This is a genomic window from Glycomyces luteolus (genome assembly GCF_027622875.1).
In the GTDB taxonomy this organism is placed as follows: domain Bacteria; phylum Actinomycetota; class Actinomycetes; order Mycobacteriales; family Micromonosporaceae; genus Glycomyces; species Glycomyces luteolus.
In genome coordinates this window covers 1-56,944 of sequence record NZ_JAPZVP010000025.1, presented here as the reverse complement: position 1 = coordinate 56,944, position 56,944 = coordinate 1, and the positions used below count along the sequence as shown (strand labels likewise).

Genomic DNA, 56,944 nt, shown 5'->3' with positions numbered 1-56,944 from the left:
ATGCGCCGGAAGCGAGGCGATCTCGTCCGAGGACCGCAGGAACGGCACCACCTCGACGCCCGCCTCGCGCAGCGCACCGATCTCGTAGTCCACGATCGTGTTCTCGCCCGACGGCTGCGCCGAGGAGTACCGGTTGTGGGCGATGACGATCTTCACAGGGCGGTCCTTCTGCGGTGCTGTGTCATGCGGTGGCGGGGTGGCGTGGACGGCTTTCAGCTCGGCCGAACATACCGCAGGAGCGGAATAGGTGTAGGTTGTCGGGTACCGTGTCGGCGGGCCGCCCAGCTCGAGAAGGCGCAGTCAGAGACGCAGCGCTGATCTCCGCCCCCGACACTCACCTCCACCGTAAGCTGACGACCGCAGGGATGTGCAGTGGCTACGAGCCTGGAACGCCCAGCAAAGGATCTCCACGGAAGTGGGGGTGCTCCGTACGGACGGACGGGGACGCCGGTGGCCCGAACTCGCGAATCCGGTGACCCGCAGCTCGTGACGAACGGGGTCACCCGCTCCACCTGGCGCCGCCTCGTCCGCGCCTCCAACTGGCACCGGTACTACCAGGCCGCCCTCGTCGGCGCGGACCTGCTCGCCGCCCTCCTCGCCAGCGTCATCACCGTCAACCTCACCGCCTCCCCCAGCGCCGGTTTCGACACCGACAACCAGCTGCACTTCTTCTACCTCACGGTATGGCTGCTCCTGCCCCTCGCGTGGCTGCTCGCCCTGTGGGGCACCGGTTCCTACGACCGCCGCTACTTCGGCATGGGCAACGAGGAGTTCAAGCGCACCATCCGCGCCTCCATGTTCATGCTGGCCCTCGTCTCCTTCGCCGCGCTCACCTTCAAAGCGGACGTCTCGCGTGTCGCCGTCGCGGTGATCCTGCTGGCCGCGGCCGTCCTCGTCTGCGCGTTCCGCTACGGGGCCCGCTACGGCCTCCACCGGATGCGCGCCTCCGGGCGCGGCGTGCAGCGCGTCCTGCTCATCGGCTCCTACCCCGAGGCGCTCGAGGTCTACCGGACGGTCCGCCGCGCCTCCGCGGCCGGCCTCGTCCCCGTGGGCATATACGTGACCGAGGGCGCCTCCTCGGTCCGCAACCTCGACACCCCGGTCCCGGTCTTCGCCGGGACCGACGTCGTCACCTGCGCCGAGCAGCTCGAGGCCGACACGCTCGCCGTGTGCGGCTCGGCCTCGGCCGACGCCTCCGACCTGCGCCGCCTCGCCTGGCAGCTCGAGGGCACCGGCCGCGACCTCGTGGTCGCCCCGCAGCTCACGGACATCGCGGGCCCGCGCGTGCACATCCGCCCCGTCGAGGGCCTGCCGCTCCTGCACGTGGAGGAGCCGAAGATCTCCGGCATCGGCTGGCTGATCAAGAACGTCCTCGACATCTCCTCCTCCGTGCTCGGCCTGATACTGCTCTCGCCGCTGTTCCTCGGCGTCGCCATCGCCATCAAGATGGACAGCCCCGGGCCGGTCTTCTTCCGCCAGAACCGGGTCGGCCGCGACGGCGAGACCTTCTCCTGCTGGAAGTTCCGCACCATGTACATCGACGCGGAGGAGCGCCAGGCCGCGCTCATGATGCACAACGAGACCGACGGCCTGCTGTTCAAGATGAAGGACGACCCGCGCATCACCAACGTCGGGAAGTGGCTGCGCCGCACCTCCATCGACGAGTTCCCGCAGCTCATCAACGTGGTCCGCGGCGAGATGAGCCTCGTCGGCCCCCGCCCGCTCCCCGCCGAGAACGGCGACTTCCTCGGCGACGTGCGCCGCCGCCTGCTCGTCCGCCCCGGCATCACCGGCCTCTGGCAGGTCTCGGGCCGCTCGGACCTGTCCTGGGACGACGCCGTCCGCCTCGACCTCTACTACGTCGACAACTGGTCGCTCACGACCGACCTTCAGATCCTGTTCCGCACCGTCGCTGTAGTGTTGCGCCGAAAGGGCGCGTACTGACGGGGCACAGCGGGGTGCTTGGAGCGAATTCTCAGCTTGCGCCCAGGTGAACGCGAGGCCAACCCTGATAATCTTGGATCTTGATGACTACTTACGGAACAGGCAGCCGCATCCTCGTCACCGGCGGCGCGGGCCTGGTGGGAAGCCACCTGGTCGACGCGCTCCTGGCGAAGGACTGCGACGTGACCGCGGTCGACAACTTCGTGACCGGCTCGAGGGACAACCTCGCCGAGCACCCCAACCTGACCGTGGTCGAAGCCGACGTCACCGAAGGCCTGCCCGTCGGGGACGAGCCGTTCGACGCGGTCCTGCACTTCGCGTGCCCGGCCAGCCCGGTCGACTTCGCGACCATCCCGCTCGAGATCCTGCGCGTCGACTCGATCGGCACGTTCCACGCCCTCGAGCGCGCGCTCGCCGACGGCGCCCGCTTCCTCATGGCCTCGACCTCCGAGGTCTACGGCGACCCGCAGGTGCACCCGCAGCCGGAGTCCTACTGGGGCAACGTGAACCCGATCGGGATCCGCTCCTGCTACGACGAGGCGAAGCGCTTCAGCGAGGCCGCCGTCGCCGCCTACCACCGCCACAAGGGCCTCGACGCGGCGATCGTGCGGATCTTCAACACGTACGGCCCGCGGATGCGCCCCGACGACGGCCGCGTCATCCCCAACTTCATCTCGCAGGCCCTCGCGGGCGAGCCGCTCACCATCCACGGCGACGGCACCCAGACCCGCTCGCTCTGCTATGTCGACGACCTGGTGCGCGGCCTGGTCATGCTCCTTGAATCGGGGGAGTACGGCCCGGTCAACCTCGGCACCGAGTACGAGCTCACCGTCCGCGAGATGGCCGAGATCATCCTCCGGCTCACCGGTTCGCCCTCGACGATCGAGTACACCGACCGTCCCTCGGACGACCCGGAGCGCCGCCGCCCCGACCTCACCGCCGCCCGCGAGCTGCTCGGCTACGAGCCGCAGGTGCACTATGAGTCGGGTCTCAAGACGACGATCGACTACTTCGCGACGGAGTCGCGCCCGAGGTAGAGCGCGACTCGCCAGCGAGCGCAGTGCCGCCAATCCGCAGGGTGCTCGGACTCACCGTCACCTGAGAGGATTCCGAGGTACGACTGGGGCTTCCACGCCCGAGGTCCTTGGCGGTCACCACGTAAGCTGGGGCCATGACGCAATATGGCTCCAATTACCGCGGCAGCGCCTCGGTGCCGCCCGCAGGCGGCAGCGGCGGCGGAGCCCGGGTCGCCCAGGCGGCGGCCGGCGGCCCCACCCGCCGGGGCCTCATCGGCTCCGGGATCGGCCTGGTGGCCTCCATCGCGGCGGCCGGCGGCGGCTTCGCCGTCTGGTCCACCGCCAACAGCACCAACGCCGACCTCGACCGCGCGTTCGACCTCGACGCGATCCCCGAAGAGGACCGCCCCGAGCGCACCAACCAGGCGCTGAACCTCCTCGTGATCGGCTCGGACCACCGCGAGGGCGAGGACGAGGCCGACGCCCGCTCGGACACCACGATCCTCATGCACGTCAACGAGGACGGCAACGCGGCGTACGGCATCTCGATCCCGCGCGACCTCTACGTGTACATCCCCGAGGACCCCGACGCGACGGTCTCGGACACCACCGACAAGTTCAACGCGGCCTACGCGTGGGGCGGCGTGAACCTCACGGTGCGCACCATCGAGAACCTCACCGGCGTGCGCATCGACCACATCGTCGAGATCAACTTCAACGGCCTTATCAAGGTCGTCGACGCCCTGGGCAACGTCACGATGGACATCCAGGCGGCCGACGCCGACGGCTACATCACCGACCCGCCCGGCATCGAGTCGATCCACGGGGAGCACATGTTCTACCCGGCCGGGCCGACCGAGCTGACCGGCGAGCAGGCCCTCGACTACGTGCGCCAGCGGTACCAGTACAACGAGGGCGACTTCGCCCGCATGCGCCACCAGCAGGAGCTCATCAAGGCCATCATGGACTCCGCGCTCAGCGCCGGGGTGCTCACCGACGAGGACAAGCTCACCGCGTTCATCGACTCCACTTCGGATGCGGTGAAGGTGGACACCGAGTTCAACGCGGTCTCCACCGCCATCAACCTGATGGACATGCGCAGCGACGACCTGGTCTTCATGACCACCCCGAACCTCGGCACCGGCGAGCAGGGCGGCCAGTCCGTCGTCATCTACGCCGACGACCCCCAGGACCCCGAGCCGAGCAACCCCGAGGCCGTGAGCCTCTGGGAGGCCGTGCGGGACGACAAGGTCGAGGAGTGGATCGCGGCCAACCCCGAGGACGAAGAGGAATAGCGACAGCGACCGAAGGGCCCGTGCGAAAGCGCACGGGCCCTTCGCCGTTCCCCGGCCCCGCGAGCGACCGCAGTGGACCGTTGTCACCAGAAGTGCTTGCTGTGGTTGATGATTCGTCTGAAGCAAATGTGAGCACTGTGGCCCGATGGGGTGATCCCCACGTTCGTCCATGTGATCCAGGTCGTACGATATTTTCACCGTTCCTTCGACGAAGAGGCTGCACCGATGGCAGAGAACGCAGAAGAGTACGTCCCCGACTTCGACATCTCCAAGCCCTCCATTGCCCGTGTCTACGACGCGACCCTCGGCGGCAAGGACAACTTCGCGGTCGACCGCGAAGGCGCCGCCATGATCGCGAAGCACGTGCCGAAGATCAAGGAGGCCAGCCAGGACAACCGCCTCGGCCTCACCAAGGGCGTGGACTACGTCGTCCGGCAGGGCATCGACCAGTTCCTCGACATCGGCGCCGGCCTGCCGACGATGGAGAACACCCACCAGGTGGCGCAGCGGATCAACCCGAACGCCAAGGTCTGCTACGTGGACAACGACCCGATCGTGCTCGCGCACGGGCGGGCGCTGCTGGCCACCAACGACTCCACGACGATCGTGACCGCGGACCTGCGCGACCCGCAGACCATCCTGGACCACCCCGAGGTCAACAAGTTCATCGACTTCACCCGCCCCGTCGGGCTGATGGTCGTGGGCCTGATGATGCACTTCCACCCCGACGAGGAGCCGGGCAACTGGATCAAGACGCTGCTCGACGCCTGCCCGAGCGGGTCCTACCTGCACATCACCGACTTCGCCGACACCGGCTACCCGGAGCAGAAGGCGATGGAGAAGTCCTGCATCCAGGCCCTCGGCAACGGCTGGATCCGCACGCCCGAGCAGATCGAGGCGCACTTCCAGGGGCTGCCGCTCGTGCCTCCGGGCATCGAGTACCCGACCCGCTGGTTCCCCGGGGAGCCCGACCGGGAGGTCCCGGCCGTGGAGGACCTCGAGGAGCACCAGCGGATCATCATGGCCGGCCTCGCCTACAAGCCCTGACCTCCGCGACACCGAAGGCGCGCGCCGGGCCGGCGTGCGCCTTTGTCGTCTCCGCGAACCGGGTCTCACCCGATAGGGGCTCACCCGATCGGGTGAGATTTGGTTTTCGGTGCAGAACCGTCCAGACGCTCCGGCGGTTACTAGCTGTAACGATCTTTGATGATCCGGTGCAGGAAGTCCTGGGTCCGGTGCGGCTGGGTCGCCTGCACGCACAGGTGCTCCATGGCCGCCTGGTAGGCGTCGATCTCGTTGTCACGCTCGAGGTACAGGCCGCCGGTGAGGTGTTCGAGGTAGATCACGTCGCTGAGCTCCTCGTACGCGAACCGCAGCCACGTGAAGGGCGCGCCCGCACCGGAGTGGGCGCCGGCGGTGAACGGCACGATCTGCACGCGCACGTTCGGCCTGTCGCAGATGTCCATGATGGACTTGATCTGCTCGTGCATGACGTTCGCGCCGCCGAACGGGCGGTGCAGCGCGGCCTCGTCGATCACGGCCCACAGCTCGGGCCGCTTCTCCTCGCGGTAGAGGATCTCCTGGCGCTTCATGCGCACTTCGATCCGCTTGTCGATCTCGGTGAGCGGGGTGTGGCCGTAGCCCAGCATGAGCACCGCGCGGGCGTACGCCTCGGTCTGCAGCAGACCGGGAATGACCTGCACCTCGTAGGTGCGGATCATGGAGGCGGCGCCTTCCATCTCCAGGTAGTTGCTGAACCAGTCGGGCAGGAAGTCGTTGTACCGCTTCCATTTGCTCGGCCGGTTGGCCTCTCGGGCCATCTCGACGACGCGCTCGATCTCGTCCTCGTCCGTGACGCCGTACATGACCATGAGGTCGCGCACGTCGCGCAGCCGGAACGAGACGCGGCCCAGCTCCACGCGACTGATCTTGGTGGCGTCGGCGCGGATCTCGTAGGCCGCCTCCTCGCGGGAGATGTCGGCGTCCTGGCGCAGTTGCCGGAGCTTGCCGCCGATCATGACGCGCAGGGTCGTCGTCCCGCTCGGCAGGTCTTCCGAGCTCACCTTCGCCATCGCTCACCTCCCTTCAGGATCAAGTCGCCGCAGACCAAAAACTCACCCTGACAGGGTAGCCGTTCGACCGGTCCCGCCAGGGTGAGTGTGCTGCCCAAGGGCTCTCGCCCGAAGGGGGCTAGCCGATCATGTCGTCGAACTCGCCGTCCTTGGCGCCCTCGACGAGCGCCCGGATCTCGGCGACCGTGTAGATGAGGGCCGGGCCCTCGGGGAAACGCGAGTTCCGGACTGCGATCGATTCCCCACCGGGAAGCGTCGCCAACTCGACGCAGTTGCCGCCGTTCGGGCCGCTGCGGACGCTCTTGCGCCAGTTCAGCGTCGAGGGGAGTTCCCCTGCCGGGATGCCGTTGCGTGCGTTGTCCATTCGAGATCCTTCCACCAGTGGCCGGAGTTTCCGGCCGGATCTTTCGTAAATGTGACCGGCATCCGGTTCGGCCGGAAATTCCGGGCACGGACCTACCAGAGCGGCCGTGCGGAGGAGATATCCGACATCCCCATCGCTGGTCGGACTAAGTGTCCCACATTACACAGAGTGAGTGCACATGAGGATGCTCGCGCAGATGCACGTGCATCTGCCCCGTGTCGATGCATGTTACGATTCATGTGACAATGCACATAGACACGGACGCAGAAAGTGTGCGACCGTTGTCACGGACTCGAAAAGCCGTCAAACCGGCGCTCGTGTGCGCGACGACGCAGTGTCGACCAAAGAGGCTAAATCTCCGCGGTCGGCGATCGCCTTCGCCTCGCGGCGGCCCGCATCGCATAACCGGACAAGCCAGTGGTTTTGCAGAGCCTGGCCGGGCCTCGTCCGGTGAGGTCTGATCGTCGCCGAAGAGGGGTGGGGTCCATGGAACGTCTCGAGGCCCAGACGTTGCTGGGTGCGGCTGCGGCGGGCAAGCTGCGGAGCTCGATGTGCCAGCAGGTGATGGCGATCGAATACGACCGCAGCGGACACGTGCTCTACCGCTGCGCCCGCTCATGCGGGAAGCACACCGCGGACGCCGCCCAGGTCCAGGCAGGACTCCTGTGGCACTACCGCGGCCGGAGCCTCGGCGAGCACTACGGGCTCCCCGATGAAGAGATCGTCGACGACATGTTCGCGTCGCTCCAGCTCGCCTGGATCCGCGACGGCGACATCTACACGGCGCGCTTCCGCTGAGAACGCGCCGTCGCGGCGTCGGCAGGGTCGCCGCGCGACCGAGACTTTGTTCTGTTTGGTGGGATAGAGCCTCGGGGAGGCCGGTGGGGGCCTCCCCGAGCTCTGCAATCGATCTTGATAGTCGCGAACAGTGCTGACACACTGAGAAACAGCGGGCGGGACCTCGGCCCCGCCCGCTTCCCCGTCACTGGGACTGGTTGCGCTGCACCAGATCCAGCAGCTTCGACACCAGTTCCGCGAGCGCCGCGAAGGGACTCGCCAAGCGCTCCATGGCCTTCAACTTGCTGTGGATCCGCGGCACCGGGTTCGCCTGGGCGACGGGCCGCGCCTCCCTCTTCGACTCGGATCAGCTGACGGTGATGTTGGAGCTGCCGGTGGACTGGTAGCCCTCGGTCGCCATGATCATGTAGTAGCTGAAGGCGCCCAGGTTCATGCCGGCCCGGGCCCACGCGTCGAAGTGGGCGCCGGTGTCGATCGTGCCGGTGCTGCGGAGGTTCTGGCGGACGCTCCAGTACTGCGCGAAGGTCTTCGTGCCCTCCACCGACGGGGCGTTGTAGCGCATGGAGTGGCCGAGCGTGTAGTTGCTGCCGTTGATGTAGGCCGTGCCGCGGTTGGCGGCGCCGCTGCTGGGGTTGTACGGGCCGTGGGATTCGACGATGTAGTACTCCACCAGCGGGTTCGAGGTCCAGCCGTAGAGCGCCAGGTAGCCGTTGCTGCCGTGGTTGACCCACCCGTTGTAGTTGACGGTGCGGCGCCCGCCGTTGGCCCAGCCCTTGCCGCCGACCCAGTTGTTGGCGCCGTTCCAGGTGCTGCTGTAGTTCCCTCCCGAGCCGAGGGTCATCGAGGCCCGGCCCTGGGAGTCGGTCCAGAACGAGTAGTAGTACCCGTTGTGCGTGCCGGTCGCGTTCTGCGTCAGCGTCTGCGCGTTCGCGGCGCTCGGCACCACGAGCGCCGAAGCCGTGCCGAGCGCGAGCGCCCCGCCGCCGAGCAGGAGCCCCCTGCGGCTGAACGGCGTCCCCTGGGCCTGGTCCTTCGGTTCTGCGGACATGCGTCCTCCAAATCGCATCGAAGTTTGTCGATTTGAGAAGTATGCGAAGGATATCAACGCACGTCAATAAGTTTCGAAGAACTTTCGGAATTTTCTCCGGAACTTCCGGAATCCGGGCACGGCGAACCCGGTACAGGAGTTGCTGGAGCTGCGAAACGATATCGCCGAGCAGAATGGTGCCCCCGGCAGGATTCGAACCTGCGACGCACGGTTTAGGAAACCGACGCTCTATCCCCTGAGCTACGGGGGCGGCAGTGCACGAGTTTAACGCATCGCATGGTCCCGGGCTGGCGGGCGTTCTGCGATGCCTGACGGTCCGGTCCAGTACCTCGTCACGTGCAGTGTTTCCGTAGATTGGAGTGGTGACCCCTTTGCCCCCTGGGCGTCCCGACAAGCTCACTGTGTTCGCCCGCTTCCTGCAGTTCAAGCTGCGGCTGCCCGTCATCGTCGCGGTGTGCGCCTCGGTGCCCGCGGTGTTCCTCACGCTCTGGTCCGACGGCGAGATGGCCATGGCGGGCAAGGTGATCGGCTGGGCTGCCGGGATCGTGCTCTGGGCCGAGTCGGTCATTCTGCTGCTGGCCGCCGAACGGAAGCGCGAGTGGTTGTGGCGGCACAAGTGGATGCTCGTGGTCTGCCTGCTGACACTCGTGAGTCTGGTGGTGGCCGCCGGGGGCGCGCAGGTGCTGCGGCTGGTCACTTTGGTGGGGTCGATCCGGGTGCTGCGGGCGAAGCGGATCTTCAACGCCGCGCAGGTGCTCGGGCGCCGGTTCGGGATCATGGGCGGCTGGCGGTCCTGGGCGGTCATGGCGGCCGGGGGGATCGCCGCGTTGTTCACGGCGCTGGTCCTGGTGGATCCGACGTCGCAGTACCTGGAGCTGCTGGACTGGCTCGGGGGCAATCTGCGGCTGATTCCGATCCTGGTCGCCGGGGTCATTCTGGCCGTCGCCACATGGCTTGTGGTGCGCGCCAGGGAAGAAGGCGGAGAGGCCGACGCGGTGGAGCGCGAAGCCGAATAGCCTGCGCATCGTCCTTCCTCGACGCGGCCCCCCGTTCGAGTAGGCTCGGGCGCGTGGATACCGACCTGATCACCTTGACCGGCCTGCGGGTGCACGGTCGCCACGGCGTGTTCGACCACGAGCGGGAAGCCGGGCAGGACTTCATCATCGACGTCGCCCTGCGCACCTCGACCACCGAAGCCGCCGCCAGCGACGACCTCAAGCACACCGTCGACTACGGCGCGCTCGCCGACACCCTGGCCGACATCGTGGCGGGCGAACCCGTCAACCTCATCGAGACCCTCGCCGGGCGCCTCGCCGACGCCTGCCTCGCCCTCGACCGCGTGCACTCGGCCGTGGTCACCGTCCACAAGCCGCAGGCGCCCATCGCGCAGCACTTCACCGATGTATCCGTCACCATCGAAAGGTCAGTGCGATGACCCGCGTCGTCTTCAGCATGGGCTCCAACCTCGGCGACCGCGAAGCCGCGCTCACCGCCGCCATCGCCGCCGTGAACCCCGACGCCGTCTCCGAGGTCTACGAGACCCTGCCGTGGGGCGGCGACGACGAGCAGCCCACGTACTACAACATCGCCGTCATCGCCTCCGACCCGAACCGCACCGCCGAGGACTGGCTCGCCCTCGGCCAGCGCCTCGAGGCCGAGTCCGGTCGTGTCCGCGACCCGGAGCGGCCTTACGGTCCGCGCACGCTCGATGTCGATCTGATCGCGGTCACCGAGGACGACGGCGCTCCCGTTCTCTCTGATGAACCCCATTTGATGCTGCCGCACCCGCTCGCGCATTTGCGGGCGTTTGTGCTGGTCCCATGGTTCGCGATCGACCGTGACGCGGAGGTCCCGGGCAAGGGTCGGGTGAGGGAGCTGCTACGCGACGAGTCGGTGGCGGCGGACGCGCGCGCGCTTCGCAGGCTCCACCCGATATGGTCAGGAGCAGTATGAGTAGTGACGACGAGCACGGTCCCCGACCGAGCCTCAGGCCAACCTCGCCGTCCACCCTCGCGGTGGTCGGTCTGGTCGGGGCCGCGCTGACGCTGCTGCTCGTTGCCCGGTATTACCAGCAGGCCCCCGACCTCGGCTGGTACAACTCGGCGGTCCTGCTCGCGCTGGCGGCGCTGCTGGCGTGGATGGCGTGGACTACGCGCAAGACCCTGCGTCCGAGCCGCAGGCAGGCGCAGGGGACGAATGCGGGCGGCTTGCCGTCCCGGGCGTCCGGCGGCCTGGAGGGTCCGGAGCACGCGCTCCAGATCGCCCGCTTCGCGGTACTGGCCAAGGCCGCCGCGATCGCCGGTGCCGCTTTCTTCGGCGCCTACCTGGGTTTCACCGTGTGGCTCGCGGTGCAGTCCGGGCGTTTGACCGCCGCGGCCGATGACCTGCCCAAAGCGGTCGTCGGCACGATCGCGTGCGCCGCGCTCACGGCGGCCGCGCTCTGGCTCGAGCACTCCTGCCGCATTCCCCCGCAGGACGACGAGCATCGCGAGCGGGATGCCGACGAGCCGACCCGTCCCTGACCGACCCCGATTGCTGGACCCATCCCCCCATATCCCCAATATTTCGCGCGTTTAGAGGTGCGCCCCATGAAGTTTGACTCCCCAAGTCGAGACGATTCGACGACTCTCATCAGAACTGACGCAGGGAAGTCGGCGCCGTCGGGCGACGACGAGACCCCGTCCGACCGCATGGCCGTCCATGTGGTCTGGGAGATCGGCCTGCTGCTCCTCGCGGGCGGCGTCCTGTTCGCCCTCACCCAGTCCGATGGCGGGCCCTTCGCGGAGGGCTCGTGGACCGGCCTGTTCGCGGCGCTCGCGCCGGTGGTCATGCTGACCAGCGCGATGGCCGTCTCGCTGCGGGTGGGCGCCGTCAACCTGGCGGCGGGCCCGATCGCCTTGATCGCCGCGTGGATGTTCGTGGACGCCTCCGGTTCCGGCGCGGCCATGGCGCTGGGCGTCGGCCTCGGCGTCGCGGCGTTCGTCGGGATCGTGCTGGCGACCCTGACGGCCTGGCTGCGCGCTCCCGGTTGGGCCGCGAGCGGCGCGGTCGGCGGCGCGATCGGCCTGTGGGCCGGGCAGGCCGGTGATCCTTCGGCGTTCATGCTCGCGGAGCTCCCGCGGACCGGCGTGCTCGCTGCACTCGGTGCCGCGGCGGGTGTGTCCCTGTTCTTCGGCCTCGTCGGTTCGTTCGGCGGTGTCCGCGGGCGGCTGGCGCCGATCCGCGAGACCCCGGTGGGGGAGCGGCACGGCCGGGGCGGGCTCGTCTTCTTCGGCGTGCTGCTCTCTTCGACGCTCGCCGGTGCGGCCGGTGTGGTGGCGGCGTGGACCGCTGTTCCCGAGGGCGGCGCCGCCGCGCTCCCGGATCCGATCCTGCTCACGGTGGTCGCGCTCGGTGCGGCGCTCCTGGGCGGGACGAGCCTCATGGGCCGCCGTGGCGGCGTGTGCGGGACGGTGTTCGCGTCGGCGCTGGTGCTCGGCCTGATGTGGCTTGCGGAAGGCCGCGGCTGGTCGTTCGATCCGAGCTGGATCGCGTTGGGCGCCATTGTCGCCGGGTTCCTGGTGACGCGTCTGGTCGAGGTCATGAACACCGCTGACGAGACGGAGGTGGCCTCCAGTCGCCGCGCCGGCTCCCTCGACGATCTCCGCGAGGACGACCCGCCGCCCGTCGAACGGGACCGCACGGACTCGTTCGACCAGTACGACGAGGACTTCGCGGGTCTCGGGTCCGGTGGCGACCCGTGGTCCACCACGGGCGGCATCCGCACTACGGGCGGCATCCCGAAGCAGGGCGCGGCCGCCGATCCCTTCGGCGCGTCCGGCGTCTTCGACGACCTGCGCGACGCCCCGCGCGACGGCCACGGTTCGCCGCGCCACGGCCGCTGACACCCCGAAAAGGACGGACGCATGACCTACGTACCCCCTGACCGCGATGAACCTGCCCTCGACCAGACCCGCCAGCTCGAGTTCACGCCGCCTCCGACCGCTCCTCCCGTCGGCATGCCGACCACGGGCGACGGCGGCCCGATCGATCCGTTCGCGGGCCAGGGGCCCGCGGCGGTGGAGTACACCGAGCCGGCGGTGCCGCGCGACCGGCTCGCGTTCCAGTTCATCTGGGAGGCGATCCTGCTGCTGCTGACCCTGAACGCGCTGTTCCTGGTCTACCGCCGCGAGGACGAGCTGTTCGGCGAGGAGTTCGGCTCCCTGGCGGACGCGTTCGACCAGCACGCCCTGTATCTGGCCCCCGTGCTGTTGGCGGCCTTGGCGATCGGCCTGTCGCTGCGCCTCGGCGCGGTGAACCTGGCGGTCCCGGCGGTCGCGATCACCGTGGGCTGGGTCGCCCGGCCGGTCGACGCGAACCTGTGGATCTGCGCCGGGTTCGTCGCGGCGGCGGCCGTTGTGGCCGCGCTCGTGTTCGTGCTGCTGGTGGCGGCGTTCCGGGTGCCGCCGTGGTTCGCCGGTCTCGCGCTGGCGGCCGCGTTCGTCGCTTCGGCGCAGGCCGTCGAGCGGCTCGCGGAGTCGCGCGGGATCGACTCGGTCGCGATGTGGGATCCGCCGAACGGCCTGTACGTGTTCGCCGGGGCGGTCGTCCTCGCGGTCGCGGGCGGGCTCATCGGCCTCGCTCCCGGTGTGCGCGACGGCCTCAGCGGGGTGAAGCGGATGGCCGACGGCGGTGAGCGGAGCGCGGGAGCCGTGTTCCTGCTCCTGGGCGGCACGGTCATGTCGATGCTGCTCGCCGCGGGCGCGGGCTTCCTGATGTTCGCCTACACGCTCGCGCCGAGCACGGAGCCGACCTCGCTCGGCTTCGGCCCGTATGGACTGGGCTCGGCCTCGATCGACTTGCAGCTCCTCGCGTTCGCCGCGGTCCTGCTGGGCGGAACGAGCCTGTGGGGCCGCCGCGGCGGCGTGCTCGGCACGGTGCTCGCGGTGCTCGCCGTCTGGGCCGGGGCGGTGCTGTGGAACCACGCGATGGTCGAGGCCGGAGACGCCTCCTGGCAGGACGACTTCGCTCCGCTGATCGATGTCGGCGTCCTGCTCGTGGCACTCTTCGTCTCCTTCGCCCTCGACCGCCTGGGCCGTCCGAAGGAGGCGGTCGAGGCCGACAACGGCATATACACGCAGAAGATGCGCCCGTTCGAGCCGGCCGACGGCCCTGAAGGCACCGGCCTGTTCGAACCGACCCTCCCGGATGCGGTGTCCCCGCAGCGCTAGCGGGAACGAAACGGCCGGCCGCCCGAGAGGGAGGCCGGCCGTTGCATCTCACCGACAGCGAAGGCCAGTATGAGCAGCCAGCAAGCACATCCGCGATCGCACGGTTCCTGCCCTCACGACGGGGCGCCTCGCCCGTATTCGCCGAGATACCCGGAGGCGCTGTGCGGCGGCTGCGCCGACCGGGCGACCGACCTGGCGGAACGCCCGGTCAGGATGGGCAACGTCAGCCTCAGCGGCGGTTTCGCGGCGGTCCACGCCGACGACGGCACGGTCTGCGAGCAGGTGACCGAGGACGGCCGCGTGCTGGTCGACGGAATCGTCTACCGGGCCGGCGAGGCGCGGTTCGGCGGCGTCGTGGTGCAGCCCGCTCCGTGAGCCTCGGCCGGCTTCCGGGCGATCGCGGCATTCCGGATGCATCCGCCGCTGCCGGGGTTTCTAGGGTTGCGGCATGGACATGGATGAGTACCAGCAGGCGGCGCTGCGGACGGCCGCGCCTCGAGACAAGCTCAATGAGCTGTTCCACCTCCTGCTGGGGCTGGTGGGCGAGACCGGCGAGATCGCCGAGAAGGCGAAGAAGATCATCCGCGACAAGGGCAGCGACTTCTCGCAGTGGGACACCGAGGACGTCAAGAAGGAGCTCGGCGACACGCTCTGGTACCTCGCGGTCATCGCCGACCACTTCGATCTGTCCCTCGAGGACGTCGCCAAGCACAACATCGCGAAGCTCGCCGACCGACAGCGGCGGGGCGTGCTCGGCGGGAGCGGCGACGACCGCTAGCACCGCGAGCTTCGGCGGGTCGCCAGCGCGGACATGAGGCCGGGGTTCGCCCTTGCCCGTACTTCTGCTCTCGCCGGTGGGTCCGTCGAGCCTGTCGGCTAGACGACGATGACGCGGATGCCCGCTTCCTCGAAGCCGCGCAGCTGCTCCGGCGGGGCGTTGCCGTCGGTGACGAGGGTGTGGACGCGGTCGGTCGGGCAGATGCGGGCGAAGGCGTGGCCGCCGATCTTGGAGCCGTCGGCGATGACCACGACCTTGCGGGCGCGGGCGGCCATGAGGGCGTTGATGGCCGCTTCGCCTTCGTGATGGCTGGTCGCGCCGAGTTTCATGTCGATGGCGTCGACGCCGAGGAACGCGATGTCGAGGGTGATCTCGCGGAGGATCGGTGCGGCGAGCGGGCCGATGAGCTCGTAGGACTGGGGGCGGACCACGCCGCCGACGACCACCACTTTCAGGTGCGGGCGGACGATCAGCTCGTTGGCGATGTTGAGGGCGTTCGTGACGATGGTCAGACCGGTGGAGCCGGGTGTCGCGACCAGGTCGGTGCGGGTCGCCAGCGCGCGGGCCACCTCGGTGATGGTCGTGCCGCCGTTGAGGGCGATGACCTGGCCGGGGCTGACCAGGCCTGCCGCGGCGGTGCCGATGCGGTGCTTCTCTTCGACGTGGCGGGCGGTCTTGTAGCGCAGCGGGAGGTCGTAGGAGATGCCGCCGGCGACGGCGCCGCCGCGGGTGCGGGTGATCATCTGCTGCTGGGAGAGCTGGTCGAAGTCGCGGCGGATGGTGGCCTGGGAGACGCCGAGCCGCTCGGCCGCTTCCTCCACGGTGATGCGTCCGGTCTCTGCGAGGATCTCCAGCAGGGTGTTCCACCGGGCATAGCGGTCCACGTCGCTCCTCGGGTCGGGATCGCGGCGGGCGGGCCGCGGTCTGCGCGATAGTGTTCGTTGTACGTCTTCCGGCGCTCGAGTGATGCTCAAGTCATGCTCGCGCGCTCACGATCATTGTGCCGCACCGGGGTGGGCCCATACACGCCGGATTGATTGGAAGGAGCGCCGTGGACGGCGTTTTGCTGCCGGCCGTGGGCCGAATCGTCACTCCCGACGGGATCGTCAACGGGACCCTGATCGTCGACGGCGACCGGTTCGAGGGGGTTCTCGAGCGCGAGGGCGAGCCGACAGGCTGGGTCCTGCCCGGTTTCGTGGACGTCCACTGCCACGGCGGCGGGGGTTTCTCGCTGGCGAACGGCGACCCGGAGTCGGCGCGGGGGGCCGCGGCGTTCCATGCGTCGCGCGGGACGACGACGCTGGTCGCCTCGCTGGTGTCGTCCACGCACGGGTTCCTGCTCGATGCGACGCGGGCGCTCAAGCCGCTGGTCGCGGACGGGACGCTCGCCGGGGTCCACTACGAGGGGCCTTATATCTCCGCGGCGAAGTGCGGGGCGCACCGCGTTGAGGTGCTGCGCGATCCGGACCTCTCGGAGCTGACGGAGCTCATTGAAGCGGGCAGCGGCGCGGTGAAGATGGTGACGATCGCGCCTGAGCTGAACGGCGCTCTGGAGGCCATCGAGTTCCTGGACCAGCGCGGGGTCGTGCCCGCGATCGGGCACACGAACGCGAGTTACGAGCAGACCGCGGCGGGAATCGACGCGGGCGCGCAGGCCGCGACGCACCTGTTCAACGCGATGCGGGCGTTCAATCACCGCGAGCCGGGCCCGATCCCGGCGCTGCTGGACGATGAGCGGATCTTCTCCGAGATCGTCGCCGACCCGGTCCACCTGCACCCGGGCACGATGCGGTTCGCGTTCGACACGTCGCTGCCGGCGTGGACGCTGCTGGTCTCCGACGCGATGGACGCGGCGGGACTCGACGACGGCCGCTACATGCTGGGCCGCCACGCGGTCGAGGTGGCCGACGGCGTCGCGACGGTGGCGGGGACCGACATCATCGCGGGATCGACGATCACGCTGCTGGACGCGTTCCGCAACACGGTGCGCCTGGCCGGGCAGTCGGTGGAGGCCGCGTCGCAGATGGCCTCCGCGACGCCCGCGGAGCTGCTGGGCCTGGGCGATGTCGGGGCGATCGAGACGGGGAAGTACGCCGACGCGGTGGTCCTCGACGACGACCTGAACCTGGTCTCGGTGATGCGCCGCGGGGCTTGGCTGCAGGTCTGAGCGGTATGCGAACGGGCCGGGCGCGGAGGCGCCCGGCCCGTTCTCGCCGTCGCGGCTAGAGCATCGTCGCCGCGTCGTACTGCATCCCGCCGCTCGCGCCGATGAGGACGTAGATCAGGCAGAACGTGAAGAACGAGACGATGCCGAGCACCAGGCCGGTGACGGCGAACGGCTTGTTCGTGGCGATCCCCTTGTTCGCGCGGGCCCAGCCGACCGCGCCGAAGACGACCGCGAGGACGCCCAGTGGCCACGTGAAGGTGTTGATCACCGGAACGAACGACAGCGCGATCGCGATGATGCCGCAGACCAGGGCCGCGGTGCCGAGGCCGTTGCGCGGTTCCTGGCCGCGCAGCGGGCCGTCGCCGTTGTAGGCCGGGGGCGGCGGTGGCGGCGGCGGGACCGCACCGCCCGCGTAAGGGCTGTAGCCGCCGCCGGCGGGCGGCGGTGCGCCAGGGCCCGCGCCGGGCGGCGGGGGAGCGGGCGGGATGCCGCCGAACGGCTTGTCGTCGGGGGCTCGCGGGGTCTCGCCGGGCGTCTCGCCGTGCGTCGGGTGCGGTACGTTCTCCGGCTGCGCGCCCGGCGGGGTCCAGCCCGGCTCGGGTCCGGAGGCGGCCGGGCCGGGCTCGTTGCCGGAGAACGGGTGCCCGCCCTCTTCGGTCTCGTCCTTGCGTTCCGGTTCGGGCGGTTCGGGTTCGGGTGGCCCCGGGGTCGGCGGGTACGTCGTCATGGCGGCCTCCTCGGCTCTGTTCGGGCGCTCGGCCCCGATGTCCCGCAAGGTAGACCAGATACCGCTCGCCGCGTGGGGATTCGGGGGAACCGGCGGGCCCGGTGCCCGGTCGGCCGCCCATTCGAGAACTCCGTTCGGATTTTTTGCGCCTAGGGGTTTACTACCCGTCAGTAGACGAGTAGAAATGAGTTACGGATCCGGAAGGACTTCCCGGGGACATGGTCTCCGCAGATCGGAAGGATTCGGGCACCGCCGCCGAGCACCCACGTGCGACCTGAGCCGTCGGGAGGCACAGCGGGACCAGCCACCTAGGGGCCAGTCACCGCTATTAAAGACTTCACGCTTGGTAACTCGGTCGGAAGTGCAGTGAGTTGCGAGCGGCCCAGTCGAGGCATCAACCGACTGGGCCGTGTCGTTGTCCGCAGCCCGGTTCGCAGCGCCCCGCAACGGCTGTGGCCGAACTGACTGGGAATGTCGGGACGAGGCTGCAAGAATGGCCTCGATGACCACGATCGAACCCGGCTGGTACCCGGACCCCGCCGACCCGGCCACCCAACGCTACTGGGACGGCGGCGCCTGGATCGGCAAGCCCGTCCCCGCCGACGCCGAACCCCCCGCCGATCCCGAGCCGCTCGATCCCGAACCGCAACCGCTCCCCGCCCCGCGACCGGACGCCTCCACACCGGACCCCGCCTTCGAGACCCTCCCGGCCGACCGCCGCTACGGCGACGGCCCGCCGCCCCGCGTCATCCAGCGCACCCCCGGCGCCGTGCAGCCGCCCGACACCGTCCCGATCCGCTCCCTCGGCGTCACCGTCGGCTGGATCACCCGCCACGACATCCACCGTATCCTCGGCGGCCGCGTCCTCGCCCACCCCGGCCAGCGCTTCGTCGCCCGGATAGTCGACGTGCTGTGCATGCTGGCGCTCAACGCGGTCGTCAACGGCTACTTCATCTACCAGATGCTGCAGACGTTCTGGCCGTACTTCCTCGAGGCCGTGGCCTCCCCGAACGCCGGGGACGTCCCCGTGCCCTCGCGCCTCTCCGACCAGCTGTGGGTCGTGCTGCTCATCGCGCTGGGGCTGTGGTTCGCCTACGAGGTCCCGGCGACGCTCAACACCGGTCAGACGATCGGCAAGCGGCTCATGGGGATCAAGGTCGTCTCGCTCGCGCCCGTGAACCTCGGCTGGGGGCGGCTGCTGCTGCGCTGGTCGTACTTCGCGCTGCCGCTCATCTGCTTCCCGTTCGGCGCGGTGCTGTGGATCCTCGACGGGATATGGTGCATCCGAGACCAACCCTTCCGCCAATGCCTCCACGACAAATCCCCTGGCACCGCCGTCGTCGATGTGAGCGGCGAGAAGGCCGACCCTGAGAAGGAGCCCTCACGATGAGCGATCCTCTGCGTGAAGACCTCGAGTCCATCCCCCGCTATGTTCCCGGCAAGGCGATCCCGAATGCCGTGAAGCTCTCCAGCAACGAAGTGCCCTACGGCCCGCTTCCCGGTGTGGTGGAAGCGATCTCGGTTGCGGCCGAGAACGTGCACCGCTACCCCGACCTCGGCGTCGTCGAACTGCGGGGCGTCCTGTCCGAGCGGCTCGGGCTGCCCGCCGAGCGGATCGTGACCGGCACCGGCTCGGTCGCCCTCATCGGGCACCTGATGCAGGCGATCGCGAAGCCCGGCAGCGAGGTCGTCTACTCGTGGCGCTCCTTCGAGGCCTACCCGATCGCCGCCACCGTGGCCGGGCTGAAGAGCATCCAGGTGCCGAACACGCCCGACCACCGCCACGACATCGACGCGATGCTCGCGGCCGTCGGCCCGGCCACCCGCGCCATCGTGATCTGCAGCCCCAACAACCCGACCGGCCCGGCCGTCACCGGCGAAGAGCTCGACCGGGTCTTCGCCTCGGTCCCCGAGGGCGTGCTCGTCGTGATCGACGAGGCCTACCGCGAGTTCGTCACCGACCCGGCCTGCCCGGACGCGATCGAACGCTACGCCGACAGGCCGAACGCCGTGGTCTTCCGGACCTTCTCGAAGGCCTGGGGCCTCGCCGGGCTCCGCGTGGGCTACATGGTGGCCCGGGCCGAAGTGGCCGACGCGGTGAGCCGGTGCGTGATCCCGTTCGCGGTCAACGCGGCCGCGCAGCGGGCGGCGCTCGCGGCGCTCGAGGCCGAAGGCGAGATGCGGCGCCGGGTCGCCCTGGTGACCTCGGAGCGCAAGCGCACGGTGATGGCCGCAAGGGAACTGGTGCCGGACGTGCCGGACTCGCAGGCGAACTTCTTCTGGCTGCCGCTGGGCGACAGGGCCGTCGCGTTCGCGGCGCACTGCGAAGGACGCGGGATCCTGGTGCGGCCCTTCGGAGGCGACGGCGTGCGCGTCACCATCGGGCTGCCGGAGGAGAACGACGCCCTGCTCGACGCACTGCGGGCGTTCATCGACGCCGCTTAGGCCGGACAGCGAGTGAACGCGGCACCGAGACCGGTGCCGCGTTCTTCATGTTCGGGAGGGAGTCCGGGCGCCCCACCGGCGCCCGGCTCGGCTACTTGGCCGCGCCGCGCTCGTTCTCGCTGCAGAAGGCCTCGTACATCTCGGAGAGGGTCTGCTTCTGCCTCGAGGTGAGCTCGCGGTCGGTGGCGATGGCCAGCGGGGTGGCGGAGCCGTTCTCGGGGGCGAGGTTGGCCCGCAGGTACATGATCGGGGTGGCCACCCGGAGCGCCAGCGCCAGCTGCCGCAGGACCGCGCCACTGGGGCGGCGCACGCCGCGCTCGCCCTGGAGGTAGGGGTTGGAGACCCCGGCGGAGTCGGAGAGCTCGCGGAACGAGACGTGGGCGCGTTTGCGCACGTCCCGGACGAATGAGCTGAAGTCGCGATCTGTCACCCGCGTCACCCTACGCGCCTTCGACCGGGACCGCCACCCACCCCTGCCTGGCTCTCCCGTCATTTGGTACCACCGGCTGACAGCGGCCTCACCCGATCAGACGATACGAATCGGACTCGGGGAAGGGTTGCGTCTCAACCGCTCGCCGTCGCTGGAACCCAGCCGATACCATCGGAGGACGACGCGGCTATTCAAGGGAGCGTCACGGTCCGGATGGCGTCTGACGAGGAGGAGAACCGGTGAGCGTTCTGCAACGCTTGGAGAAACAACTGGAGGGCCTGTTCGAAGGCACCTTCAACAAGATGTTCAAGGGCGTTGTGCACCCGGTCGAGATCGCCAGCGCCATGCAGCGCGAGGCGGAGACCCACAAGGCGGTCCTCGCCGGCGGGCGCGTGCTGGTGCCGAACCGCTACGTCATCGACCTCTCCCCGCCCGACCACGACCGCCTCGCCCCGTACGCGGCGGCGCTGGCGCAGGAGCTGGCCCAGTCCCAGGCCGAGTTCATCGGCGAGAACGGCTGGACGGTCTACGGCGACGTCATCGTCGAGATCGAGCGCGGTGAAGGCCTCGACACCGGCATGTTCCGCGTGACCGCCGAGGTCGCGGCCCTCAACGAGGGTGTGGACCAGCCGGTCTCCGGCGGCGGCTACGGCCCCGCCCAGCAGCAGGCCCCGACCGGCCCGGTGCTGGTGACCGCGGACGGCCGCCAGTTCACGGTGGCCCACGGCGCCACGATCATCGGCCGCGGCGAGCAGGCCCAGATCCGCCTCCCCGACGTCGGCATCTCGCGTCGCCATGTGCGCGTTGACTTCGACGGCCGCCAGGTCTCGGTCACCGACCTCGGCTCGACCAACGGCACCCTGGTCAACGGCCAGCGGATCGCCACCGTGAGCATGCAGCCCGGGGATGTCATCCAGATCGGCACCACTTCCCTTACGCTGCAAGCGGGTTAGCGCCCGCGAACGCGTGACGCCCCGGTCCCTCGGGCCGGGGCTTCGCACTATCCGGCGCAGGTGTCCCCGATGGCGCTGGGCCCCATGCCCGTAGCGGTGGGATGACCGGCTGGGCTCGGCGGCTCGCCTCTGCGGCCGCGCCACGGTGGGCTACCGTGTCTGGGACCGATCGTTCATTCGCTGGGAGCGCCGAATGCCTGAGATAGTCCAGACCGTCGCCCGGTTCGGGTTCCTCGTGCTGCTGTGGCTGTTCGTGTTCGCCGCCGCCCGGACGATCACCCGCGACCTGCTCGCCCAGCGGCGCCCCGCGACTGCCGGCCCCGCGGGCCCCGTCTCGGCTCCGCCCGCCCCGGGCGGCCGCGGCGGCCGACCGCAGGCCCCGCAGGCGGCGCAGTGGCTGGTCGTGACCACCGGCGAGCTCCAGGGCCGCCGGTTCGTGCTCTCCGGGCAGCCCATCTCGATCGGCCGCGCCCCCGACTCCACGATCGTCATCCGCGACGACTTCGCCTCCAACCGGCACGCGCGCGTGCGCCCGCAGGACGGCCAGTGGGTGGTCGAGGACCTGGGCTCCACGAACGGCACCTACCTGGGGCGCGCTAGAGTCACTGCACCCACGCCGGTCCCGCTCGGAGTGCCCATCCGGATCGGGCGTTCCTCCTTCGAGCTGCGCCCCTAGCAGCCCGCGGAACGAGAGACGGCGATGTCGACATCGAACAGCGGGCGTGCCCGCGCTACGGCGGTTGATTCATGAGTTTGCACCTGCGATACGCGGCCATCTCCGACCGCGGGGTGGTGAGGCAAGGCAACCAGGACTCGGTGTTCGCCGGGCCCCACTTCATCGCCGTGGCCGACGGCATGGGCGGCATGGCCGCCGGTGACCTCGCCTCGGCCATCGTCATCAACACCGTCGCCCGGCTGGACGTGCCCCCGCCCGCCGACTCGGTCGTCGACGAGCTCGCCGACGCCGTCGCCGACGCGAACCGGGCCATCCGCCGCCAGGTCGCCGACGACCCGCAGAAGGAGGGCATGGGCACCACGCTCACCGCCCTGTGGTTCGACGGCGAGTGGTTCAACCTGGTGCACATCGGCGACTCCCGCGCCTACCGGCTGCGCGAGGGCGGCTTCGAGCAGATCACCGTCGACGACACGTACGTGCAGATGCTCGTCGACGAAGGCCGCATCACCGCCGAGGAGGCCGAGCGGCACCCGCAGCGCTCCCTGCTGCTGCGCGCGCTCGGCGCGGCCGAGGTCGAGCCCGCGTTCCAGACCATCAAGGGCGTCCCGGGCGACCGCCTGGTCCTGTGCTCGGACGGCCTCTCGGGGCCCGTCTCCGACGCCGACATCGCCCGCACCCTCCAGAACGCCGCGTCCCCGCAGGAAGCGGCCGAGACCCTGGTGCAGCAGGCGCTGGACGCCGGGGCGCCCGACAACGTGACGGTGCTCGTCGCCGACGTCGTCGCCGAGCACCCGGGGGAGCAGCGCCAGCTCATCGGCGGCGCCGCCGCCGACGCGCGCCTGGCCGAATCCGACACGGCCGTGCTGCGAGCGGTCAAAGAGGCCGACGAAGCGGCGGAAGGGGACGGCGATTCCGACACGACCGACCTCCAGCCGAAGGCCCGCAAGAAGGGCCGGGTGTGGCGCACGATCCTGGCCTGCCTCATCGTGCTCACCCTCATCGCCGGGGGCGGCGTGTGGTGGGCGCGCACGCAGTACTTCATCGGCGTCTCAGAGGCGGGCACCATCAGCCTCTTCCGAGGCCTCCCTTTTGAGGTGGCGGGGTACCGGCTGGCGTGGCTCGACACGGACACCGGCCGTCCCGCCGAGGACGCCGTGGACTCGGTCGAGTCCGACCTTGAGAACGGGATCACCGTCGACGGCGGCACCGCCGCCGAGGACGAGCTGAGCGCCCTGGTCGACCCGGACGCCGGGAACGAGAGCCTCGACCCGCTGTGCGCCACCGCGGAAGGCGGGGCGGAGACGGCTCCGGCGGCCGCAAAGGACTGTCGCGACGACTGAGCGTGGCCGATATAGGCTCGCTACGCATTCCGTATTGAGACGCAAGGGGAACTGATGGCCCAGCCGATGTCGGCGACCGCCCGGCCGGCGGGACCGTCCGAGCCGCCGCTCACCCCGTTGACGGGCATGCCGAAGCGGGTCTTCCGCGAGATCGTCATGCTCGTCATGGGCGGCGTCGCGGTGTTCCTGCTCCAGCTCACCATCGACGTGGCGCTCACCGAGACCACCACCTCGGTCACCTACGTGCTGCCGCTGCTGATCTTCATCGTCTCGATGTGCGCGTGGACCTCCGTCAAGATCCTCGCCCCGTACGCCGACCCGCTGTTCGTGCCCATCGCCGCGTTCCTCACCGGCATCGGCATCGTCTACATCCGGCGCATCGACCGCACCGCCATGACCGACGACCCGCTCCCCCCCGACGCGGGAGTCTTCGCCGGTCAGGGCGGCCGCCAGCTCATGTACTACATGGCCGGGGTCGTGCTGCTGACCGTGCTCCTGGCCGTGGTGCGCAACCACCGGGTGCTGCGCGGGTACGCGTACATCCTGCTGTTCGCGGGCATCTTCCTCGCGGCGATCCCGGGCTTCCTGCCCGCGTCGATCTCGTCCTCGGGCGGGTCCAAGAACTGGATCCGCTTCGGCAGCTTCTCGGTGCAGCCCAGCGAGTTCGCGAAGCTGATGCTGCTGATCTTCTTCGCCGTGTACCTGGTGCGCAAGCGGGACATGCTCTCGGTGGCGGGCAAGAAGATCCTGGGCCTGCAGCTGCCGCGCATGAAGGACCTCGGCCCGATCGTCATCGTCTGGGCCGCCAGCCTCGTCATCCTGGTCATGGAACGCGACCTCGGCACCTCGCTGCTGCTGTTCAGCATCTTCCTCTCGATGCTGTACATGGCGACGCGCCGCGCCTCGTGGATCGTCATCGGCCTCACCATGTTCGTGGGCGGCTGCGTCGCCATCTACCCCTTCTTCAGCCACCTCCAAGTGCGCGTGGCGATCTGGCTCGACCCGTGGAAGTACGAGTACGTCTACAGCGACGGATCGACCCCCTCCTCGTGGCAGCTCGTGCAGGGCCTGGTCGCCATGAACTCGGGCGGGCTCATCGGCAACGGGCCCGGCTCGGGCAACCCGAACATGATCCCGGCGTCCGAATCGGACTTCATCCTCGCGGCGATCGGCGAGGAGGTCGGCCTCGTCGGCCTCATCGGCATCCTGCTGCTGTACGCGATCCTCGTCCAGCGCGGCTTCAAGACCGGCATCATGTCGCGCGACCTGTTCGGCTCGCTCATGGCCGGGGGCCTGGCGTTCCTGGTGGCCTTCCAGCTGTTCGTGGTGCTCGGCGGTGTCACCGGGCTCATCCCGATGACCGGCCAGACCACGGCGTTCCTCGCCGCGGGCGGCTCCTCGCTCGTCGGCTCGTGGCTGCTGATCGGGCTGCTCGTCCGCGTCTCCGACGACGCCCGCAAACCCTGGCAGGCCTCGTTCGGCCTGCAGAAGACCGAGGCCCCGCCGGAGTTCCTCGCCGAGCAGGCCGCCAAGCGCGCGGCCGAGCAGGCCGCGCTCGCCGGGGTCATGGACTCCGGCCCGATCCCCGGCGGCGACCAGCCGACCGAGCTCATCATCCCCGGGCACCTCCAGGGCGGCGGTCCGACGAAGGGCACCATGGAGGAGGACGTGCTCAGCCCGCCCCCGGGCGGCCCGGTCTCCGGCCCGCCGATGTCCCCTCCCGTGTCGCCGCCGCAGGGCGGCGGGCAGACCGGGGGCCCGACCGGCCAGCCCGGCAACCCGACCGCCCGCGGCCCCCAGCAGCCGCCGCAGACGCCGCCGCCGCCACCGCCCGGCTCCGCGTACGGCGCTCCGCCCGCGCCGCCTCCCGGCAACCCGACCCGCCCGGGCCCGCAGACGCCGCCGCCTCCGCCGAGCTCGGCGTTCGACTACCGCCCGCAGCCCCCCCAGGGCTACGACGACAGAAGGAAGGAGGGCGGCGAATGAATCCGGCCCTGCGCCGCATGGGCGTCATCGCGCTGATCCTGCTGGGCGCCCTCATCGTCCAGGCCACCTGGGTGACGTTCTTCCACCACGACGACTACGAGGGCCTGGCCAACGCCCGCACCCTCATCGCCGAGTACGAGGTCCCGCGCGGCCAGATCCTGGCCGGGGACACGGTGATCGCCGAGTCGATCCCCACCGACGGCGGCTCCTACGGCTACCAGCGGAACTACCCCGAAGGCGACTACTTCGGCAACATCACCGGCTTCAAGTCGATCAACTACGGCGCGTCCAATCTTGAGGCCACCGAGAACGCGCTGCTCAACGGCACGAGCTCGCTCCTGGCCTTCGACGACTTCTGGGCGACCCTCCTCAAGGAGAACAAGCCCGGCGGCAACGTGGTCACCACCCTCGACCCGGACCTGCAGAAGGCCGCGTACGACGCGCTCGCCGACACCGGCGTCGAGGGCGGCGCGGTCGTGATCGACCCGCGGACCGGCCGCATCCTCGCCCAGGCCTCCTTCCCGGGCTGGAACCCGACCGAGGTCTCCTCCAACAACGGCGAGACCGCCGAGGACGCGAAGATCGCGCTCGACGAGTCCGGCGACATGCTCGACCTCACCCGCCAGGAGTTCTTCCCGCCGGGCTCGACGTTCAAGACCATCGTGGCCGCCGCGTACATCGAGAACGGCGGCAAGGCCGACGACATGGTCCCGGCCGGGAACGGCTACACCGCGCCGGACACGAACCACGAGATCACGAACTCCTCGGACCAGTGCCCCAACGAGGAGTACACGCTCGAGGACGCCTACCGGCTCTCCTGCAACACCACGTTCGCGAAGCTGTGCGTCGAAGAGCTGACCACCGAGCAGATCACCGAGATGACCGAGGCGTTCGGCTTCGGCGAGGCCTACGAGACCCCGCTGTCGACCGTGGCGTCGAAGACCGGCGACATCTCCGAAGACGCCTTCCGCGCCCAGGCCTGCATCGGCCAGCAGGAGGTCGCCGAGACCGTGCTGCAGAACGCGCTCATCGCCGCGACCGTCGCGAACGGCGGCGACCGGATGGCCCCGCAGATCGTCTCGGAGCTCACCGACTCCGAGGGCAACACCGTCCAGAAGTTCGCGGAGGACAACCTCGGCCGGTCGATCGACCTCGACACCGCCCAGGAGCTCCAGATTCTCATGGAGGCTGTGGTCGAGAACGGGACCGGCGACGCCGCGCAGATCGAGGGGTACACCGTCGGCGGCAAGACCGGCACCGCCCAGCACTCCGACTCCAGCGACAACCCCGAGCCCGACCACGGCTGGTTCCACGGCTGGGCCATGGACAAGGACGGCGAGCCCGCCGTCGCAGTCTGCGTGTTCCTCGACTCCTACGGCAAGGGGGCCTCGGCGAAGGCCGCCGAGATCTCCGGCGACCTCATGCAGCAGGTCCTCGAAGGCGGCGGTGAATGAGGCGCCCGGGGTGACTACCGTTCGGTAACTATTGCGGCAAAGACACAGTTTCCTCACGATCCCCTGAGGCGGCAACCCAACGGCGCACCCGAACGTGGATCCTCGGGGAGGTCGCGGCCGGGTGTCGCGCGGCAGCGCCGCCGCCCGACGAACCTGGAGCTGGGCGGCCTGACAGTAGACTGAAGCGCCGAGCGCCGATCCCCCGGAGCTGATACTCCCAAAGAAATGAGGAGACGCCGTGTTGAGCCCTGAAATGCTCCTCGGGCAACGCTATCGCCTGCGCGAACGCATTGCCGTGGGCGGCATGGGCGAGGTCTGGCGGGCCGAGGACACCGTGCTCGAACGCACCGTGGCCGTGAAGGCGATGCTCCCCGCGCTCCTGAGCGAGCCCGGTTTCGCCAAGCGCTTCATCGCCGAGGCCAAGACCGTGGCCGCCCTCACCCACCCCCACATCGTCAACGTGCACGACTTCGGCAACGCCGACCTGCCCAGCGGCGAGACCACCGCCTACCTGGTGATGGAGTTCATCGAGGGCAAGTCCCTCGCCGATCTCATCGCCGAACGCGGCCGCATCGACGCCCGCGAGCTGATGCCGATCATCGCCGCCACCGCCGAAGCGCTCCAGCAGGCCCACGAGCGCGGCATCATCCACCGCGACATCAAGCCGGGCAACATCCTGGTGCGCGACAGGGACGGCCAGGCCGTGCTCACCGACTTCGGCATCGCCCGCTCGGGCGCGTCAGGGGACCTCACCGCCACCGGCTCGGTCATGGGCACCGCCTCTTACATCGCCCCTGAGCAGGCCGAAGGCACCGGCGTCCTGCCCGCCTCGGACATGTACTCGCTCGGCGTCGTGGCCTTCCACGGCCTCACCGGACACCGCCCGTTCCAGGCCGAGAACCCGATCGAGCTCGCGCTCCACCACGTGCGCACCCCGCCCCCGCCGCTGCCGCCCGACATCCCGCCGGGTGTGCGCGCCTTCGTCGAGCGCTCCCTGGTCAAGAACCCGCACCAGCGCTTCTCCAGCGCCACCGAGATGGCCGCGCTCGCGCGCGTCGCGGTCGACGCCAACCCGATGTCGACCTCGGTCATGCCGCCGGTCGGGCAGCTCCCGCGCCGCGCGGGCGTCGTGAGCATGGGCGGGCCCCCCGCGAGCGTCGCCGATCCGATGACCGCCGCCCCGCAGTCGCCGCAGGGCCCGATGCAGCACGGCGGCCAGGTCCCGCCGGGCTCCACGCCTCCGGGCATCAACCTGGGAGCCGCGACGCCCCCGCCGGCGTCCAAGCCGAAGCGGCAGCTGATGGTGGTGGTCGCCGTCGCTGCGGCACTCGTCCTGGTGGGCGGTATCGTGCTGATGCTGCTGAACGGTATCGGCAGCCCCGGAACCGGCGACGGGGGTGAGGACCACAGCCCGACAGTGTCCGAGCAGAGCGCCGACTCCGACGAGGACGACCAGTCTGACGACGCCACGACGCCTGAGGATGCGACCGCTTCGAACGGCATGGAAATGCCCTCGGTGGGTGACCGTACCTGCAACCAGCTAGCGGAGAACTGTGACGGATAGCGGGCTTTCGGGCCTGCCGCAGCGATTAGAATCAAGCCGCGATGAACGGAACACGAGGACGTAAAACGCGATGACGACAGAGCCCCGCCTGCTAGGCGGCAGATACGAGATCGGCGAGGTCGTCGGCTACGGGGGGATGGCTGAAGTCCACCGTGGCCGGGACCTGCGACTCGGCCGCGATGTGGCGGTGAAGCTGCTGCGGGCCGACCTCTCTCGCGACGAGTCCTTCCTCATCCGGTTCCAGCGCGAGGCCCAGAACTCCGCGTCGCTCAACCACCCGAACATCGTCGCGGTCTTCGACACCGGCGAGGACGCCGGCATCCCGTACATGGTGATGGAGTTCGTCAACGGCCGGACCCTCAAAGAGGTCCTGCTCGCCGAGGGCCGCTTCGACCCGGCGACGGCCTGCGAGGTCGTAGCCGACATGTGCTCGGCCCTGGACTTCAGCCACAAGCACCACATCATCCACCGGGACGTGAAGCCCGGCAACGTGATGCTCTCGGACACCAACCAGGTCAAGGTCATGGACTTCGGCATCGCCCGGGCCCTGGCCAGCGGCCAGGCGACCATGACCCAGACCAGCGCCGTCATCGGCACCGCGCAGTACCTCTCGCCCGAGCAGGCGCGCGGCGAGACCGTCGACGCCCGCTCGGACGTGTACGCGGTCGGCTGCGTCCTCTACGAACTGCTCGTGGGGCACCCGCCGTTCACCGGCGACAACCCCGTCTCCGTCGCCTACCAGCACGTGCGGGAGGAGGCCCGGCCGCCTTCGGAGCTCAACCCGAACGTGCCCGACTCCGTCGACGCCGTGATCATGAAGGCCCTCGCGAAGAACCCCGAGAACCGGTACCACTCGGCCGGGGAGATGCGCGAGGACCTGATCCGCGCCGCGCGCGGGCAGGCCGTCATGGCCCCCGCCGTGATGAGCGCGGGCGACCGGACCCAGATGCTCGCCGGCCCCGACTCGACCGCCCCGATCACGCCGATCGCGACCTCGTCGAGCAAGCGCCGCCCGTGGCTGGTCGCCCTGGGGGTGATCCTCGCGCTCGTCGCGGTCACGGCCGCGTCGTGGGGGATCATGCAGATGCTCGAGACGTCGGCGATGGTGGAGGTACCGAACGTCGTCGGGCAGGAACGTGCGGTGGCGGAGGAGACACTCACCGATAAGGGCTTCGAGGTGAAGTTCACCGAGGTGGCCGCGACCGATCCGAACGACACGAACATCGACCACGTCACCGGCCAGGACCCGAAACCGAAGACCGAGGTCGACGAGGGCGAGACGATCACGCTCACCGTGATGGTCGCGCCCGAGAACGTCAAGGTCGAGAACGTCGTGGACGAGCAGTTCGAAGAGGCGAAGGCGAGCCTCGAAGCCCAGGGCCTGAAGGTCGTCAAGAAGGAAGAGGAGAGCACCGCGCCGTCCGGCCAGGTGCTGTCCCAGGACCCCGAGGCCGGGACCGAAGTCCCGCCGACTACCGAGGTCACGCTGGTGGTGTCGGCGGGCGGCCAGACCAAGGTGCCCGACGTGTTCGGCATGACCGTCGAGCGGGCGACCACCACGCTGAACGACGCCGGATTCGAGGTGGCGGTCGAGTACGGCGTCCAGGCGGGCACTTCGACGGGCGTCGTCTTCAAGCAGGATCCGGGCCAGGGCTCGACCGAGTCCGACGGCACCACGGTGACCATCACCGCCCAGGGCGTGGTGATCACCTGGGACGCCGCGACCACCCCTGCTCAGCTCCAGACGACCCTGCAGGGCCTCGGGCTCACCGTCACGATCGAGGGCGACTCGACCGCTGAGACCATCGAGGCGGTCACCAACGAGGACGGGCAGATCACCAGCGGCATGGCCGTCGCGCCCGAATCTTCGGTCACCATCACCGCCGCCGCTGGAGACGGAGGCGGAGGCGGCGACGACGAGACCTCCGAGTCCCCGTCGGAGACCTGCGGCGCACTGGACCCGCCGCCCTGCAACGAGAACAACTAGCAGGCAGTACAAGCGAAGGGGGCCCGGACGCGACAGCGTCCGGGCCCTCGGCCATTGCTGGGCACTCCCCGCAGTCACGAGTCGTCTCGATTTCGATGGACTGGAAGTGGCGAAGGTGGGCAAAGAGGCAAGTTCACGCTTCCACTTGCAGCGGGAAGCACGCCGTGTCTTGCGGGCCGGGCGGGGACTCTGTTCGGCTGTGGGGTCTGATTCGTGTGGGGTTCAGGCGGGCAGCGACAAAGAGGTGGCGGGCCGGGCGGGGACCCGATTCGGCAGCGAGGTCCGTTCCGTGCGAGGTTCAGGCGGGTAGAAGTTGCCCCGGACCCCGGACCACCGCTTCGCCCCGGGGTCGAGATCGCGTTGTTGGGCGTGACGTGGTGTTCACACAAACCCAGTACTTGCCGTGGTTTCCTCGCTGCCGTAAGACCTTCGGTTCTGCTCAGTACCGGTCGACGTCCGAGCGAGACTCAAGGCTCTGGCTGGACGACGATACCGCCGAGGCGCCCCATCAAGTGGGCAAGAAGCCTTCAGTTGTCGACGCGCTCTCTTCGATGGTAGGTGGCGTCATTGTCGGGGAGTTGGGTGTGCTGCCTGAGGGCGTGCCGTGCTGCGTTGCGGTGATCGCCAGTCTGGGTTTGGCCGCCATGATGGCTTTCTGGGTGGAGTTGAACAGGCTCGTGACTCCGGCTGGTGCGGGGCCGCTTGAGCTGTTGGGGCGGTTGGACCCTGATGGGGTCTCGCTGCCTCCGCCGCTGCCGCCTCCGGGCGTTCGTCGGAAGAGTCCGGTGGCGGCGATGAGGGCGGCGAAGAGGATCAGTCGGCGCATGGTGGGGTGGGTCCTTGTCCGTCTTGGGGGTTGGCGGTGGCGGAGCGCGCTGGCCTATTCGGCGAGGAGGGCTTGGAGGCTGGTGAAGCTGGCGACGAGGGCGGAGCCGACGTTGAAGGCGAGGCTGGTGATGGCGAAGATCCGCCCGCCGGCTTCGGCAGCGCAGATCGGGATGCCGATCCCGGCGCTGGCGGCGATGATCGCGAGCCAGATCGGGGTCTTGAAGAAGATCCAGGTCAGCAGCTCGGCGATGAGGTCGCGGACGAGTTCGTAGGCGAGCTGCACGATGGTCGCCGCGCCGTTGGTCGCTGCGGCCATCGCGTCGAACATGAACCCGGTGGAGTCGATGGCGTTGATGTAGGCGGTGTGGAGCATCCGGTAGGACTCGGCGGCTTGGCCTTCCCACTCTGCGGTCGCGTCTTCCATGAGCGTCCACAGCTCCCCGGCCATCGTGTGCGACTCGACGGCCATGTTCGTCCAGCTTCGATATAGCTTTCGAGGACTTCGACATTGAGTGGGGTGAGTTGGGAGGCCAGGTCGTATTTCTCGTCCAGGAGCGGTTCCATCCACGAGGTCAGCAGGCCGAAGGCCCCTTCAGCGGAGGTGGTGGACTGCGCGGCCTGGGCGAGCGCGGCGAACCGGTCGCGGAAGGACGCGAGGCGGTCGGCGTAGGCGCGCAGCGCTTCAGGGTCGACGTCGTAGCCGCCGAAGCCGCCCCGGGTGAGGTGGACACTCTCGTAGGTGTAGGCGCCTTCGTCGCTCACGGCCGGGCCTCCTCGTCGCTGTCGAGGCCCAGGCGCTTGTCGATGCCGTCCAAGACCGCCTTGCCCGCCTCGGAGTCCGAGCCGATGGTGTCGGCGACAACCTCGCGGGTCCGCCCCGCCAGCAGACCTTTCGCGGCATCGACGGCGGCGAGGATCGCCAGAGACGAGTCTGCGGGGTGCAGGGACTGGACTTTCGCCGACAGGCGCAGGTCGATCAGGGCGCCCGACACGTCCTCATCCTCGGTGAGCCAGGTCGAGGTGTGGCCGGGAGGCCAGAGACGGGCCGAACCCCTTCCCCGCCCTGTCGTCGCTGATTGGTTGAGCCGCAGGCACCGCCGCACCGGGAAGCCGCAGCAGCTCGCAGAGCCTGCGCGAACCTTGTCATCGCTGCCCGCCTGAACCGCAACCGAAGCGAACCGCAATGCCGGACAGGCGAACCGACCCGATGCGGCCCTCCAGCTGCTACGGCTCGGGACCCAGCTGGTATTTCACCTTTACCCGCAATTAGGTGAAGTGCGCCCGGCATTACGCGGGCCCTGGCCGAAAGGCCAGGGCCCGCTTTTCAATCTCGCCGCGCTGACCCGCCTCGGTCGTGCGCGGCTACGGGCCGGGGCCGAAGTCCCGGTCCGAGCTTCTGTTCCCCCTTGGGGGAGAGCGCGGCTCCCCGGGCGCGAGCAGATCGCCCGGGGAGCGGGACCGCGGCCCGAAAGGCCGGCCGGGGGGAACCGGCCGCAGGCCCGTCCGTTGTGGATCCGATCAGCCCTAGACGGGTTCGATGCCGCCATCGAGGAGGCGGACCATGATCGGGTTGTCGAAGTAGACGTCGTTGAGCGCGTACGAGCCCGGGTCGACCTTCTTCACGCGGACGCCCTCGATGCCGTAGCTGACGCGCTGGTTCAGGAACAGCGGCAGGCGCGGCAGGGTCTCGTTGAACACGATGCCGAGCGTCTTGTTCGCGGCGGCCTGCTCCTCCTCGGTGCCCTGCTGGGCCTTGAGGTACACGTCGTTGACGTTCACCTTGCCCAGGGTGGGCGAGTCGACCTCGTCGGTCGGGACGCCCATGCCCGCGGCGTCGGCGGTGCCGGCGTTGTCGGTGAACCAGGCCATCTGCCACGAGCCGTAGGCGTAAGGCACGAACGGGTTCGCCCACTGGCGCACCGCGATGTCGAAGTCGCCCGCGCCCCAGATGCCCCACGGATTGTCCCCGGGCACGTTCTCGTATGACGCGGCGATGCCGAACTCCTTGAGCTGGGCCGCGGCCTGCTCCCCCGAGAGCGTGAAGTCGGTCCAGCCCTCGACACCGATGATCGTGTACTCGGCCAGGTCGCCCGCCGGGGTGTGCCAGCCGTCCGACTCCTTCTTCCACCCGGCCTCTTCGAGCAGCGCGGTCGCCTTGGCGTGGTCGGGCGTGAAGTACTCCAGCTCGACGTCGTCGAACAGGCCCTCCACGTGCGGGTCGGGCAGGCCCGAGTAGGTCGACGGGATGTAATAGCCGCCGTTGCCCTTGGCGATCTCGCCGATGGACTCGCCGTCGAAGACGTACATGAACGCCCTGCGCACCCGCGCGTCCGCGAACTCGGGGAACCGGCCCTGGTTGAGCATCAGGCCGATGCCGTCGAAGCCCGGCGTCGACAGCTCCTTGAGCCCCTCGACCCCGGCGATGGCCTGGCGGTCCGTCGCTCCCAGCACCTGAGTGCAGTAGTCGATCTCCTTCGAGAGCAACATCTGCACCGCGGCGGCGTTGTCGCCGTTCTGGATCTCGACCTTCGAGAACCTCACCTTGTCGGCGAACAGCCCGTCAGGGTGCACCTTGAAGGAGATGACGGTGTCGCCGATCTGGTCGAACTGGTAGGCGCCGCTCGTGATCGGGCCCTCGTCCTTGAAGTCGACGGCCGCGATCTTCTCGGCCAGCGCCGACTGCTCCGGGCTGCCCTGGATCGCCCCGGCCTCGACCAGGCCCTGTGCCTCGTCCATCCACTCGCCGTAGCGGGCGTGCGGCAGGATCTGCGCCTTCAGCGCGCCGTGCTCGACACCGGGGAACGCCGCCGAGTACGTGACGGTGACCGTGGTGTCGTCGTCGGCCGTCGCCGAGAGCAGCTGGTCCCAGCCGACGGTGCCCTGCGGGGCGCTGAGCTTCTGCAGGTAGATGGTGCCAACGACGTCCTTCGCGGTGACGGCGTTGCCGTCGGTCCACTTGACGCCCGCGCGCAGCTTGATCGTGAGGGTCTTGTCGACCAGCTCGACCGACTCGGCCAGCTGCGGGATCCACTCCAGGGTCTCCCAGTCGAGGATCGCCGGGCGGGGGAGGAACAGCTCCGCGACCGGCGCGGGGACCAGCAGGGCGAGGTTGTTGATCGCCGCGTTGTGGTGCTGGGTCGTGATGTCGAACGGGTAGACGTAGGTGAAGGTGCCGCTGGCGCCTTCACCTTCCGATCCTTCGGCCTGGCAGGCGCCGAGGACGCCCGCGGTCGCAACGGCGCCGGCGCCGAGGCCGACCGCCTGCATGAGGTTGCGTCGGCTGAGCTCGAATCGCTGAGAGGTCATCGCCGTTTCCTTTCATTCAATGTAAGAGGCAGTGATGGTGGTGAGGTTGAACAAGGGGAGCCGAGGTCAGATGGCTGATTCGGGTTCTGGGCGCCGCAAGCCGGGTACGGCGTCGAAGGTGAGCGTCCGGTCGTCGGCGGCGGCCGGCGCGCGGTCGCGGGCGACCACGTGGCAGGCCACGTTCCTTCGCGACGCGAGCTGCAGGAGCGGCCGCTCGCCGTCGCACACGCCCGGCTCGAAGGCCGGGCACCGCGGGTGGAAGGCGCACCCGGCGGGCAGGTCGTGCAGGCTCGGGATCTCCGCCGAGCGGAGCTGCTCCGCGGAGCGGTTCGCCTTCGCGAGGTCCGGGTCCGGCTCGCACACCGCGCCGATGAGCGCCTTGGTGTAGGGGTGCTGGGGGTTCCCGATGACCTCCGGGGTCGGGCCGTGCTCGACGACCTTCCCCAGGTACATGACCGCGATCTCGCCGTCCCACGCGAAGTACTTCGCGACGGCCAGGTCGTGGGTGATGAACAGGAAGCCGACGTCGAGCTCGTCGCGCAGCCGCCCGAGGGTGTTGAGCAGGCTCACCCGGATCGAGACGTCCAGCATGGACGTCGACTCGTCGCAGATGAGCAGTTTCGGGTCCATCGCCAGCGACCGGGCGACGTTGACGCGCTGGCGCTGGCCGCCCGAGAGCTGGTGCGGGTACGAGTCCAGGTACGACTCGGGGGGCGTGAGGTCCACGAGCCGCAGCAGCTCGGCGGCCTTCGCGCGGGCCTCGGTGCGGCCCTTGACGAGTCCGTGCCGCTTGAGTCCGGCGGTGAGCGTGGAGTAGACGGTGCGGGTCGGGTTGAGCGCGGCGTACGGGTCCTGGTGGATGTACTGGACCGAGCGCCGGTACTCGGTGCGCTCGGCCGCGTTCATCGCGGTCAGGGGCTTGCCGCGGAACTCGACGGCGCCGCTCGTGGGCCGGGTGATCCCGGCGGCCGCGCGGGCGGTCGTGGTCTTGCCGCAGCCGGACTCGCCGACCAGGCACAGGACCTTGCCGGCCTTGATCTCGAGGTCGACGCCGCCGACGGCGGCGACCGGGCCCTTGCGGGTGTCGAAGACCTGCTCCAGGCCCGACAGCTTCAGCAGCGGTGTCTCAGACATCGGCGGTCTCGCTTTCGACGATGCTCGCGGGCCGCTCAGTGCTCGTGCCAGTGCCCTTGCGCTGGAAGCGGACCTGGTCGTGGTGGAGGCACGCGGCCGTGTGGCTCATGCCGAGCGGGCGCTCGGTGAGCAGGTCGAGGTCGATCCGCTCGCGCTTGCACGCGTCGGTGGCGAACGCGCACCGCGGGTGGAAGGCGCAGCCGCTCGGCATGGCCTTGAGGCTCGGCGGGTAGCCGGGGATCGACTCCAGTTGGGGCCGTTCGCCCTTGACGGGCATGACCGCGTTGATGAGCCCGGCCGTGTACGGGTGCTTGGGCTCGTAGAAGATGTCGCGGGCCGAGCCGGTCTCGATGATGCGGCCGGCGTACATGGTGGCGACGCGGTCGGCGAGTTCGGCGGCGAGGCCGAGGTCGTGGGTGATGAAGACCATCGTGAACCCGAACTTCTTCCGCAGCTCGTGGAGCTGCTGCACGATCGAGCGCTGCGTGAGCAGGTCGAGGGCCGTGGTGGGTTCGTCGAGGACGAGCACCTGGGGGTCGAGGGCGATGGCGAGCGCGATGAGGGCGCGCTGCTTCATGCCGCCGGACAGCTCGTGCGGGTAGGACTGGAGCACCCGGTCGGGGTCGAGCCGCACGGTCTCCAGGAGCTCCCCGGCGCGGGCTTCGACGGCGGCCTTCGTCCACTGCTTCTTGCCGTCCGAGTGGTCGCGGAGGGTGTCGGCGAAGTGGTCGATGATCTTGATGACCGGGTTGAAGGCGTTCATGGCGCCTTGGAAGACCATCGCGGCCTCGGCCCAGCGGAAGCGGCGCAGCTGCTCGGGCTTCATCTTGAGCAGGTCCGCTGTGGAGCCGTCCTTCAACCGGTACGTCAGCGAGCCCGAGGTGATCTCGCCCAGGCCGGGCAGCAGGCGCAGCAGGCCCAGCCCGAGGGTGGTCTTGCCGCAGCCGGACTCGCCGACGAGCGCGAGGGACTGTCCTTCGTAGAGGTCCAGGTCGATGCCGCTGACGGCGGTCACCGACTCCTTCCGGCCGGTCCGGTACGCGATGGAGAGGTCGCGGACGCTGAGAATGGGGTCGGTCATGGTCTCACCTTTCCCTCAGGCGCGGGTTGAGGGCCTGGTCGAGGCCGCGTCCCATGGTGACGAGGCCGATCGTGAAGAGCACGATCATGAGCAGCGGCGCGAGCACGAACGGCATCGCGACCGGGAGGAGGAAGAAGTTGTTCTGCCACGACAGGTGGATCATCAGGCCCCAGTTGGGGGTGCCGGAGGGCATGAGGCCGAGGATGTAGAGGCCGACGATGGCGTAGATGGCCTGGTTGACGGCGATCACGAAGTTCACGAAGATGAACCCGGCCATGTTCGGCAGGATCTCCCGGAAGACGATCCGCGCGGTGCCCAGGTGCTGGAGCTTCGCGGCCTCGACGAACTCGCGCTCCTTGAGGGACATGACCTGCGCCCGGATGGACCGGAACAGGAACGCCCACATGGTGGAGCCGACCACGATCGCCACGCCCCACGGCGGGATGTCCTCGAAGAACGCGACGACCGCGATCATGAGCAGGAACTGCGGGATCGTCACGGTGACGTCGGTGAGCTGGAGCAGGAGCGCGTCGATCCGGCCGCGGAAGTACCCGGCGATCGAGCCGAGGACGACGGCCACGATCACGGCCATCGTGGCGGCCATGCCGCCGACCCAGATCGGCTCCGCCCCGGAGTTGACCAGGATCGTGAAGGTGTCCTTGCCTTCGTACTGGGTGCCGAGCCAGTGCTCGCCCGAGGGCGCGGTCCAGATCTGCGAGGTGTCGGTCGGGTTGTGCTGGTCGACCACGAGCGGGCCGATGAAGGAGAACCCGACGATGGCGAGCACGAGCACGGTGCCGGCGAACCCGGCGGGGGAGCGGGTGAGCCCGGTCCAGATCTGTCCGAGCGTGCTCTCCCGGAACTTCCGGCGTGGGGCCGGCGCTTCGACGGCGGTCATGCTCACGCCTCCTGGTTCTCGGACTTGATGCGCGGGTCGATCTTCACCAGCAGGAGGTCCACGATGAGGCTCGTGATGACCACCGAGGTGGCGAGGATGATGACGGCGGCCTGAACCACGGGGTAGTCGCGGTTGCCGATGGCCTGCATCAGCATCTGGCCGACCCCGGGGTAGTTGAGGATCTGCTCGATGACGATCGAGCCGCCCACGAGCATGCCCAGCTGGAGGGCGATCTGCGGGACCACCGGCAGGAGGGCGTTTCTGCCCACGTAGTTGCGGCTGATGCGGCCGGGCTTGAGGCCGCGGGCGCGCGCCACCGTGACGTAGTCCTCGGTGAGCACCTCGGTCGTGGCGGCCTTCATGTTGAGCATGAAGGCGCCGGTGGAGGTGAACGCGAAGGCGATGATCGGCAGGATCGCGTGGAAGAGCGCGTCGCCGAAGAACACCGGGTCGAAGCCCGGCTCGACGCCCGCCGTGACGCGGCCCCGCATGTCGAGGAACGGCAGGATGCCCAGCACCGTGTAGCCGAGGACGACCACCGCGGCGATGAGGATGTAGTTCGGCACGCCGGTGAGGAACGAGCCGACCGAGGTCATGGTGTGGTCGAGGACCGATCCGCGCCGGTAGGCCGTGGCCATGCCGACCGAGAGGCCGATGACGGCGGCCAGGACGATGCCCGTGCCGACGGCGAACAGCGTCCAGGGCAGGTATTCCATGACGTGCTCGAAGACCGAGGTGCTGGGGCTGGTGAGCGAGTTGCCCAGGTCCAGGGTGACCAGGCCCTTGAGGAAGCCGAGGTACTGCTCCCAGGCGCTCGCGTCCGGGTCGTAGCTCACGATGTTCGCGGCGGTGGCCATGGCCTGGTCGTGCGACATGCCCGAGCTGTTGAGGCGCCCGGCCATGATCTCGATCGGGTCGCCCGGCATGAGCTGCATGAGCATGAAGGTGATGGTGGCGACCAGCCAGATCACGAACATGGACTGCAGGACGCGGCGGAAGACGTAGGAGGTCCACACGCGCCGGACCACGCGGGCGGCGGTGCGGGGCGGCGTACCTTCCGCAACGGATTGCGGAGGGGGTGCGGCGGGTGCGGTCACCTCGGGCACTCCTTCGTGCGCTAATCGGGACCCCGACTCGCGGAAGAGCCGGTGAGCCTCGGACGACGGGGGGCGAAACAAATTGGAAAGATTGTTTCTAGTTAAGAAAGCTACCCGTCGTGACCCCGCGCACGCCAGCCTTGAGACGGAATCGTTATCGGTGCGTCCGTGCTGTGACCATTGACTCCCGGGGCCGGGCGCGGCTTCCACGGTAAAGCCAGTACGCTCGTACTGTTAGGGGCGATGGCTCCGGCGCCCTCTAGAGGCGCAGTCAACCCAGGCGCAGGTAGGCGCGAGGAGAGGTAGCGAGACTATGGCGAAGATCAAAGTGGCGAACCCGGTCGTCGAGCTCGACGGCGACGAGATGACCCGCATCATCTGGAGCAAGATCAAGGACGAGCTGATCCACCCCTACCTGGACGTGGACCTCAAGTACTACGACCTCTCCATCGAGCACCGCGACGCCACCGACGACCAGGTCACCGTGGACGCCGCCAACGCGATCAGCCAGTACAACGTCGGCGTCAAGTGCGCCACCATCACCCCCGACGAGGCCCGCGTCGAGGAGTTCGGCCTCAAGAGGATGTGGCGCTCCCCGAACGGCACCATCCGCAACATCCTCGGCGGCACCATCTTCCGCGAGCCGATCATCATGAGCAACGTGCCGCGCCTGGTCCCGGGCTGGACCGAGCCGATCATCGTCGGCCGCCACGCCTTCGGCGACCAGTACCGCGCCACCGACTTCAAGGTCGACCGCCCCGGCACGCTCACCGTCACCTTCACCCCGGACGACGGCACCGAGCCCATGGAGTTCGAGGTCGCCCGCTACCCGGAGGGCGGCGGCGTCGCCCTGAGCATGTACAACTTCAAGAAGTCCATCGAGGACTTCGCCCACGCCTCGTTCCGCTACGGCCTGGCCCGGAACTACCCGGTGTACATGTCCACCAAGAACACCATCCTGAAGGCCTACGACGGCATGTTCAAGGACACCTTCCAGGAGATCTTCGACAACGACTACAAGGCGGACTTCGAGGCCAAGGGCCTCACCTACGAGCACCGCCTCATCGACGACATGGTCGCCGCCGCGCTCAAGTGGCAGGGCGGCTACGTCTGGGCCTGCAAGAACTACGACGGCGACGTCCAGTCCGACATCGTCGCGCAGGGCTTCGGCTCGCTCGGCCTCATGACCTCCGTGCTCATGACCCCCGACGGCAAGACCGTCGAGGCCGAGGCCGCCCACGGCACCGTGACCCGCCACTACCGCGCCCACCAGCGCGGCGAGAAGACCTCGACCAACCCGATCGCCTCGATCTTCGCGTGGACCCGCGGCCTCGCCCACCGCGGCAAGCTCGACAACACGCCCGAGGTCACCGGCTTCGCGAACGAGCTCGAGAAGGTCGTCATCGACACCGTCGAGAGCGGCAAGATGACCAAGGACCTCGCCGCGCTCATCGGCAGGGACCAGGAGTGGCAGAGCACGGACGAGTTCCTCGACACCCTGTCGGAGAACCTCGCCAAGAGCATCTCCTCGAAGTAATCGCCGACACTCTTCGCGAAGAGTGCGAAATAGTTCGCAACCGGGCCCTACGAGGCTCGTTGTAGAAGGCAGCGGCGACCGCTCAGGCGACCGAGCGCATTGAACCGCTCGCAGGCTTCGCGGTTGGCGCCCCTTCCAGTTGGAGGCCCCGGCCGACGTGTGCAGGCGCACACTCGGCAGGGGCCTCCCCCCTTTCGGGACTTGTAAACTAGGCGGGTTCACAGCCGTCGATCGGAAGGCCGCAAACTCGTGAGAGGCGTCATCCTCGCCGCCGGACAGGGACAGCGCCTGCGCCCTGACACCGACGTGCTCCCCAAGACCCTCCTGCCGGTCACCGAGACGGAGACGATCCTCGACACGATCGTGCGGGGCCTGGCCGAGGTCGGCGTCACCGACCTCGCGATCACCGTCGGCCACGCCGCCGGGAAGATCCGCGAGCACGTCCCGGTCCTCGAGGACCGCTACGGCGTCAGCGTCGCCATCGTCGACAACGACAAGCCGCACTGGAACAACGCGTACTCGCTGTGGACCGCCCGGGACCACTACCGCCAGGGCGCCGTCCTGGTCAACGGCGACACCGTGCACCCCACGAGCATCGAGCGGAGCCTCCTCGCGGCCGCCGAGACCGACCCGCGGCTGCTCCTCGCGCTCGACGACCACAAGCAGCTCACCGACGAGGCGATGAAGGTGCGCGTCGGCGAAGGCGGCGTCGAGCTCATCCACAAGCAGCAGCCGATCGCCACCGCCGCGGGCGAGTACATCGGCGTCAGCCTCATCCCAGCCGGACTCGCCGCGGACCTCACCAAGGCCCTCGAAGCGACCTTCACCCGCGACTCGACCCTCTACTACGAGGACGCCTACCAGCTCCTCGCCGAAGCCGGGCAGATCGGCACCGTCTCCACCGGGCCCGTGGCATGGACCGAAGTGGACGACCACGCCGACTGGGCCGCCGCTAAAGCGATCGCGCAGCTTGCGGAGCGATCCAGGCGACACAGCGCGAAGGGCCTCTAGTTTGCCGACCTTCGCGCGCACCGTCTTGGCGCCGATCACCGTGGAAGTCTCGGCCGGAGCGCTGGGGCGTCTCCCCGAACTGCTCGCCGACTCCAGGATCTCCTCGGGCGGCCGCGTCGCCGTCGCCCTCGGGCCCGGCCTCGGTGAGAGCATCGCGGCCGAGCTCGACCACCTGCCCGACGCCACGGTCCACACCGTCGCCCCGGGCAGTCTCGCCAGCGCCAAAGAGCTCACCAAGCGCCTCCGCGACGACCACCGCGTCGACGCGCTCGTCGGCATCGGCGGCGGGAAGCTCCTCGACACCGCGAAATGGGCCGCGTCCGACCTCGGCCTGCCGATGGTCTCAGTCGCCACGAGCCTCGCCCACGACGGCCTCGCGTCCCCGACCGCCTCGCTCGAACGCGACGGCGTCTCGGTCTCGTACGGGGTCCACCCGCCGCTCGCGGTCCTCGCCGACCTCGACTTCATCCGCCACGCCCCCGCGCACCAGCTGCAGTCGGGCATCGGCGACGCGCTGACGAACCTCTCGGCCGTGGCCGACTGGCAGCTCTCGCACGAGGTGAACGGCGAACCCGTGGACGGCCTCGCGGCCGCCATCGCCCGCACCGGGGCCGAGGCCGTGCTGCGCCACCCCGGCACCATCGCCGACGACGCGTTCCTGGCCACCCTCGCGGACGCGCTCATCCAAGGCGGACTCGCCTCGAGCATGGCCGGATCGTCCCGCCCCTGCTCGGGCGGATGCCACGAGATCGCGCACGCGCTCGAGGCGCTCCACCCCGGCCTGGCGTCCCACGGGGCGCAGGGCGGGGTCGGGGCGCTGATCTGCACGTGGCTGCGGGGCGACAAGGCCCTGTTCCAAGAGCTGTCGGCCGCCCTGAAACGGCACGGCCTGCCGCGCACCGCAAATGAACTCGGGTTGAACACCGCGGAGCTCGCCACAGCGGTGGCCTACGCGCCGAAGACCCGGCCAGGCCGTTATACGATTCTCGAACATCGTGAACTGGACTCGGTGGCGCTGGAGCGACACCTGACGGAGATGATGCATGAGCTCGATTAGCCCGCACCCCGACGGCGTCTCCGGCCCAGCCGGAAACAACGACGGGAGCCCGGAGAACTCCGATGCGGCCGCTCCCCAGGGCGGCTTCGGTCCCGGGCCTTCGGCCACCCCCGCGGGATACCCGCCGGGGGCCTTGAGCTCCGGTTCGGCGGCGTTCGCGAGCCCGCCGCCGTCCGCCGCGCCCGGCATCACCCCGGGCCACCCGGGCGCGCCGAACCCCGGCCAGGCCCCGCAGCCGCCGCAGGGCTACGGCCCGGCCTCGTACGCGGCGCCCGCCGGACAGCCGCAGGCGCACGGCGCCCCGGCGCACCACCAGAGCCCGGCCCCGAACCCCGGTTACGGTGCGCCCCAAGGGCAGCAGCCGTACGGTGCGCCGCCTCCGCCGCACGGTCCCGGCCAGCCGCAGCAGCCCTACGGGTCGCCGCAGCCGCACGGCCCCGGGCCCTCGCACAACGGGCCGGGCCAGCCGAACCCGTACGGCCAGCCCGCGCCGGGCCACTACCAGCCGCAGCAGCCCCCGCCGCCTCCGGCGACGGCTCCGGCTCCGCACGGCCAGACGCCTCCGGCCCCGCACACCCAGACGCCGCCGCCCGCCGCGGCGCAGCACCAGGGCCAGCAGCCCTCTGCGCCGCAGAACCCGGCCAACCAGGTCCCGCAGGCGCCCTACGCGACCCGCGCCGAACCCAACCGCGACATGCCGGTGGCCGGGGCCTCGCACATCCGCCGCAACCTCGACGACACCGCCGAGCTCCCGGCGTTCCTGGACTCGGCCCGCAGCGACGAGGGCCCCGGCGTCCGGACCGCCGAGGTCAAGCCGCTCAAGCGGAAGTTCCCGCTGACGACCGGCTTCACCGCGCTCCTGCGCCACCGGTACGCCCTGTCGGTCCTGGTCCGCCGCGACCTCGCCGTCAAGTACCAGGGGACGGTGATGGGCTACATCTGGTCGCTCATCGAGCCGCTCGGCCTCACGGTCATCTACTGGTTCGTGTTCGACCTCGTCTTCGGCGGCAGCAACGCCATGCCCAAGGACGAGAACGGCGACCGCGCGGGCTACCTGCTGTTCATCGTCTCCGGCATCTTCGCCTACCAGTGGTTCAGTTCCGCGGTCAACGAGGGCGCCAAGTCCCTCGGCGGCCAGGCGGCGCTCATCACGGTCATGAAGGTCCCCAGAGAGGTCTTCCCGGTCTCGAAGGTCTTCGCGCGCTTCGCGGAGTACGCGGTCGGCTTCCCGATCCTCCTCGCCGTCGCGATCTGGCAGGGCGGCAAGTTCGGGCTCAACCTGCTGTGGCTGTTCCCGGCGATCCTGGTGCAGACGATGCTGCTGGCCGGCATGGTGTTCGTCCTCGCCGGACTCAACGTCCTCTACAAGGACGTCTCGCGCTTCCTGCCGCTCATCATGCGGGTGCTCTTCTACGCCTCGGCGATCATCTACCCGGTCACCAAGGTCTCCGAAGCGCCGACCATGGAAGAGAACCCCTGGCTGTACGACGTCTTCTCGTCGAACCCGCTCATCGGCATCTTCTCGATGCACCGGGCGGTCTTCATCCCCGAGCTGGCGCCGACCACCTTCCAGCTCAGCGTCTCCGTGGGCGTCTCCGCGTTCCTGATGTTCTTCGGCCGCTGGATCTTCTACCGGGTCGAACCGCGAGTCCTCAAGGCGCTCTAGACCAACCGAGAAGGCCCCGACCTGCGACCCAGGCCGGGGCCTTTCGCGCATCGGCGGACCCAGGGTGAGCGACGGCGAAGCATTGCCGCCCAAGCAGGGACGTGCACTCGGCGCGGAGTCGGTACGATAGGACTCGCGGCTCCGCGACAGGTGTGCCCGAACAGCCGAGCAGGCCCACGCTGCGCCGCTCGACGGGACCAAAGCGCCTAGGATGGGGCGACCCGACGCGCCCCGGCATCCTCAGACGGAGAACCCTGCACCATGACCTCGCCTCAGGCCCCCAGGCCCCCGCACAACGCCGCCCCGGGACCCGGAGTCAACGAGGAGACCCTCCACTTGCCGACGACCACCGCCGGCATGACCGCCCAGGCGCCAGGTGCACCCCGGATGGCTCCCCCGTCCGGCCCCATCCCCGGCGCGCAGCGCACCGCACCGAGCCCGTACCCGCAGCGTCCTGCGTTCCGGGCCCCCGCGCCGCCGTCGCCGTCCGACACCGGCGGCCACCCGCGCCCCGTCGCCGCCCCGCCGGAGCAGCCCCCTGCCGTCCGCTGGGAAGGCGTCGGGTTCCGCCCCGACATCCAGGGGCTGCGCGCCGTCGCGGTGGTCCTGGTGCTGCTGGGCCATGCCGGCTTCTCGTTCTTCAAGGGCGGCTACGTCGGTGTCGACGTCTTCTTCGTCCTCTCGGGGTTCCTCATCACCTCGCTGCTGGTCAAGGAGATGCACGACACCGGGACCATCTCCCTGTCCGGGTTCTTCTCCCGCCGTGCCCGCCGCATCCTCCCGGCCGCGGGAGCGGTCGTCGCCGCCACGGTCGTCGGATCGTGGCTGTGGTTCCCCGTGACCCGCGTCGGCGACATCATGCAGGACGCGTTCACGGTCATCGTCTACATCGTCAACTACCGCTTCATCGCGGAGCAGACCGAATACCTCAACGCCGACCAGTCGCCCTCGCCGTTCCAGCAGTTCTGGTCGCTGGCGGTCGAAGAGCAGTTCTACTTCGTCTGGCCGCTCCTGCTGATCGGCGTCCTGCTGCTGGCGAAGCGCGTGCCCCGCAAGGCCGTCGGCTTCGCCGTCGCCGCGATCTCGGTGGTCTTCGCGCTGTCGCTGATCGCCTCGATCGCGATCACCGAGACGAACCCGACCGCCGCCTACTACGCCGCCCACACCCGGGTCTGGGAGCTCGCCGCCGGGGCGCTGCTGGCACTCACCCTCCCCACGTGGCGGAAGGTCCCGAAGGCGACCGCGGCGGTCCTCGGTCTGATCGGCATCGCGGCGGTGCTCGTCTCGGCGGTGCTCTACTCCGAGGCGACCCCGTTCCCCGGCTACACCGCGATGCTGCCGGTCCTCGGCACCATGATGGTGCTCGTCGCCGGCACCGCCACCGGCGAGAACCCCGCCTCCCGGCTGCTGTCGACGGCGCCGTTCCAGTTCTTCGGCAAGATCTCCTACAGCCTCTACCTGTGGCACTGGCCGATCCTGATCCTCGGTCCGCTCGCGATCGGGGTCGGGGTCGAGCCGTCGCTGACGCTGAACATCATCCTGCTGGCGAGCGCCGTCGGCGTCGCCCAGGTCTCCTACGCCTGCATCGAGACCCCGGTGCGCAAGGCGAAGTTCCTCGGCCTCCAGCCGGTCTACGGCATACTCTCCGGCGTGGCCTGCTCGCTCGTGGCGCTCTTCGTCGTCATCGCCTTCAGCACCGTGTACTCCAAGGTCCCCGAGGCCGAGGAGACGGTGGCGCTGGACGACATCGAGCAGGTGCAGGACCTCTCCTCGCTCGAGCAGGGCCTCAAGGAGGGCCTGCAGACGACCTCGATCCCCGAGAACATGGTCCCTTCGCTGACGGGGGCCGAGTTCGACAAGCCCGAGCCCTACAACAACGGCTGCCACCTCGGCTTCGAGGAGACCTCGTGGCCGGACCACTGCGAGTTCGGCGACACCGAGTCCGACACGGTCGTAGTGCTCATCGGCGATTCCCATGCGGGCCACTGGTTCCCGGCCCTCGACCAGATCGCCGAGGAGCGCGGGTGGAAGCTCCTGACCCGCACCAAGAGCTCGTGCACCCCGGTGTCCGCCACCATGATGCAGGACGGGGTGGAGTACACCGAGTGCGATGAGGCGCGCGAGGCGGCTTTCGCGGAGATCGACGAGATCAACCCGTACCTGGTGGTCATCGGGACCACCACGGCCGGAGGCATGGCCGGTGTGGACGGCGACGACGAGCGCATGCAGCGCTGGCTCGACGGCTGGGAGGAGACGATCGGCCGCGTCCAGGGCGAGGCAGAGCACGTGGTCTCGATCGGCGACACCCCGTGGGGCGAGGAGTCGATCCCCGAGTGCCTGGCCGTCAACGAGGACTCGGTGCAGGAGTGCACGATCGACCAGGACGATGGCATCCAGGCCGCCGAGCGGCGGCAGGCGGGCATGGACCTGCAGCAGGAGCTGGGCGTGACCGTGGTCGAGCCGACCGGCTGGTTCTGCGTCGACGGCAAGTGCCCGGTGATCGTGGACGGCATGATGGTGTACCGCGACAAGCACCACATCTCGACGCCGTACATGCGCTCGATCGCCTCACTGCTCGCAGAGCAGCTCCCGCAGTAGCGGCGGCGGCCCGGAGACGGGCCCCGCGGCGCTACTTGAGCGTGAGGGTCTCCTGCATCTCTTCGCAGAAGGGGATGAGGATCGCGCGGGTGTTCTCCCACTGGCAGGTCACCTGCACGACGTGGTTCTCGTTGAACAGGAAGAAGTTCCGCTGGTAGAGGGTGCGTTCGCCGATGCGGAGGACCGCGAACCGGAAGATGCCCTCCTGGCGGTTGATCAGGGCCGGGTTGTGGCTGGCCTCGTGCGCGTCGTTCACGATCAGCGCGTCGTACTCGCGGATGAACGCGAGGGACGACTCGTAGTCGGGGTACGTGGTGCCCTCGGGCATGAGGTAGGAGGTGACGAAGATGCGGTCGTCGGGGCCGAGGCCTTCGGCGCCGATGTCGTAGCTCCACGACGTGTGCTCATACCCGAGCAGGTACGGGAACGGGACCGTGGTGTTCTCGGTCATCTGCGCGGGCAGCTCGAAGGACACGCTCGCGGCCACTGCGGGATCGAGTACGGGCGGGGCGGTCTCCACGGTCGCCGGCGCTGAGGTCGTCTCGCCGCCCTCCTCAGGGGTGCCACCAGACTGGCACGCGGCAACGAGCAGCACGGCCGAGAGCGGCACGAGGGCCGCGAACTTCCTCATGGTGTCTGATCCTCAAGTTCGCTCAGGGGGACGGGGCGCGGAGTGGCGCGGAGTGAAGCCATCGTATCAGCGCCGCACCATTCGACGGGTTCTCAGGCGGGCCCGCGAGACCGCCTGGGGATCCATTCAGGACGGGAAGGGCGCATCGGTCGAAACCGCCTCGCCGAGGTTGACGCCGGGCCACTGCCGCTTCGCCTGCGCCAGGAACTCGCCGGGCGGCTGGGCCCAGGTGTGGCCTTCCGCGCGTCGGGAGAGGACGTACCCGAGGCCGTGCATCCGGTAGATCCGGCCCCGCGCGGCGAGGAGGCTCTGCAGGAGCGCGACGTCGATCGCCGACGGCAGCGGCCGGAAGCCGCCGAGGTCCGCGATGGTGCCGCGGCGGATCAGCATCGTGCCGCCCGAGACGTGCCGGGACCGGCGCTCGTTCACGCCGAACCGGTAGACCGTGGTGCGCAGCGGTTCGAGGTGGACGAGCTCTGCGAGGTTGCCGACGAGGTCCGCGCCCGAGTACCGGGAGGCGGACAGCAGGTCGTCCAGGTGGTGTGGGCCGTACCAGTCGTCGTCGTCGAACTTGGCGATGAAGTCGCCGCCTGCGGCGCGCACGCCGGCGTTCAGGGCGTCGCCGAACACCGTCGAACCCGCGACTTCGACCACGGCGACGGGCAGGTCGGTCCGCCCGATCGCGCGCTTCACCTCGGGGAGGTCCGCGCTGAGGCCGTGCAGGACGAGGACGATCTCCAGGTTCCGGTGGCGCTGCCCGTCGATCTGGCCGATCGCGAACTCGAGGAACTCCGGGCGGCGGGTGCACAGCAGCGCCGTGACCGCCGGGGTCGCGGCGGGGAGGCCGTTGGCGGCGCGCAGCGCCGACCAGCGGGCGTAGCGGGAGTGGTCCCGCAGTGCGATGCGCCGGACGGCGATGCTGTGCAGCTGGCGCTGCACGGTGTCGTCGAAGGTCTCCGGGTCGGCGCCGTCGATCCGGTCGCGCAGTTCGGTGCCGAGCGCCCCGGCCCAGTCCGGGCTGGGGTTGCGGCAGGTGAGCGGCACACCGGCGGCCGCGAGCCCGGCGACTGCCCGCACAGCGGCGACGGAGCCCGGGTGGCTGTTCCAGTCGATGGCGACGGAGGCGAAAGGCCGCAACCGGGTGATGTCCGCGTCGGTGACGGCGCCGTCCGAAGGCAGGCGCACCATCGCCGCATCGGGTGCCGCGGCGGTCCAGTTCGCGCCGTCGTACCGCAGGACCGCGGTGCCGGCCTCGGCGTCATTGGTGAAGCCGATCGGGTTGACGGCCAGCTCGTCGACCGGAGGCAGCTCGTCGGCGGTGAGCTCCTCCAGCGGGCCGTCGGGCCCGGGACGGTCGATGACCGCCACGGCGCCTTCGCGTTCGGGTGCGGCGGTCGCGGTCTCGGTGCGCACGAGGAGGTCCGAAGCGGGGAACGGCGACGTGCCGTCACCGGTCCCCGGCGGCACCACCACGGCGTGCGCGCCCGGACTCCATTGCGTCGCACCCGGGTCCGCGAGCCCTACGAGCGGGGCGACGGGCGCGGTCGGTTCCGCGGCCGTGGCGACGACGGCCGCGATGAGCTCGCCGAGGGGCGCGGCCCGGTCGGTCGCGGCTTCGACGAACCAGCCCGTTCCCGGTCCGCGCTGGACGTGCAGGCTGCGGAGCGCGTCCCATTCGGCGGCGTCCGGCAGGTGCACGGTCTTCGGGCGGTGCGACACGCCCATCTCGGTGACGCCCACGAAGAGCCGCTTGCTCGACGGGAGGAGCGCGCGCATCGTCGCCGCGCGCCGCAGATCGGCCACGCTGCGGGCGACGAGCGCCACCGCGTCCCGTTTGGACGCGGCGAGGGGCAGCTCGGCGCGGTCCAGGTCGATCGTCGGCGGGAAGTGGCCGCCCGCGGAGTCGGCGAGACTCTCAGGGCCGGCGAACCCGATGGTGAAGATGGTGCCCTCGATGCCCGCCATCAGCTCGCGGAGACGTCCTCTGACCATGAAAGAGCGGTCCTTCCTCAGGTGTCCGGCATGGAGTCCGGACACGTCCTACCGGCCCAGGGCCTGCTTCAGTCGGCGCTTCACACCGCGGGCGATCCTCCGGAGGCCGCGCGGGCGCTTCGCCTTCGGGCGGGAGCCGCGGCTCCACGCGGCGGCCGACTTCTCCCATTCCCGGGCGGACTTCTCCCAGCGGGAGGCCGAGGCCCGAGCGTCCGAAGCGGACTTCTTCAGCCGCTCGACCTGCTTGCGCAGCTCCGCTTCGGATTCCTGCAGCCGCTCCAGCTCGCGCTGCGTACCGCTCGCCCGCAGCCACGGGACCGAAGTGCCGTCGGCGACGGCGAACCAGTCGTCGCCGTCGGCCCACCAGACGCCCCACGCCTGCTCGACCGCTTCGTCGCCGATTTCGGGGCCGCCCGTGGTCCGCAGGACCCGGGCGACGGCGGCGGTGCGGTCGAGCCGGACCGCGACGGGCTCGTCCTGACCGGAGAGGGTGCAGTTGACGCGGCCGACGTTGCGCAGGTCGGCGGTGTCGAGGAGCGATTCGAGCGCGTCGTGCCGCAGCGTGATCCCTGCCGCGAGCGAGAGCCGGAACGGCGTGGGAGCGGCCGTCGCATCAACCGAATCCACAAACGACACGCGCTGGTCGTTGCCGAAGGCCTCCATGATGAGGCGGGCGTCCTGGGACGTGTCCTCGAGCGGCCGGTAGCGGCCCTCCGCCGCGGCGGGCCAGTCGCCGACCAGCTTCACCGCGACGTCGGTCTGGTCGCCGCTGAGCACCGAGCCCGCAGTGGCCGCGACTGCTTCGTACGTCCGGCCGCGCCCGTCGATGACGACCTCGACCAGCGGGACCCGCCAGGCCACGCCCCGGATCTTCCGGTGGTGCCGCAGCAGCGGCACGCGCCCCGCGAAGAACGGCTGCCGGTAGCGCATCCCGCGGTCCTTCTCGGTCCGCATCTGCGATTCGCCGATGTGCCAGGCCTCGGCGGCCCGATCCGGAATGTAGACGGCGCCCTGCTGCGCGAGCCGGTAGCTCAGCTCCGTGTCCTCGCCCAGCAGCAGGTCCGTCGCGACCCCGCCCGCGGCCTCGTAGAGTTCGCGGGAGAACGAGACCGAGGCGCCATTGGCGACCTTGAACGACTGCGGATCGCCCTTGCGCAGCTCGCTGCGGTTGAGGATGACCTTCGAGTGCCAGCCGCGGTCGATGTCGAGCCCCTCGAACAGGCGCCACCCGGCGTTGTCGGCCACCGCGTCGCGCACCTCGTCCGGAGCGAGCCGCGACGGCTCGATCTCGGCGAACGAGAGCTTGCCGATGACCACCGCGTAGTCGACCTGGTGGTGCCAGCGCATATGCGCCTCGACGTGGTGGCGGCTGGCGATCACGTCGGAGTCGAGCCGCAGCACGACCTCGCCGGTGGACGCCGCGATACCGGCGTCGACAGCGGCCGCGATCCCCCAGCGTCCGTCCTCTGGGGAGACGACGCGGAGGTTCGCGGGGAAGGGCTTGCGGGCCTCGAGCGGCGGCTCGCTGCCGTCGTCGACCACCACGACCTCGGTCAGATCCTCGGGATAGCTCTGCGCCGCGAGCGCTGCGAGGGCGAGGTCGAGTTTCTCCTGGGAGCCGAATGCGGGAATCACAATGGACACCGATTTGACCGGGGTCCAATTGCCGAGCGGTGTGGCGTCGAGCACGCCCCAGTCGTTCCGGCGGATCAAAGCAGCTCCTCAACGTATTCAGGGCCGGGCCCGCCGAGGCGGAGCGAACGCGCTGCGGGCCTGGGTTTCGGGCGGCGGGGGATCGGCAGGCGATAGGGGTGCGAGCCTGCTTGCATCCTACAAGGCCGACTCGGCGGCGGGAGGTCTCGGGCGGCCACAGATTGCTAATATCGCATCATCGATTATTGTTCGCTTTCGACTCCGTAGCCGTTGGCCGGAGTCGGGATCGCGGTCTTTCGGCGCAGCCCCGTGAGCGCCGAGCCTCCCCCCGTGATCGCAGCCAAGGGTGAAGTCAGCCAATATGTATCACCGTGTCCCCCCCGAGCTCCGCGCTCGATTCCTCGAGGACCATGCCGACATCGAGGGCAAGCGCAAGCCGGGAGCCCTCAGCGCGACGGCGATCCGGCTCGGTTCGGTTGGCATGCGCGACATCTTCACCACCCTCGCCTTCGGCGAGCCCACGACCTACGCCGACGCGATCGCGGCGGTCCGCTCAGGAGGCGTGAGCACCCCGCCGCCCCCGCAGCGGCAGCGGTTCATCGACTACCTCGCCGACCTCGCCTCCGTCCTGGCGGAGCAGCGGCTGACCAAACACGACCTGCCGAACGCGTTCGCCCTCTACGCGTTCCTGGAGCGCCGCTTCGGCCTCAGCTCCCTCGACGCCCAGCACCAGGCCGTCTTCGTCCACGTCGGCGCGCGGGTCCGCAACGCGAAATGGGCCTCGAAGCAGCTCTCCCGCAGCAAGCGCATCCACCAGAGCACCTCCCGCGCCCTCGCCTGCAACCTCGCCCGGGACGAATGGGAGCGCCCCGAAGCGGACGCGAAATGGCTCGCACGCCTCGGCAGGCTCCTCCGGACCGAGTGCGTCCTGCGCACCGAACGCGGCACCGCGCTCTTCGACCAGCTCGAGACCTCTCCGCAGCCCCGCTCCACGCTCACCGAGGACGTCTCGGCGATCCTCCCCGCGCTGGAGGGCCGGTCGGCGCTCACCGGGCTCAGGTCCGCACTGCGCCAGACCCACGCCCTGCAGCAGATCCTCCTCATCCTCGACCGCGAACCCGACGCCGACGAGCGCGCCCTCCTCGACGGCAACGAGCAGATCCGGCTCATCCCGGTCGAACCGGGAACCGCCTTCGGCGCCGCGGTCAACGTGGCCCTCAAGGAGACCGGCGCCGACTTCGTGCTGGTCCTCGACCCGGATGACTGGTGCCTGCCCGACCTCGTGCACCGCCACCTCACCACCCTCTGCGGGCCCAGGGGCCTCATGGTCGCCCGCACCGGCCGCCTGCGCGCCAGCGCCGACCTCAGGATCGGCAAGTTCGGCTTCTGGCGCCCCGAGGTCCACTCGCGCACGTTCCTGTTCCGCCGCAGGGTCGTCGAGGACCTCGGCTACTTCGACGAGATAGGCCCCGAGTCAGTCGAGGAGTTCATCGACCGGACCCGCCTGCCCTACGGCAAGAGCGCGGTCTCGATGTCGCGCGCGACGGTGCTGGCGCTGACCCTGGACGACCGCGAATCCGTGCCGTACCAGGAGAGCGAGGAGCGGATCACCACCCCGTGGTTCCCCGCGTACCGCAGCGCGTACTGGCGCTGGCACCAGAACGTGCAGGCCTCGGGCGCCCGGCCCTACATCGCCGCCCAGCAGGAGGAGCGTCCCTTCGCGCTGCCCGCCTCGATGCGGGACTTCGACGGCGAGCGCCGGTTCGACCTGGTCTTCGCGAGCGACTGGCGCCCCTACGGCGGCCCCGCCAAATCCATGATGGAGGAGATCGGGGCGGCGCTGGCGATCGGCCTGCGCGTGGCGGTCATGAACCTCGAGGCCGTGCGGATGATGACGCCGGAGACGCGGAGCCTGTGCGGTCCGGTCCAGGGGCTCATCAGCAGCGGGGCGGTGGAGGTCATCACCCCGGACGACGCGGTGGCGATCGACACGCTCATCATCCGGTACCCGCTGGTGCTCCAGTTCGACCGGCCGATCGAGTTCCCCGGCACGGTCCGGCAGCTCTTCATCCACGCGAACCAGCCCCCGCATGAAGCGGACGGCAGCGACCTGCGGTACTTCACCTTGGACTGCGAGCGGAACGCCGCCCGCTGGTTCGGGGTCGAGCCGGTCTGGGTCGGGCAGGGCCCGCAGGCCGCCGAGTCCCTGGTGGACACGGTGCCGCCGGTGTCGCGGCCGCTCTCGACCACGCATATCCCCGGCATCCTGGACGCGGCGGACTGGCTGGTGCGCCGCGACGCGTTCCGCTCCGACCGGCCGGTGATCGGGCGGCACTCGCGCGACCACTACACGAAGTGGCCCGGCGACGCCGAGACCCTGCTCAAGGTCTACCCCGGAACCGACGGCTACGACGTGCGGACCATGGGCGGCAGCGAGTCCGCCCGGCAGCTCCTGGACGGCCGCCTGCCGATGAACTGGATCTCATACGGCTACGACGAGACCGGGGTGCGGGACTTCCTGTTCCAGCTCGACTTCTGGGTGTACTTCCCGAACGACGTGCGCATCGAGGCGTTCGGGCGCGCGATCCTGGAGGCCATGGCCGCCGGGTGCGTCGTGGTCCTGCCCGAGGTCTTCAGGTCGACCTTCGGCGAAGGGGCCCTCTACGCGGAGCCGGACGGCGTGCTGCCCTTGATCGACGGGCTGTACGCGGACTTCGACGCCTTCCGGCGCCAGAGCCGGCGCGGCCAGGAGTACGTCAGGGAGCACTTCAGCTACGAATGGTTCCAGGGCTTCCTCAGGGAGCGGGTGCTCGCGCCCCGCGTCTTCGAGCCCCACGCCATGTGAACCGACCCTCCACTGAACGATGAAAGGCCCACACCAGATGAATTTCCTGACCCGGCGGCTCGGTCGCAAGGTCCTGGCGGTCTGCGCCGCAGTCGGCCTCATGCAGGCCGCCGCCTTCGCCGCCTATCTGCTCGGGTACGAGGCCGCGGCGGTCGCCGCGGTCATGCTCACGACCATGCTGCTGCTGGTGGTGGGGCTGCTGGTGCTGCGCAGGGTCGGCTCGATCGCGGAGGCCGTGTACGGCAGGCGGATGGAGCTCACGGTGCGCAGGGCCCTCGCGCCCTCGAAGAAGGGCGAGGTCGCCGAGGCCGAGCGTGCCGAATACCTGGCCCGGCGGCTGCTGGCCGCCTACGAGCAGGAGCGGTACCAGCTCGAACGCCGGTTCACGGAACTGACCCGGGAGCGCACGGACGCGCAGTGACCGCGCCGCTCAGGCGTTCCGGCGCAGGACGAACGTGCCGTAGTCGTGCCGGAGCCGCTGCGCGGTGAAGTCGGGCAGTTCGGCCTGCCAGCGTTCGCCGATGGCGCGCTCATCGCTGCGATGGGCGTCGTCGAGGATGATCACCGCGTCGGAGGCGAGCCGGTCGCGCATCAGCGGGACGGCCGGGTAGCGGGCGGCGTCGCCGACGGTGCGTGGCGGTCCGTCCACGAAGCACATGTCGATCGGCCCGTCCGGGATGCGGCCGGGCTCGTACCACAGGAACCCCTCCTCGCCGAGTTTGACGTCGGTGAGGGGCGCGTGCACGACCTGGGCCCATTCGCTGAGTCCCCGATCGGCGAGCATCCGCTGCGTGGCCTCGACGAACTCCTCCTGGTGCTCAAGCGAGGTGACCCGGCCGGAACCGTTGGCGCGCAAGGCGTACGCGAGGATGACGGTGGTCGATCCGGATCCGCACTCGACGATGTTGCGGCGGCCGTTGTCGGCGACCTCGCGGTAGAGGAAGCGGGACAGGTCGGCTCCGGCCGCCCAGCCGCGCATAGGCGGGAGCGCCTGGTCGGGATTGATGTCGCGGTAGAGGGCTTCGAGGTCCTCGAGTTCCGCGTAGACCGTTCGCGTCCAGGTGCGCACGGCGTTCTTGGTCTGGTTGGGGAGGCGTTCGACCGAGTCGCCGATCGATGCCAGCCGCTGGTGCAGCCGGTCGACGTCGCCGTCCGGGGCCCGCAGTCCTTCGACCGCCGCCGCGATCGCCTCGAGCCTGGGTTCGAGCGCGTCCAGCTGCCGGGGCAGGACCGTAAGGCGCTTGGTCTGCTTGGCCTGCTCAGCCTGCATGCTGCTGAGCTGCTGCTCGATCCCCTTGAGCCGCTTGTCGACGCCGGCCGCGGCGTGCCGCTGCGAGCGCTTCGCGCGGCTCCAGAGGACGTACATGCCGCCGAGCATCGCCGTCGAGAGCATGGCGTACGCGGCGAGGGGGAGGCCGCCGATGGACAGGCCCGCGATCGTTGCGAGCACTACGGCGGCGGCGACGGCGAAGAGGTCGCCGCGGAAGGGGAACGTCATGTCTTCCTCGTCTGGCACTGAAGGGCTACCCGTGGCGCCGGGGATGCACCTGGGATCCGCTGTTCGGAGACGCCCCCGCGCGCTCGTGACGCAATGTCGGGGCCTGCCTCACTCTACTGACAAACCGGTTCGACTCGTTACGCGGGCGGCGGCGCCACTGGCGGGCGGGACACACCGAAGTGGAAGGTAGTCTGGCATGCGGACCCCTGTGCCGGTCGTGCGGCGACCCCCTGCTTCGGACGCGACCTGCCCCGCGGAACCGGCCCCCGAAATGCACTTGAAGGACCACGAATGACCGTTCCCTGGCTCAAGCCCCACCCGATCCGCAGTCGGCTGCTGCCCTTCGCGGACGCCGCCGAGTGGTCTTCGGCAGCGGTCGAGGACGCCGACATCCCGGCCGCGGGCGACTGCTCCGAGCTGCTGTACGCGCGCGGGTTCCTCCTCGCGCCGGACGCCCACGAGGTTCCGGTCGCCCACTGGCGCCAGGCTCGCATCGACCGCCTGTGGTTCTCGTACGACCCGCGCAGCGCGTTCGCGATGGTCCGTTCTGGAAGCTCCTGGGTGGCCGTGTTCGGCCGCGCGATCTGCCTGGAGACCTGGGACGACGACATGGGTTCGATCGCCGCCGCGCTGCTGCGCGCCAAGGCGGTCGGGCGCAAGGCGATGCTCGAGCGGATCGACGGTCTCAGCGGCCGGTTCGCGGTGCTGTACAACGAGGGCGACGAGGTCTTCGTGCAGTCCGACGCCGCCGCGCTCCGGTCGGTGTACTACGGCCGCCGGGACGGCCGGACCTACGCCGCCTCGCACGCCTCGCTCGTCGCCGACCAGGTCGGCTCGGCCCCCTCGGCGTTCCCCGACGTGCAGGCGATCCGCAAGGAGTTCAACGCCTACGCCGTGCCGGGCCGGATCACGCAGTTCGCCCGGGTCTTCGCCCTGACCCCGAACACCGAGCTGGCGTTCGGCACCGCCGAGCCCCGCCGGTTCTTCCCGAGCGACGCCTTGGAGCCGCGCACCACCGGGGACGCCGTCGACGAGGTGCTGCCGCTGCTGCAGCGGCAGTTGGAGCTGCTGGCCTCGCGCGGACCGCTGGTCATCTCGCTCACCGCGGGTCTCGACAGCCGGACCACGCTGGCGCTCTCCAGATCCGTCAAGGACCAGGTCGACTACTTCACGTACGACGCCAGGCTCGGGAAGGACGGCACCGTCCCGGCGCGGCGCGCCGATGCGGACGCCGCCCAGGAGCTGGCCGAGCACCTCGGCTTCCGGCACCACCGCATCCAGACCGGGTCCCGTTTCCTGACCGAGCCGCTGGCCGCGGTCATGGACCGCAACTCGGGACGCCGCAGCAACCCCACCGAGACCGCGTCATTGCGCGCGTACGAGGGCGGCTGCCGAGGGCTGCACATCCGCTCGAACCTCTACGAGATCGCGCGGTCGTATTACCGCGTCGAGCGCGAGCAGCCGGACGAGCTCACCGCGGACCGCATGGCGTATCTGCTGACCCACCGCAACTCCCGGCCGGCGTCGTTCGCCGCCGCCTTCGCCGAGTGGATCGACGCCGCCGAGTTCGAGCGCGCCGCGGAGCTGCTCGACCCGTACGACCTCCTTTACTGGGAGCACCGGTGCGGGACGTGGCTCGCCGCCCACCACATCGAATCCGACGTCGTGTTCGACACCTTCACGATCCTGAACTCCCGGCGGATCTACAAGGCGCTGCTCGCCGTCCCGCTCGAGGACCGCATGTCCGGGGCGGCCTTCCACGAGATGATCCGCCGCTCCTGGCCGGAGACGCTGAAGTTCCCGGTCAACGGCAGGCTCATCGAGGTCTGACCTCCCAACGCAGACAAGGAGAGGGGCG

General features: G+C 69.7%; 50 protein-coding genes and 1 tRNA gene (1 of these 51 cut by a window edge). 31 read left to right on the top strand and 20 right to left on the bottom strand.

Going from position 1 to position 56,944, the window contains the following annotated elements; genetic code table 11:
* A protein-coding gene (locus O1R50_RS23400; protein WP_270112672.1) for a glycosyltransferase family 4 protein crosses the window boundary here: on the bottom strand, nt 1-156 show its beginning. The gene continues 1,005 nt to the left of window position 1, outside the view; only the first 156 of its 1,161 coding nucleotides appear in the window; it begins with the start codon at nt 154-156; its stop codon lies off the left edge, out of view.
* Nucleotides 157-372: 216 nt separating this feature from the next.
* Here O1R50_RS23400 and O1R50_RS23395 point away from each other — a divergent pair, with 216 nt between their 5' ends.
* The 4 genes from O1R50_RS23395 (at nt 373) to O1R50_RS23380 (ending at nt 5,302) form a co-directional block, all read left to right on the top strand.
* Nucleotides 373-1,944, top strand: a complete 1,572-nt coding sequence (locus O1R50_RS23395) for a sugar transferase (protein WP_408612801.1) — start codon at nt 373-375, stop codon at nt 1,942-1,944.
* 83 nt (nt 1,945-2,027) lie between these two features.
* Nucleotides 2,028-2,981, top strand: coding sequence for a UDP-glucuronic acid decarboxylase family protein (locus O1R50_RS23390; RefSeq protein WP_270112670.1), 954 nt, complete (start codon nt 2,028-2,030; stop codon nt 2,979-2,981).
* Nucleotides 2,982-3,115: 134 nt separating this feature from the next.
* On the top strand, nt 3,116-4,255 hold the full coding sequence (locus O1R50_RS23385; protein WP_270112669.1) for an LCP family protein: 1,140 nt from the start codon (nt 3,116-3,118) through the stop codon (nt 4,253-4,255).
* A gap of 225 nt (nt 4,256-4,480) precedes the next feature.
* Entirely contained in the window at nt 4,481-5,302 is an 822-nt protein-coding gene (locus tag O1R50_RS23380; RefSeq protein ID WP_270112668.1) for an SAM-dependent methyltransferase, read from the top strand.
* 140 nt (nt 5,303-5,442) lie between these two features.
* Here O1R50_RS23380 and O1R50_RS23375 read toward each other — a convergent pair whose 3' ends face one another.
* Nucleotides 5,443-6,327 (bottom strand): helix-turn-helix domain-containing protein, encoded by an 885-nt coding sequence (locus O1R50_RS23375; protein ID WP_270112667.1) that lies wholly within the window; start codon nt 6,325-6,327, stop codon nt 5,443-5,445.
* Nucleotides 6,328-6,445: 118 nt separating this feature from the next.
* A complete protein-coding gene (locus tag O1R50_RS23370; RefSeq protein ID WP_270112666.1) occupies nt 6,446-6,691 on the bottom strand; it encodes a DUF397 domain-containing protein in 246 nt (81 codons plus the stop codon).
* A 486-nt stretch (nt 6,692-7,177) separates the two neighbouring features.
* Here O1R50_RS23370 and O1R50_RS23365 point away from each other — a divergent pair, with 486 nt between their 5' ends.
* On the top strand, nt 7,178-7,489 hold the full coding sequence (locus O1R50_RS23365) for a hypothetical protein (protein WP_205325899.1): 312 nt from the start codon (nt 7,178-7,180) through the stop codon (nt 7,487-7,489).
* Between the two features lie 346 nt (nt 7,490-7,835).
* On the opposite strand, the gene O1R50_RS23360 is transcribed toward O1R50_RS23365, so the two are convergent.
* Nucleotides 7,836-8,537 carry a glycoside hydrolase family 11 protein gene (locus O1R50_RS23360; protein ID WP_270112665.1) on the bottom strand — a complete coding sequence of 234 codons (702 nt, stop codon included), beginning with the start codon at nt 8,535-8,537 and terminating at the stop codon, nt 7,836-7,838.
* Between the two features lie 174 nt (nt 8,538-8,711).
* A tRNA-Arg gene (locus O1R50_RS23355) sits at nt 8,712-8,787 on the bottom strand.
* Between the two features lie 112 nt (nt 8,788-8,899).
* On the opposite strand from O1R50_RS23355, the gene O1R50_RS23350 reads away from it, so the two are divergent.
* From O1R50_RS23350 to O1R50_RS23315, 8 genes are all read left to right on the top strand, one after another.
* Nucleotides 8,900-9,553 carry a hypothetical protein gene (locus tag O1R50_RS23350; RefSeq protein WP_270112664.1) on the top strand — a complete coding sequence of 218 codons (654 nt, stop codon included), beginning with the start codon at nt 8,900-8,902 and terminating at the stop codon, nt 9,551-9,553.
* Between the two features lie 53 nt (nt 9,554-9,606).
* Complete coding sequence (folB, locus tag O1R50_RS23345; protein WP_270112663.1) at nt 9,607-9,972, top strand: dihydroneopterin aldolase; 366 nt, start codon at nt 9,607-9,609, stop codon at nt 9,970-9,972.
* Nucleotides 9,969-10,490 carry a 2-amino-4-hydroxy-6-hydroxymethyldihydropteridine diphosphokinase gene (gene folK, locus O1R50_RS23340; RefSeq protein ID WP_270112662.1) on the top strand — a complete coding sequence of 174 codons (522 nt, stop codon included), beginning with the start codon at nt 9,969-9,971 and terminating at the stop codon, nt 10,488-10,490. Before folB ends, folK begins: the two co-directional genes overlap by 4 nt.
* On the top strand, nt 10,487-11,059 hold the full coding sequence (locus tag O1R50_RS23335; RefSeq protein WP_270112661.1) for a DUF3180 family protein: 573 nt from the start codon (nt 10,487-10,489) through the stop codon (nt 11,057-11,059). The genes folK and O1R50_RS23335 overlap by 4 nt, the downstream gene beginning before the upstream one ends.
* 66 nt (nt 11,060-11,125) lie before the next feature.
* Nucleotides 11,126-12,421, top strand: coding sequence for a hypothetical protein (locus tag O1R50_RS23330; protein ID WP_270112660.1), 1,296 nt, complete (start codon nt 11,126-11,128; stop codon nt 12,419-12,421).
* A gap of 21 nt (nt 12,422-12,442) precedes the next feature.
* On the top strand, nt 12,443-13,747 hold the full coding sequence (locus O1R50_RS23325; protein ID WP_270112659.1) for an ABC transporter permease: 1,305 nt from the start codon (nt 12,443-12,445) through the stop codon (nt 13,745-13,747).
* A gap of 213 nt (nt 13,748-13,960) precedes the next feature.
* A complete protein-coding gene (locus O1R50_RS23320) occupies nt 13,961-14,122 on the top strand; it encodes a hypothetical protein (protein WP_270112658.1) in 162 nt (53 codons plus the stop codon).
* Nucleotides 14,123-14,195: 73 nt separating this feature from the next.
* Nucleotides 14,196-14,525, top strand: coding sequence for a nucleoside triphosphate pyrophosphohydrolase family protein (locus O1R50_RS23315; protein WP_270112657.1), 330 nt, complete (start codon nt 14,196-14,198; stop codon nt 14,523-14,525).
* Nucleotides 14,526-14,623: 98 nt separating this feature from the next.
* Here O1R50_RS23315 and O1R50_RS23310 read toward each other — a convergent pair whose 3' ends face one another.
* A complete protein-coding gene (locus tag O1R50_RS23310) occupies nt 14,624-15,409 on the bottom strand; it encodes a DeoR/GlpR family DNA-binding transcription regulator (protein ID WP_208498914.1) in 786 nt (261 codons plus the stop codon).
* Between the two features lie 167 nt (nt 15,410-15,576).
* Between O1R50_RS23310 and nagA the strand changes: the two genes are divergently transcribed.
* Complete coding sequence (nagA, locus tag O1R50_RS23305) at nt 15,577-16,692, top strand: N-acetylglucosamine-6-phosphate deacetylase (protein WP_270112656.1); 1,116 nt, start codon at nt 15,577-15,579, stop codon at nt 16,690-16,692.
* A gap of 55 nt (nt 16,693-16,747) precedes the next feature.
* Here the strand turns inward: nagA and O1R50_RS23300 are convergent, their stop codons facing one another.
* A complete protein-coding gene (locus O1R50_RS23300) occupies nt 16,748-17,419 on the bottom strand; it encodes a DUF4190 domain-containing protein (RefSeq protein WP_270112655.1) in 672 nt (223 codons plus the stop codon).
* A 502-nt stretch (nt 17,420-17,921) separates the two neighbouring features.
* Between O1R50_RS23300 and O1R50_RS23295 the strand changes: the two genes are divergently transcribed.
* Together O1R50_RS23295 and hisC are read left to right on the top strand one after the other, a co-directional pair.
* Nucleotides 17,922-18,809, top strand: coding sequence for an RDD family protein (locus O1R50_RS23295; protein ID WP_270112654.1), 888 nt, complete (start codon nt 17,922-17,924; stop codon nt 18,807-18,809).
* Entirely contained in the window at nt 18,806-19,864 is a 1,059-nt protein-coding gene (gene hisC / locus O1R50_RS23290) for a histidinol-phosphate transaminase (protein WP_270112653.1), read from the top strand. The genes O1R50_RS23295 and hisC overlap by 4 nt, the downstream gene beginning before the upstream one ends.
* Nucleotides 19,865-19,955: 91 nt before the next feature.
* Here hisC and O1R50_RS23285 read toward each other — a convergent pair whose 3' ends face one another.
* Nucleotides 19,956-20,294, bottom strand: a complete 339-nt coding sequence (locus O1R50_RS23285; RefSeq protein ID WP_270112652.1) for a helix-turn-helix domain-containing protein — start codon at nt 20,292-20,294, stop codon at nt 19,956-19,958.
* 239 nt (nt 20,295-20,533) lie between these two features.
* Between O1R50_RS23285 and O1R50_RS23280 the strand changes: the two genes are divergently transcribed.
* The 7 genes from O1R50_RS23280 to pknB all read left to right on the top strand — a co-directional run bounded on the left by O1R50_RS23280 (nt 20,534) and on the right by pknB (nt 30,254).
* Nucleotides 20,534-21,247, top strand: a complete 714-nt coding sequence (locus O1R50_RS23280) for an FhaA domain-containing protein (RefSeq protein ID WP_230602397.1) — start codon at nt 20,534-20,536, stop codon at nt 21,245-21,247.
* A gap of 193 nt (nt 21,248-21,440) precedes the next feature.
* A complete protein-coding gene (locus O1R50_RS23275; protein ID WP_270112651.1) occupies nt 21,441-21,923 on the top strand; it encodes an FHA domain-containing protein FhaB/FipA in 483 nt (160 codons plus the stop codon).
* A 71-nt stretch (nt 21,924-21,994) separates the two neighbouring features.
* Nucleotides 21,995-23,263 (top strand): PP2C family protein-serine/threonine phosphatase, encoded by a 1,269-nt coding sequence (locus tag O1R50_RS23270; protein WP_270112650.1) that lies wholly within the window; start codon nt 21,995-21,997, stop codon nt 23,261-23,263.
* A 54-nt stretch (nt 23,264-23,317) separates the two neighbouring features.
* The gene (locus O1R50_RS23265) at nt 23,318-25,249 is read left to right on the top strand and encodes an FtsW/RodA/SpoVE family cell cycle protein (protein WP_270112649.1); all 1,932 of its coding nucleotides are present in this window, start codon (nt 23,318-23,320) and stop codon (nt 25,247-25,249) included.
* Nucleotides 25,246-26,703, top strand: coding sequence for a penicillin-binding transpeptidase domain-containing protein (locus tag O1R50_RS23260; RefSeq protein ID WP_270112648.1), 1,458 nt, complete (start codon nt 25,246-25,248; stop codon nt 26,701-26,703). Before O1R50_RS23265 ends, O1R50_RS23260 begins: the two co-directional genes overlap by 4 nt.
* A gap of 238 nt (nt 26,704-26,941) precedes the next feature.
* Nucleotides 26,942-28,267: a serine/threonine-protein kinase gene (locus tag O1R50_RS23255; RefSeq protein ID WP_270112647.1), complete on the top strand. Its 1,326-nt coding sequence runs from the start codon at nt 26,942-26,944 to the stop codon at nt 28,265-28,267.
* A 70-nt stretch (nt 28,268-28,337) separates the two neighbouring features.
* Nucleotides 28,338-30,254, top strand: a complete 1,917-nt coding sequence (gene pknB, locus O1R50_RS23250; protein ID WP_270112646.1) for a Stk1 family PASTA domain-containing Ser/Thr kinase — start codon at nt 28,338-28,340, stop codon at nt 30,252-30,254.
* Between the two features lie 508 nt (nt 30,255-30,762).
* Here pknB and O1R50_RS23245 read toward each other — a convergent pair.
* The 8 genes from O1R50_RS23245 to O1R50_RS23210 form a co-directional block, all read right to left on the bottom strand.
* Nucleotides 30,763-31,080, bottom strand: a complete 318-nt coding sequence (locus tag O1R50_RS23245; protein ID WP_270112645.1) for a hypothetical protein — start codon at nt 31,078-31,080, stop codon at nt 30,763-30,765.
* Nucleotides 31,081-31,134: 54 nt separating this feature from the next.
* The gene (locus tag O1R50_RS23240; RefSeq protein ID WP_270112644.1) at nt 31,135-31,551 is read right to left on the bottom strand and encodes a hypothetical protein; all 417 of its coding nucleotides are present in this window, start codon (nt 31,549-31,551) and stop codon (nt 31,135-31,137) included.
* Between the two features lie 289 nt (nt 31,552-31,840).
* Nucleotides 31,841-32,074, bottom strand: a complete 234-nt coding sequence (locus tag O1R50_RS23235) for a hypothetical protein (RefSeq protein WP_270112643.1) — start codon at nt 32,072-32,074, stop codon at nt 31,841-31,843.
* A gap of 532 nt (nt 32,075-32,606) precedes the next feature.
* A complete protein-coding gene (locus O1R50_RS23230) occupies nt 32,607-34,388 on the bottom strand; it encodes an ABC transporter substrate-binding protein (RefSeq protein WP_270112642.1) in 1,782 nt (593 codons plus the stop codon).
* A 66-nt stretch (nt 34,389-34,454) separates the two neighbouring features.
* Nucleotides 34,455-35,522, bottom strand: a complete 1,068-nt coding sequence (locus tag O1R50_RS23225) for an ABC transporter ATP-binding protein (RefSeq protein WP_270112641.1) — start codon at nt 35,520-35,522, stop codon at nt 34,455-34,457.
* Nucleotides 35,515-36,603, bottom strand: coding sequence for an ABC transporter ATP-binding protein (locus O1R50_RS23220; RefSeq protein WP_270112640.1), 1,089 nt, complete (start codon nt 36,601-36,603; stop codon nt 35,515-35,517). Before O1R50_RS23220 ends, O1R50_RS23225 begins: the two co-directional genes overlap by 8 nt.
* A gap of 4 nt (nt 36,604-36,607) precedes the next feature.
* A complete protein-coding gene (locus O1R50_RS23215; protein ID WP_270112639.1) occupies nt 36,608-37,501 on the bottom strand; it encodes an ABC transporter permease in 894 nt (297 codons plus the stop codon).
* Between the two features lie 2 nt (nt 37,502-37,503).
* Nucleotides 37,504-38,598 carry an ABC transporter permease gene (locus tag O1R50_RS23210; RefSeq protein ID WP_270112638.1) on the bottom strand — a complete coding sequence of 365 codons (1,095 nt, stop codon included), beginning with the start codon at nt 38,596-38,598 and terminating at the stop codon, nt 37,504-37,506.
* Nucleotides 38,599-38,911: 313 nt separating this feature from the next.
* On the opposite strand from O1R50_RS23210, the gene O1R50_RS23205 reads away from it, so the two are divergent.
* From O1R50_RS23205 to O1R50_RS23185, 5 genes are all read left to right on the top strand, one after another.
* Nucleotides 38,912-40,135 (top strand): NADP-dependent isocitrate dehydrogenase, encoded by a 1,224-nt coding sequence (locus tag O1R50_RS23205; protein ID WP_270112637.1) that lies wholly within the window; start codon nt 38,912-38,914, stop codon nt 40,133-40,135.
* Between the two features lie 249 nt (nt 40,136-40,384).
* Nucleotides 40,385-41,146, top strand: a complete 762-nt coding sequence (locus O1R50_RS23200; protein WP_270112636.1) for a phosphocholine cytidylyltransferase family protein — start codon at nt 40,385-40,387, stop codon at nt 41,144-41,146.
* A gap of 1 nt (nt 41,147) precedes the next feature.
* Nucleotides 41,148-42,203 (top strand): iron-containing alcohol dehydrogenase family protein, encoded by a 1,056-nt coding sequence (locus O1R50_RS23195; RefSeq protein ID WP_270112635.1) that lies wholly within the window; start codon nt 41,148-41,150, stop codon nt 42,201-42,203.
* Nucleotides 42,190-43,869: an ABC transporter permease gene (locus tag O1R50_RS23190; protein WP_270112634.1), complete on the top strand. Its 1,680-nt coding sequence runs from the start codon at nt 42,190-42,192 to the stop codon at nt 43,867-43,869. Before O1R50_RS23195 ends, O1R50_RS23190 begins: the two co-directional genes overlap by 14 nt.
* A gap of 261 nt (nt 43,870-44,130) precedes the next feature.
* On the top strand, nt 44,131-46,467 hold the full coding sequence (locus O1R50_RS23185) for an acyltransferase family protein (RefSeq protein WP_270112633.1): 2,337 nt from the start codon (nt 44,131-44,133) through the stop codon (nt 46,465-46,467).
* A 31-nt stretch (nt 46,468-46,498) separates the two neighbouring features.
* Here the strand turns inward: O1R50_RS23185 and O1R50_RS23180 are convergent, their stop codons facing one another.
* From O1R50_RS23180 to O1R50_RS23170, 3 genes are all read right to left on the bottom strand, one after another.
* On the bottom strand, nt 46,499-47,098 hold the full coding sequence (locus O1R50_RS23180) for a hypothetical protein (protein WP_270112632.1): 600 nt from the start codon (nt 47,096-47,098) through the stop codon (nt 46,499-46,501).
* A gap of 126 nt (nt 47,099-47,224) precedes the next feature.
* On the bottom strand, nt 47,225-49,090 hold the full coding sequence (locus O1R50_RS23175) for a glycosyltransferase (RefSeq protein ID WP_270112631.1): 1,866 nt from the start codon (nt 49,088-49,090) through the stop codon (nt 47,225-47,227).
* A gap of 48 nt (nt 49,091-49,138) precedes the next feature.
* Nucleotides 49,139-50,803, bottom strand: coding sequence for a glycosyltransferase (locus O1R50_RS23170; protein WP_270112630.1), 1,665 nt, complete (start codon nt 50,801-50,803; stop codon nt 49,139-49,141).
* Between the two features lie 301 nt (nt 50,804-51,104).
* Between O1R50_RS23170 and O1R50_RS23165 the strand changes: the two genes are divergently transcribed.
* Together O1R50_RS23165 and O1R50_RS23160 are read left to right on the top strand one after the other, a co-directional pair.
* Entirely contained in the window at nt 51,105-53,588 is a 2,484-nt protein-coding gene (locus tag O1R50_RS23165; protein WP_270112629.1) for a glycosyltransferase, read from the top strand.
* Between the two features lie 37 nt (nt 53,589-53,625).
* Entirely contained in the window at nt 53,626-54,009 is a 384-nt protein-coding gene (locus O1R50_RS23160; RefSeq protein ID WP_270112628.1) for a hypothetical protein, read from the top strand.
* A gap of 9 nt (nt 54,010-54,018) precedes the next feature.
* Here the strand turns inward: O1R50_RS23160 and O1R50_RS23155 are convergent, their stop codons facing one another.
* Nucleotides 54,019-55,086 (bottom strand): class I SAM-dependent methyltransferase, encoded by a 1,068-nt coding sequence (locus O1R50_RS23155; RefSeq protein ID WP_270112627.1) that lies wholly within the window; start codon nt 55,084-55,086, stop codon nt 54,019-54,021.
* A 291-nt stretch (nt 55,087-55,377) separates the two neighbouring features.
* Between O1R50_RS23155 and O1R50_RS23150 the strand changes: the two genes are divergently transcribed.
* A complete protein-coding gene (locus O1R50_RS23150; RefSeq protein WP_270112626.1) occupies nt 55,378-56,916 on the top strand; it encodes an asparagine synthase-related protein in 1,539 nt (512 codons plus the stop codon).
* Nucleotides 56,917-56,944 lie beyond the last annotated feature (28 nt).

Excerpts from the sequence above, each read along its gene's own strand:
- O1R50_RS23390 (WP_270112670.1), top strand. The coding sequence starts at position 2,028 with ATGACTACTTACGGAACAGGCAGCCGCATCCTCGTCACCGGCGGCGCG.
- O1R50_RS23385 (WP_270112669.1), top strand. The coding sequence starts at position 3,116 with ATGACGCAATATGGCTCCAATTACCGCGGCAGCGCCTCGGTGCCGCCC.
- O1R50_RS23380 (WP_270112668.1), top strand. The coding sequence starts at position 4,481 with ATGGCAGAGAACGCAGAAGAGTACGTCCCCGACTTCGACATCTCCAAG.
- O1R50_RS23375 (WP_270112667.1), bottom strand. The coding sequence starts at position 6,327 with ATGGCGAAGGTGAGCTCGGAAGACCTGCCGAGCGGGACGACGACCCTG.
- O1R50_RS23370 (WP_270112666.1), bottom strand. The coding sequence starts at position 6,691 with ATGGACAACGCACGCAACGGCATCCCGGCAGGGGAACTCCCCTCGACG.
- O1R50_RS23365 (WP_205325899.1), top strand. The coding sequence starts at position 7,178 with ATGGAACGTCTCGAGGCCCAGACGTTGCTGGGTGCGGCTGCGGCGGGC.
- O1R50_RS23360 (WP_270112665.1), bottom strand. The coding sequence starts at position 8,537 with ATGTCCGCAGAACCGAAGGACCAGGCCCAGGGGACGCCGTTCAGCCGC.
- folK (WP_270112662.1), top strand. The coding sequence starts at position 9,969 with ATGACCCGCGTCGTCTTCAGCATGGGCTCCAACCTCGGCGACCGCGAA.
- O1R50_RS23335 (WP_270112661.1), top strand. The coding sequence starts at position 10,487 with ATGAGTAGTGACGACGAGCACGGTCCCCGACCGAGCCTCAGGCCAACC.
- O1R50_RS23330 (WP_270112660.1), top strand. The coding sequence starts at position 11,126 with ATGAAGTTTGACTCCCCAAGTCGAGACGATTCGACGACTCTCATCAGA.
- O1R50_RS23325 (WP_270112659.1), top strand. The coding sequence starts at position 12,443 with ATGACCTACGTACCCCCTGACCGCGATGAACCTGCCCTCGACCAGACC.
- O1R50_RS23320 (WP_270112658.1), top strand. The coding sequence starts at position 13,961 with ATGGGCAACGTCAGCCTCAGCGGCGGTTTCGCGGCGGTCCACGCCGAC.
- O1R50_RS23315 (WP_270112657.1), top strand. The coding sequence starts at position 14,196 with ATGGACATGGATGAGTACCAGCAGGCGGCGCTGCGGACGGCCGCGCCT.
- O1R50_RS23300 (WP_270112655.1), bottom strand. The coding sequence starts at position 17,419 with ATGACGACGTACCCGCCGACCCCGGGGCCACCCGAACCCGAACCGCCC.
- O1R50_RS23295 (WP_270112654.1), top strand. The coding sequence starts at position 17,922 with ATGACCACGATCGAACCCGGCTGGTACCCGGACCCCGCCGACCCGGCC.
- hisC (WP_270112653.1), top strand. The coding sequence starts at position 18,806 with ATGAGCGATCCTCTGCGTGAAGACCTCGAGTCCATCCCCCGCTATGTT.
- O1R50_RS23275 (WP_270112651.1), top strand. The coding sequence starts at position 21,441 with ATGCCTGAGATAGTCCAGACCGTCGCCCGGTTCGGGTTCCTCGTGCTG.
- O1R50_RS23270 (WP_270112650.1), top strand. The coding sequence starts at position 21,995 with ATGAGTTTGCACCTGCGATACGCGGCCATCTCCGACCGCGGGGTGGTG.
- O1R50_RS23265 (WP_270112649.1), top strand. The coding sequence starts at position 23,318 with ATGGCCCAGCCGATGTCGGCGACCGCCCGGCCGGCGGGACCGTCCGAG.
- O1R50_RS23260 (WP_270112648.1), top strand. The coding sequence starts at position 25,246 with ATGAATCCGGCCCTGCGCCGCATGGGCGTCATCGCGCTGATCCTGCTG.
- pknB (WP_270112646.1), top strand. The coding sequence starts at position 28,338 with ATGACGACAGAGCCCCGCCTGCTAGGCGGCAGATACGAGATCGGCGAG.
- O1R50_RS23245 (WP_270112645.1), bottom strand. The coding sequence starts at position 31,080 with ATGCGCCGACTGATCCTCTTCGCCGCCCTCATCGCCGCCACCGGACTC.
- O1R50_RS23240 (WP_270112644.1), bottom strand. The coding sequence starts at position 31,551 with ATGGCCGTCGAGTCGCACACGATGGCCGGGGAGCTGTGGACGCTCATG.
- O1R50_RS23230 (WP_270112642.1), bottom strand. The coding sequence starts at position 34,388 with ATGACCTCTCAGCGATTCGAGCTCAGCCGACGCAACCTCATGCAGGCG.
- O1R50_RS23225 (WP_270112641.1), bottom strand. The coding sequence starts at position 35,522 with ATGTCTGAGACACCGCTGCTGAAGCTGTCGGGCCTGGAGCAGGTCTTC.
- O1R50_RS23220 (WP_270112640.1), bottom strand. The coding sequence starts at position 36,603 with ATGACCGACCCCATTCTCAGCGTCCGCGACCTCTCCATCGCGTACCGG.
- O1R50_RS23215 (WP_270112639.1), bottom strand. The coding sequence starts at position 37,501 with ATGACCGCCGTCGAAGCGCCGGCCCCACGCCGGAAGTTCCGGGAGAGC.
- O1R50_RS23205 (WP_270112637.1), top strand. The coding sequence starts at position 38,912 with ATGGCGAAGATCAAAGTGGCGAACCCGGTCGTCGAGCTCGACGGCGAC.
- O1R50_RS23190 (WP_270112634.1), top strand. The coding sequence starts at position 42,190 with ATGAGCTCGATTAGCCCGCACCCCGACGGCGTCTCCGGCCCAGCCGGA.
- O1R50_RS23185 (WP_270112633.1), top strand. The coding sequence starts at position 44,131 with ATGACCTCGCCTCAGGCCCCCAGGCCCCCGCACAACGCCGCCCCGGGA.
- O1R50_RS23180 (WP_270112632.1), bottom strand. The coding sequence starts at position 47,098 with ATGAGGAAGTTCGCGGCCCTCGTGCCGCTCTCGGCCGTGCTGCTCGTT.
- O1R50_RS23175 (WP_270112631.1), bottom strand. The coding sequence starts at position 49,090 with ATGGTCAGAGGACGTCTCCGCGAGCTGATGGCGGGCATCGAGGGCACC.
- O1R50_RS23165 (WP_270112629.1), top strand. The coding sequence starts at position 51,105 with ATGTATCACCGTGTCCCCCCCGAGCTCCGCGCTCGATTCCTCGAGGAC.
- O1R50_RS23160 (WP_270112628.1), top strand. The coding sequence starts at position 53,626 with ATGAATTTCCTGACCCGGCGGCTCGGTCGCAAGGTCCTGGCGGTCTGC.
- O1R50_RS23155 (WP_270112627.1), bottom strand. The coding sequence starts at position 55,086 with ATGACGTTCCCCTTCCGCGGCGACCTCTTCGCCGTCGCCGCCGCCGTA.
- O1R50_RS23150 (WP_270112626.1), top strand. The coding sequence starts at position 55,378 with ATGACCGTTCCCTGGCTCAAGCCCCACCCGATCCGCAGTCGGCTGCTG.